We start from the raw sequence: 54479 nt of genomic DNA on the forward strand, positions 1-54479 counted from the left end.
CAGCTCCGACGCGGACGGTAAACGTGGAGCAGTCGATCCTCGTTCTCCGTCCCGAAGATACGAACCCTGTCCTCCCCCTCTCGCTGGAGGAACTACCAGCATCGCCCGGGTCGTCTAACCCGCCTGCGAGCACGAAATACGGAGCGGCGATGCTCCTCGTCCATACCTCTGAGGCTCACGACAACACTGTCGTAGAGTTGTGCCAGGCGACAGGGCGGAGGGACGGGAGTCTTCATGGCTTCTCCGTTCACACGAACATCAAGTTACTTCTAATTTTATCTTAATTTGAAGCAAGTAGACACACAGGCGCATCAGGTCGCGGGATTCCACGTTCGAAGAACGGCGCTCACCCCCGCCTCGCCCGACGCCGCCGCGGCGCTACTGCACGCGCATCTCGCCCTCGATAGCCGCCAGCTTCACCCCGCTCACGACCCGGATTGCGTCCAGCGAGCCTGCGGGCGCACGCAACGCGTAGCCCTGCAGAGCATTCTTATACTCGCGTTCAACCTCGACGGTCGCATCCGGATAAACACCAGCCACAGCCTCGTTGATGGAGGCAAGGGTAGCCTCACGGTCAGCCCCTTCTTCGAGGTGGACAATGATGATGACGAGCCTCGCCGGGTCATCAGCACCGGTCGACGCTTCCGGCATGCTGGGTTCGGTATCGCCGCTCTGCATGCCTTTCGGGGTCAGCGCACGATCAGGGTCGATCACCGGAGAGGACGAGGCCGTGGCAACCGATGCGGACTGGGATGAGTCCGCGTCGGACTGGGATCCCCGATCGCTGGTGGGTGTCTGCGAGGAGGACACTGAGCAGCTCGCGACCGCTAGCGCGCACGTTCCGACGCCAGCGAGGATGGCGGCTGGTTTCTTCATGGGCATAGCGCACTCCTTCGTATTCACAGGCAACCAAAACAGTTGCGACAGCACCGCTGTCTCGGCAGATACGTCCAACATACCGCAGGACAACAGCCGCCGTGCGCTCCGGAGTATCACGCCCACCACTGCCTCGTCGCATGGGTGAGGCCGGGGCCGGGTTGCTCGTGGTGAGCGTTCCCGGGCCCCGGCCTGGTGAATCAGAAGCAGCCAGCGTTAGGGCCGCAATACTCCGGACGTGTCAAAGGAATACGTCCGACCGTCAATGACCTGCGTACCGGTCACCATCGCGCCGGAAGGAGACAGGTAGTACCACAAACCACCAAGCTGGAGCCAGCCGGTGCGCATCACACCCGAAGAGTTCAGGTAATACCACAGCCCATCAACCTTGACCCACCCGGTGTGCATATCACCGGAGGCACCCAGGTAATACCAGGAGCCGCGATCAAACAGCCAGCCCGTAGCCATCACCTTCGTAGCGGGATCCATGTAGTACCAGTACGGCCCACCGTAGGCACCGTCGCGCACCCAGCCACCCACAAGAGCACCCTCGGAATCGGCGTACACCCACTCCCCGCTGGCGCGCTTGAGGAACCCGGTCATCATGTAACCGGACGGACCGAACTGGTAGTCGCGCCCATTGATGGTAAACCAGCCGCCCGTCAGATAGTCAGTCCCGTTCGCGCACACGTACCACCAGCCCACGGCATCCTTGGCCCAATGACCGCCCGCAGGATCCGTGCACGGCAAGCTCACGCCCGGATTACCGGTAGGCAGGTTGATCGGGAAGACCTCGGAGGGGTTGAGGCCGTAGTCCCACGCGAGCACATACGGGTTGGCGATCACGTCACCGGTGCCACCCTGATCACTCCACGCCTGCTCGATCACGCTCATCGGAATCTCCACGTGGTAGCTGTAGGTACCATCGGCGCCGACGCTGCCCTCATCCTCGGTGAAGACGTGGCGGTAGAACCACAACCCATCAGCCGGGTCATGCAAATCCACGCCAGCCAGAGGCGAAGCATCCGCAACATCAAAGGAAACAACCATGTCATCCCCCTCCCCCTCGTAAGCCAGGTTAGAAATGACAGGCGCCGTGGTGTCGAGACGGAAATCGTAAGAAATAGACTGCTCACGCTGAGACGGCCCATCGTTGTGGGCAGAGAGCGTCAGCTTGTACGCGCCGTCGGGCATGCGCGCGAACTTCTACGCGTTCGCGTCGAAGGCCGTGGAGTCGTGGTAGGCCTCGACCCACGTGTTCTCCTCGGTGCTGGTCAGGTAGATGGACTTCCAGTTCCGGTGGTTGGTCGCCGAGAAGACCGTCTCCCCGGCCTCGTTCGTGTAGGTGCTGGTGAGCGTGTGGACGCTGCGCAGGGTGCCGGTGCGGGGTTCGAGGACCGTGGGGGCGCCCGAGGCCTCGGACCGCGAGATCACGTAACGGTCCGCCTTGGGCTCTCCGGTGCGGTCGGCCACCTTGATGAGGGGGTTGTACCCGAGGGAATCCCCGGTCACCCCATTCACGATGCCTGAAGCGAAAGTGTGCGCACCACCCGTCGAGGCGAGCGCATCGAAGATGGGAGCCTTCCCCCAGTCACCATAGAAGCCCAGGTAGGGCACGGCCAGGTCGGGCTCACCATCGGTCTTCGAGGCGAAGCGCACAAAGCCGTCCAAGAACGTGCCGTTGGGCGCATTGTCCGCCACGTAGGAGGCGAACTCGGAGCCCGGCGCAATATCAACGCCGACGGTGACCTCGCCGGAAGCAGGAACAGTCACACTCGCACCCTCGCCGGACCCGGCGGCTGCACCGGAATAGGTGACGGTGACCCCCTTACCACGCCAGTCGGTGGCGCTGCCGGTGAAGAAGCCGCCGTCCACGATCTCGGACAGGGCCTGAGAGCTCAGCTCGTAAGTCGCCTCCACGCCGGAGAGGTTGTGGAGGGTGACGTCGAAGTGCCATCCCTTGGTCCCATCCCCCAGGTCGGCCTTGGGCCGGGAGGGCTCAGGCGCACCCACCACGGTCGGATACACGGACGAGGTCGTAGCAGCTAGGGCGTTCACGAGTCCCGCGCCCTGCTTACGCGGGGAATAATAGGCGCCGCTGTCCTGAGCAGGATCAACGACAGGAGTCGCGGTTCCCATGATGAGGTTCTGGACGACGTCGGCTTTCTGGCGCGCGCTCATCGAGGCGAACAGCGGGTCGGACTGGACGCGCTGCAAGACGACGGCGCTGACGCCGGCCATCTGCGGGGTCGCCATGGATGTGCCGGAGAGGTGGTCGTACTTGCCGTCCAGGATGGCGGAATAGATGTTGCCGCCCGGAGCGGTGACCTCGGGCTTCAGGCGCAGGTCGGGGGTGACGCCCCACGAGGAGAAGTCGGACATCGAGTACGTGGCGCTCGGCGTCACGGTCTTGCCGTCGACGAGGGTCAGGTGGTGGTCAGCGGCCTCGAGCATGGCCTTGCCGCTCTCATTGGAGATGAAGGCGGCTGGCACGTCCAGTGTCGTCACGCTCATGATCATGAGCGAGTCGCCGGCGACGTTGTTGTAGACGAGGATGCCAGCGGGGTTGAGCGGGGCCAGGTTCTCGATCTTCTTCTGGAAGGTCATCTGGCCGCGCGAGACCAAGACGAACTTGCCGGCCAGGCCATCCGGGTACTTCGCCTTCAGGGCGGCAGCGTCCTCCTCGGAGGCGAAGCCGCCGTCCACGTACTCGTAGTCGCCGGGAGTCATCTCGGAGAGTTCGGCGACCTTTTCGCCGTTGAAGCCGCGCGCACGCTGGTATGCGATGTCTTTGCCGGCCGCCGTAAAGGCGTTGTAGGACAGCAGGTTATCCATCGAGGCGACGGAAACCACGGAGGAGTAGGTCGCGGGTTCACACTGGGTGGAGGAGTCCGGGTCGGACGCGTAGGGCAGGTTCTTGCCAGACAGGTTCCCGTATCCGGCCGAGTAGTGGTTACCGGCCGCAGCATTCACGGTGATTCCCGCGTCCTGCAGGCTCTTGAATACGGTCGCGTATACCGAGTCGGCCTCGTTGTCCATGCCGCCGAGCTGGCCGAGCGACAGGTTCACGACGTCGGGTTGCAGGACGACCATGTCGTCGAGCGCGGCCAGCAGCGCAGAGTCGGGAATGTCGCCCTCCACGCCGCGCGAGACCTTCGCGACGATTATCTGCGCCTCTGGTGCGACGCCGACGATCTGGTCCGCATCACCGGCAGCGATGCCAGCGACGTGCGTGCCATGCGAGCCGTAGTCGCCTGGACTCGGCATCGCGTCATTGTCATCGTCCGCATAGTCGTAGGCGAAGGGGAACTTCTCGTTGTAGTAGATACCGGTCTTGCCCATGCCCAGCTGGGGGGTCAGGGCCTCGACATCGGCGGCGGTCATCGCGGGCGTTCCCGTGAGGGTGCCGGAGAAGGCAGGGTGAGTCATTTCCACGCCCGTGTCGATGACGGCGACGACTGTACCTTCACCCTTCTGGGTGAGTTGGTCGGCGTGCATCATGAGCTGGGCGCTCAGGTTGTCAGGGTTCTGACCGGCCACGCGCGGGGCCGGGGTTGCGCCCTCAGCGTCGATGCCAATGGCATCGGCGATTGGCGTGTCACGTTCAATGAAGGCGGATTGGACGCCGCTTGCGCGGCGGATCGCGTCCAGGGCGCCGGCGGGTGCCTTCAGGGCGAAGCCGTCAAGAGCCTTGTTGTACTCGCGCTCCACACTCGCGGTGGCTCCGGGCAACGTCCCGGCCACGGCCTCGTTGATCGAGGCGAGGGCGCTCGCCCGATCGGCCCCGTCCTGCAGCTGGACGATAATGCCGACCAGGCGCGCCGGATCCTGGCCGCTCACCGTCACGTCAGCATCGGGCGTAGCAGTCTCGCCATTCTTTGAGGTCAGTGCAGTGTCAAGATCACCGACAGGCAGGGACGAGGCCGAGGTTCCCTGGTCGGGTTGCGCAGGAGTTGGTGGCGCCGCGAGGGTCGCCGGGCCCGTGACTGCGAGTGCGCAGGCACCGACGAGCGCGAGAAGCGCCGTTGGTTTTTTCAGTGTCATGTGCGTTGCTCCAATGTGTCGACAGGCGACCGTCCCTTGAGGGGAGAGAGACCTCGTCGTGTCGGTCGCCACACCCAACATACCGCACGTGACAAGAGTGACAAACTTTATCCCACATTGGGAAACAATTGGCAATTGTTTTACTGACAAACTATGGGGAGGCCCGGGAGCACGAGCATCGCTCTACTCCCGGGCCTCCCCATTCGTTCCGTTCGGCCCGGAACCTATCAGGTCACCTGACCCACGCACCCGACGTGTCAAAGACGTACGTGCGTCCGTTGATCGTATGGGTGCCGGTATACATGGCACCATCCGGCCCCAAGTAGTACCAAGTATCGCCCAAGCGCAGCCACCCGGTCGCCATCGCACCCGAGGAGTTCAGGTAGTACCACGAGCCATCAACCTGTACCCAACCCGTCGCCATTGCGCCGTCAGCATTCAGGTAATACCAGGAACCACGATCAACCAACCAGCCGGTGTGCATCACCTTGGTCACCGGGTCCAGGTAGTACCAGTAGGGGCCACCATAAGCGCCATCACGCACCCAGCCGCCCACGAGAGCACCCTCGGAGTTCGCGTAGACCCACTCACCGCTCGGCCGCCGCAGGAAGCCCGTGGCCATGTAGCCGTTGGGACCGAAGAGGTAGTCGGAGCCGTTGATCGTGAACCAACCGCCCTTCAGGTAATCCGTTCCGCTCGCGCAGGCGTACCACCATCCGGTGGCGTCCTGAACCCAGTGTCCGCCCGCGGGGTTAGTGCACGGAGCCGTCACCCCCTCATTATTGGAGGGCAAGTCGATCGTGGTGGCCTCCGAGTGGTTGAGACCGTAGTCCCAGGCGAGCAGGTAGGGGTGCGCAATAATGTCGCCCTCGCCGCCCTGATCGGCCCAACCGAGCTCAAACTCACCCAGACCGATACTTAGGCTCTCGCGGTACCTACCTTCGCTGTACCACTGGTGGGCGTCATCCTCACTAACACTGCGGTAGAACCACAGGCCACTGCCGGGGTCGTGCAGGGTAAAGCCGGCGATGGGTGACTCGTCACTGATTTCCAGATCGAGAACGGGGCCAGCCATATCATCGAGGTCCACGCTTGCCCGCTCGATGACCGGAGGCGTCGTATCGACGCGGAAGTCGTAGGAGATGGACTGCTCGGTCGGCGAAGGACCGTCGTTGCGTGCTGAAATCGTTAGCTTGTACGCACCGTCAGGCAGGTTCTTGAACTCATCAGAGTTCAAGTCCAGGCCTCTGGACTTGTGGTCCTGCTCCACCGGGTTCATGACCCCATTGGATCCCATGGCTGACTTCCAGTTCAAGTGCGACTCGAAGGACGCGACGACCTCACCGGCTTCGTTCGTGTAGGTGGTGGTCATCGTGTGCACGGACCGCAGAGTGCCCGTACGCGGATCGATAGCCGTGGGAGCACCAGGGGCCGTCGAGCGTGAAATGACGTACTTGTCGGACTGGGGACGAACAGTACGCTCCGACACCTTGCGCAGGGGGTTGAACCCAAGCAGGTCCCCGTTCCTACCGTTGTAAATGCCCGAGGCGAGGACGTGTCCATCACCCTCAGAGGCCAGCTGATCGAAGATCGCCGGCTTGCCCCAGTCACCATAGAAGCCCATGTAGGGAACGGTCAGGTCGGGCTGACCATCGGTCTTCGAAGCGAAGCGTACGAAGCCCTCGAGGAAGGTGCCCGAGGGAGCATTGTCGCTGACGTAGCGCGCGAATTCGCTGCCGGGCGTGACGTCGATACCGACAGTGGCCTCACCGCCTCCGGGGACTGTTACGGTCGCGCCCTCGCCGGACGCGGAAGCCGCGCCCGAGTAGGAGATTTCCACGCCACGGCCTCGCCAATCAGAGGAACGCTCCGTGAAGAAACCGTCCGTCACGATGTCAGAAAGCGCCTGTGAGTTCATTTCGTAGGTTGCAGGCACGTCAGAGAGATTGTTCAAAGTGACGTCGAAGTGCCAGCCGTTCGTTCCGTCACCCAGGTCCGCCTTGGGCCGGGAAGGTTCAGGCGCGCCCGCGACGCTCGGGTACACGGACGAGGTCGTGGCCGCCAGAACATTGACCAGGCCGGAACCCTGCTTACGCGGGGAGTAGTAGACGCCGGTGTCCTGGAGGGGATCGACAACGGGGGTCGCGGTGCCCATGAGGAGGTTTTGGACCACGTCAGAGCGCTGTCGGGCACTCATTGACGCGAACATCGGGTCGGATTGGACACGCTGCAGGACGACGGCGCTCGCGCCAACGAGCTGGGGCGTCGCCATGGACGTGCCGGACATGAATCCGTAGGCACCGTCAGGCACTGAGGAGTAGATGTTACCGCCGGGGGCGGTGACCTCCGGCTTGAGACGCAGGTCGGGGGTGACCCCCCACGAGGAGAAGTCCGACATCGCGTACTTGTTGCTCGGAGCCATCGTCATGCCGTCAACGAGCGTCAGGTGATGGTCGTCAGCGGCCAGCATGGCTTGCCCGTCCGCCTGCGAGATGAAACCGGCGGGCACGCCCAGGGTCGTCAGGCTCATGACCATGAGCGCGTCGCCGGGGACGTTGTTGTAGACGAGGACGCCGGCTGGGTTCAGGTCAGCGAGGTTTGACACCTTGTCGTCGAAGGTGAGCTTGCCGCGAGAGACCAGCACGAACTTACCGGCCAGGCCGTCCGGATACTTTTCCCTGAGGGCCGTCGCGTCGTCCTGGGAGGCGATTCCTCCGTCAACATACTCGTAGTCACCGGGCGCCAGTTCGGAGATGGAGGCGATTGTGCCGCCACTCTCCGCGCGCGCACGCTGGTAGGCGATGTCCTTGCCCGCAGCCTTAAACCCGTTGGCTTGCAGCATGTTGTTCAGGGAGGCCACGGCGACGACGGGGCTGTACGAAGCGGGCTCGTCCAGGGTCGAGGAGTCGGGGTCGGACGCGTATGCCAGGTTCTTGCCGGAGGTGTTGCCGTAGCCGGCAGAGAACTCGTTGCCGGCTGCTGCGTCGACAATGATGCCCTTGTCCTGCAGGTTTTCGAAGACGCCTGCGTACAGCGAGTCGGCTGCGTTATCCATGCCGGCGGTCTGGCCAAGCGACAGGTTCACGACATCGGGATGCAGGACCGCCATGTCGTCAAGAGCGGCGATAATCGCGGAGTCCGGGATACCACCGCCATCACGCTCAACCTTGGCGACGATGATTTGGGCGTCAGGGGCAACACCCATAATCTCGTCGGCGTTGGCCGCGGCAATACCCGCCACATGCGTGCCGTGTGGGTCCGACGGTGACGCGTCGTTGTCATCGTCCGCGTAATCGTAGGCGAAGGGGAATTTCTCGCTCACATACACGCCGGTCTTACCCCCTCCGAGCGTGGGAGTCAGGGCGGCGACACCGTCAGCACTCAGTGCGGGAGCACCCGTCAGGGCGCCGGCGAAAGCCGGGTGGCTCATGTCGACTCCCGTATCGATAATGGCGACGACCTTACCTTGCCCCTTTTGGGACACCTGGTCGGCGTGCATTATGACCTGAGCACTGAGGTTGTCGGGGTTCTGGTCGGGCAGGCGGGAGGCCTCGAATCCGCCTTCAGCATCAACCGACATGTCGTCGGTGACCTGCATTTCGCGGTCAAGGAATGCTCCCTTGACGCCGCTCACGGCCCGGATTGCGTCCAGCGATCCAGCGGGAGCGTCCAGGGCGAATCCCGTCAAGGTGTTCGAGTATTCGCGCGTCACCTGAGCGGTAGAGCCCGGGAAAGACTGGGCCACGACCTGGTTGATCGAGGCGAGTGCACCCGCGGGGTCGACCCCATCATCGAGCTGGACGATGATGCTAACGACGCGCGCCGGATCCTCTCCGACCGGGTCCTGGGAGGAGGGGGCGACCAGCGTCTCGCCGTTCTTCGAGGTCAGGGCCGTAGCGAGATCGCCCACGGGCAGGGCGGGGGCGTTATCGCTCGTTGCAGGCTGCGGGCCGGCCAGGCTAGGGTCGGCCTGAGGGGCAGGCGTCAGCGGCGACGCGAGGGACGCAGGCGTCGCCATCGCGAGCGCACACGCGCCGACGAGCGCGAGGAGCGCCACTGGTTTCTTTGATGTCATGTACGTAACTCCAATGTTGTGACAGACGACTGGCTAGCACCAAGCGGTCTTCGACCTATCGGTAACTCCACGGTACAGTACCCGCGGGTGTGTGCGCAGTCACTGCCATTTTGTGGGATGGAGCATGGGTGAGGCCGGGGCCGGGTTGCTCGTGGTGAGCGTTCCCGGGCCCCGGCCTGGTGAATCAGAAGCAGCCAGCGTTAGGGCCGCAATACTCCGGACGTGTCAAAGGAATACGTCCGACCGTCAATGACCTGCGTACCGGTCACCATCGCGCCGGAAGGAGACAGGTAGTACCACAAACCACCAAGCTGGAGCCAGCCGGTGCGCATCACACCCGAAGAGTTCAGGTAATACCACAGCCCATCAACCTTGACCCACCCGGTGTGCATATCACCGGAGGCACCCAGGTAATACCAGGAGCCGCGATCAAACAGCCAGCCCGTAGCCATCACCTTCGTAGCGGGATCCATGTAGTACCAGTACGGCCCACCGTAGGCACCGTCGCGCACCCAGCCACCCACAAGAGCACCCTCGGAATCGGCGTACACCCACTCCCCGCTGGCGCGCTTGAGGAACCCGGTCATCATGTAACCGGACGGACCGAACTGGTAGTCGCGCCCATTGATGGTAAACCAGCCGCCCGTCAGATAGTCAGTCCCGTTCGCGCACACGTACCACCAGCCCACGGCATCCTTGGCCCAATGACCGCCCGCAGGATCCGTGCACGGCAAGCTCACGCCCGGATTACCGGTAGGCAGGTTGATCGGGAAGACCTCGGAGGGGTTGAGGCCGTAGTCCCACGCGAGCACATACGGGTTGGCGATCACGTCACCGGTGCCACCCTGATCACTCCACGCCTGCTCGATCACGCTCATCGGAATCTCCACGTGGTAGCTGTAGGTACCATCGGCGCCGACGCTGCCCTCATCCTCGGTGAAGACGTGGCGGTAGAACCACAACCCATCAGCCGGGTCATGCAAATCCACGCCAGCCAGAGGCGAAGCATCCGCAACATCAAAGGAAACAACCATGTCATCCCCCTCCCCCTCGTAAGCCAGGTTAGAAATGACAGGCGCCGTGGTGTCGAGACGGAAATCGTAAGAAATAGACTGCTCACGCTGAGACGGCCCATCGTTGTGGGCAGAGAGCGTCAGCTTGTACGCGCCGTCGGGCATGCGCGCGAACTTCTACGCGTTCGCGTCGAAGGCCGTGGAGTCGTGGTAGGCCTCGACCCACGTGTTCTCCTCGGTGCTGGTCAGGTAGATGGACTTCCAGTTCCGGTGGTTGGTCGCCGAGAAGACCGTCTCCCCGGCCTCGTTCGTGTAGGTGCTGGTGAGCGTGTGGACGCTGCGCAGGGTGCCGGTGCGGGGTTCGAGGACCGTGGGGGCGCCCGAGGCCTCGGACCGCGAGATCACGTAACGGTCCGCCTTGGGCTCTCCGGTGCGGTCGGCCACCTTGATGAGGGGGTTGTACCCGAGGGAATCCCCGGTCACCCCATTCACGATGCCTGAAGCGAAAGTGTGCGCCCCACCCGTCGATGCGAGCGCGTCGAAGATGGGAGCCTTCCCCCAGTCGCCGTAGAAGCCCAGGTAGGGCACGGCCAGGTCGGGCTGACCATCGGTCTTCGAGGCGAAGCGCACGAAGCCGTCCAAGAACGTGCCGTTGGGCGCATTGTCCGCCACGTAAGAGGCGAACTCGGAACCGGGCGCAATATCAACGCCGACGGTGGCCTCGCCCGAGGCCGGCACCGTGACGGTCGCGCCCTCACCCGAGGCCGATGCCGCGCCGGAGTACGTCATCTCCACGCCACGGCCTCGCCAATCCGAGGAGTGTTCCGTGAAGAAGCCGCCGTCCACGATCTCGGACAGGGCCTGGGAGCTCAGCTCGTAGGTCGCGGGCGCCGCGCCGAGGTTGTGGAGGGTGACGTCGAAGTGCCAGCCCGTCGTGCCATCCCCCAGGTCGGCCTTGGGGCGGGAGGGCTCGGCGGCGCCCACGACGGTCGGGTACACGGACGAGGTCGTAGCGGCCAGGGCATCCACGAGGCCCGCGCCCTGCTTACGCGGGGAGTACAGGGCCCCCGAGGTCTGGGCGGCGTCGGTCAGGGGACGCGCGGTTCCCATGATGAGGTTCTGAACCACATCAACCTGCTGACGCGCGCTCATCGAGGCGAACAGCGGGTCGGACTGGACGCGCTGCAAGACGATCGCGCTGATGCCCGCCATCTGCGGGGTCGCCATCGAGGTGCCCGACGTCTGCTCGTACGCACCGTTCGGTATAGCGGAGAAAACGTTGCCGCCGGGCGCCGCGATCTCCGGCTTGAGGTGCAGGTCGGGGGACACACCCCACGAGGAGAACTCCGAGGCCTCGTAGGTGGTGGACTGGGGCAGGACCTGGCCCTCGGCGATGGTCAGGTGGTGGTCGGCGGCCGCCAGCATGGCCTGCCCGTCGGCCTGGGAGATGAACGCGGCGGGCACATCCTGGGTCGTCAGGTTCATGATGATGAGCGAACCGACCGAGACGTTGTTGTAGACGAGGACGCCCGCCGGGTGCAGGTCGTAGAGGTTCTCGACCTTCTTCTGGTAGGTCATCTTGCCGCGCGAGACGAGCGCGATCTTACCGGACAGCCCGTTCGGGAACTTCTCCTTCAGGGCGGCAACATCCTCCTCGGAGGCGAAGCCGGCGTCCACGTACTCGTAGGTGCCGGCGGGCAGGTCGGAGAAGTAGGCGACCTTCTCGCCGTTCATGCCGCGCGCACGCTGGTAGCCAATATCCATGCCGGCGGCCGTGAAGGCGTTACGGATGAGCGCGTTCTCGACGGAGCCGACGGCCACGACCGAGGGGTAGGTGGCGGGCTCGTCCATCACGGAGGTGTCGGGGTCGGAGGCGTAGGGCAGGCCCTTGCCGGAGTTGTTGCCGTATCCGGTCGAGAAGGCATTGCCTGCGGCCGCGTTGACGGTGATCCCCTCCTCCTGGAGCTTCTTGTACACGGTGTCGTAGACCGAGTCGGCCTCGTTGTCCATGCCGGCCGTCCACCCCAGCGACAGGTTGATGACGTCGGGGCGCAGGACAACCATGTCGTCGAGGGCTGCCAGGAGGGACGAGTCCAACAGGGCGTCGTCCTCGCTGCGCGTCACCTTGCCGACGATGATCTGCGCGTCCGGGGCGGTGCCAACGATCTTGTCGGCGTTGCCGGCGGCGATGCCAGCGACGTGCGTCCCATGGAATCCGGAGCCGCCCTCGCGCGGGGCGGCATCCGCGTCGTCATCCGCGTAGTCGTAGGCGAAGGGGAACTTCTCGTTGTAGTAGATACCGGTCTTGCCCATGCCCAGCTGGGGGGTCAGGGCCTCAACATCGTCCTCGGACAGGCCGGGAGTACCCGATAGAGCAGGGCTGAAAGCCTGGTGCGTCATGTCGACACCCGTGTCGATGACAGCAATGACTGTGCCTTCACCCTTCTGGGTCACCTGATCGGTTCGCATCATGAGCTGGGCGCTCAAGTTTGCGGGATCTTGCCCCTCCGTTCGCGCAGCCTGCGTGCCGCCCTCGGCATCGACGGCGGCAGCGTCGTTCACGTGCCCTTCACGCTCCAGGAACGCCGCCTGAACGCCGTTCGCGCGGCGGATCGCGTCCAGGGCGCCGGCGGGTGCCTTCAGGGCGAAGCCGTCAAGAGCCTTGTTGTACTCGCGCTCCACACTCGCGGTGGCTCCGGGCAACGTCCCGGCCACGGCCTCGTTGATCGAGGCGAGGGCGCTCGCCCGATCGGCCCCGTCCTGCAGCTGGACGATAATGCCGACCAGGCGCGCCGGATCCTGGCCGCTCACCGTCACGTCAGCATCGGGCGTAGCAGTCTCGCCATTCTTTGAGGTCAGTGCAGTGTCAAGATCACCGACAGGCAGGGACGAGGCCGAGGTTCCCTGGTCGGGTTGCGCAGGAGTTGGTGGCGCCGCGAGGGTCGCCGGGCCCGTGACTGCGAGTGCGCAGGCACCGACGAGCGCCAGGAGGACAGCTGGTTTCTTCATTGACATAAGCCTTCTCCAATGAGTGTCACAGACAGCTGCCGACAGTGTGGTTGCTCCCACGTTGCAGCCGCCAGGGACAACGCTACCGGAAAAGAGGCAACTGACAATCACCAGAGCGCTAACGAAACTATTAAGACAATCTAACGTGTCAATGGGCGGGACCCGGAAACACGCTCATGCTGCATTTCCGAGCCCCGCCCGTTCACCGTGTGTTGACAGTGGTTACTTGACCCACACGCCGTTGGCGTCCAGGTAATACCAGGTGCCGCCCAGGTTGATCCAACCCGTCGCCATCGCACCCGAGGAGTTCAGGTAGAACCACCGACCATCGAGGTCAAGCCAACCCGTCACCATCGCGCCCGAACCGTTCAGGTAGTACCAGGTGCCACCCAGGTTGAGCCAACCCGTCGCCATCGCGCCGTTGGCGTCCAGGTAGTACCAGGTGCCGCCCAGGTTGAGCCAACCCGTCGCCATCGCGCCGTTGGCGTCCAGGTAGTACCAGGTGCCACCCAGGTTGAGCCAACCCGTGACCATCGCGCCGTTGGCGTCCAGGTAGTACCAGGTGTTACCAAGCTTGAGCCAACCCGTCGCCATTACGCCGTTCGCGTCGTGGTAGTACCAGGCGCCAGCTTCATTGATCCAACCGGTGCGCATGTAGCCGTTGACATCGAAGCGGAAAACACGTCCGCCGATCGTGGCCACGGTGTCCTTCGGGTAGGAACCGTCAGCGTTCACGTACCACCAGCCAGTCGAGTTCTGCATCCAGGTGCCCTCGGGCGTGGGCTGAGGCTGCGGGTCCGGCTGAGGCTGCGGGTCCGGCTGAGGCTGCGGGTCCGGCTGAGGCTGCGGGTCCGGCTGAGGCTGGGGATCCGGCTGAGGCTGGGGATCCGGCTGAGGCTGGGGATCCGGCTGAGGCTGCGGGTCCGGCTGAGGCTGCGGATCCGGCTGAGGCTCAACCCATGGCGCAGGCGCCTTCGCGTCCTGCTTCACAGACTTCACAACGGCGATCGTCGTCGCCGTTGCCTCGGTTCCGTCGGGTAGGGTGGCGGTCAGGTTCACCTGATCCCAGTCGATAGCGTTACCGCCGGTGATCGTGGCACTCTTGCCGTCCTCTGCCACGTTCAAAATGACAGCGCCACCGTACTCCAGGCCCCAGGACAGGGTGGCGTCCTTGAACTTCTTGGGCAGCATCGGCGTCAGGGTGACAGACTCGCCCTCGTCAAGATCCACACGAAGGCGATTGAGAGCAATCTCGTCCTCGCCCAGCTCGGTGGCGCACACCTGGACGCTCGCCATCACCGGATCAAAAACCATCGGATCCAAGTAGTCGGCGACAGCACGAACGTCCGTGCAGCCTTCCTTCTCCGCCGTCACGAGGCCTGATGCATCATCGACAGTCAGGATGTCAATATCATCGGCGGTCCAGTTGATCACCGTCTTGTTTGCGTTGTCAGGCTCGTGGGTGACGCCAATGTTCGTCTGCTGACCGACAGTCATGTTGAGCTGACCGGACTCGATACCAAAGTCGAGGGAGGTCATCGCGATGGGTTCAATCGCGATGTCAGCGCGCTTCGAAGGCTTCCCGTCGCTCCCCCACGCGACGAGCTTAACGGTCGCAGGTAGGGCCTCCGTGTGGCCTGCCTTGGTCCAGGCCGCCTGAATGTCGGAGAACTTGATTTCAAAGCTGTAGTGATGGACGCCATCGTCAGTGACGTTGCCGGGGAAGTCGACAACTCGATGATAAAAGATCGCGTCGGTCGACGGATCGCGCAGATCGATGCTGGACAGGCCAGGGTTGTCATCGACCTTGAATGTCACGGAGCCGCCGAGACCCTCACTGATGGTCTTGACCTGAGAAACGGTGGGGCCATACATGTCGGGGGCGGGCGCCGCGTGCGCGGGTACGCCGAAAGCACCGGACGCCACTACCGCGCCGGTCGCCAGGGTCGCTAGGAACGCCCTGTGAATTAACTGGGTCATACTCACTCCAATGTTGATCCAACGAACTATTCCAGCTGGTTAGGCTTGGGGTTCGTAATGCGAACGGTACTGCGCAAATGAATACCTAGCAACGCATTACTCACTTACCATCGTATAATTACAAGTATATTTGCGGAGTTAATGCGCGCACTATTGCGCTTTTCTCTACCACATGCAGCCATATTCCTTACCACTGCACATATGTTCGTTTTTACACACACATTTTCTCAGCACGCGATACATGCAAAGCGCGATTATTCCGCCACTACACTCGCCGGACTATCTGGTCAGTATGCTCACGCATCGACACGTACTGACACCACCTGAATCCACGGCCACACCCGTACGACGCCTATGAGTCTCGACCCGCGCACCCCACCGCGACGAAGACACACGCAGCGCGCAGCTACTGCCGGTCCGACAGCTCCAGGTTCGCACGCACGACAACGCCGATCCGTTCAACCATCGAGTCATCAACCCAGGACCCATCGAGCGCGTCCAGCCGAGGATGCGCCCCTTCTTCGCCAGGAAGACGATCAAAACCGAGAATTGCCCGCCACAGAGGGATGAGTTCCTCGTGGTAAGTGTGCCCATGTCCGCCGGGGGCAGTACCGGCGACGGGCAGGTCAGCAAGCACCTGAATGTAGGTGACGAAGCGCGTGAATTCAACGGAACGGGAGACGTCACGCCCCGCGCGTTCGCGCAGCCAGTCAGGCTGCGTCCAGATGAGCTTGTTGTTCCACCACACGACAGGGTCCGAGGGATGCTGGGCATAGACGATGCGCGGGAACCCCCACAACCCAAGCTCGCGCCCATACAGATCGGTACGCAGATCGGAAGGCTCGTTAACGAAGCGCACTCGGCGAGCGTTATGAACGACGGGGGCAACCTCGGGGCTGCCCTTGTGACGAGCATTCGTGAGTTCCTTGTGCATCGGCGTGAAGGCGGGGGTACCCACCCACAGGGCACCATCAACGCGGGTGAGCGCGTCCTCAACGGACGCAAACACAGACTGCGACGCGAAAGCGCCGAGGGACTCACCGCACACAAACAGCGCAGGACGGTCGGCCTCGTCCATGAGATCCAGCTCGGCGCGAACCGCCCGGAACAGTGCGGCGGAAGCCTCCTTAGCAGGTTCGAGGCCGGTAAGCCAGTTCAGGGCAGAAGGCACGTACGAGTATTGCAACGAGGCCGTGGCGCAGTTGCCGCGCGTGAGGAACTCGAGGGGTTGGACCTGCCACTCATCGACCCAACCCGAACCAGTAGAAGCAGCGATGAGGATAACCGCGCGCGTGAATGCTCCCGTGCGGCGCAGCTCAGCGACGACAGCGGAGACAGCCTGTTCGATGCCGTTCCCACCCGTGGGCAAACCGGCGTAGACGCGGATAGGTTCCATGGCCTCGCCTCCGCTCACCTGCGCGATGTCGAGGCGGGAGGGACCGCGCCCAAGGAAAACGCGCCCCTGCCCGCCCACGGATTCCCAGGTAATGGGGGACGCCGGGGACGCAGAGCGTTCAGGAACGAATGGCTTGTAGATGCCACGCGCGGTACGCATGTTCATCTGTTCGGCCTTGTGTCGGAAGAAACCGATGCCGCCACGCAGGATGACTTTCGACGTCAGGAAAAACATGATGACAAACAGGATGGCGATGCCAGCAATCACTGCGGCAGGGAGTGGCATGTACTTAGCCAGGTACACGATGAGGGCGCGACCCACACGGCTGAACCCCTCGACGATAGCGAGGAGCGTCCATGCGACGACGACCGTACCTGCAGTTCCTAGAAGGTAGTCGCCGAAGGTTTCGCCCGGCATCTTCACGAGCGTCGATGCGATGCGGGCCCGCCGATACGACTGGATAACTGCGTACATCCACCAGATGGCAAAGAGAGCCGCTGCGGTCGCGCGGAACCCAATTTCGACCGGTTCGGATGCGCGGATTGTCAGGCCGGTGGCGCGGATGATCAGTGTCCCCAGGTTCTGTACGACGACGCCTGCGACATAGCCACCGGCGACGAGGATACCCGAGGCAACCGCGTGCCACGCCCATGAGCGTGCCATGAGTGAGGGTGACACACTCACCGCGTACATGGCGAACGCCGCGATCACTCCCAGAAACGACAAACCCATGACGCCCATTGTGCCAGGCACTGACGGTGTGTTCAGGAGAGGTACCAGCCCCGGGTTCCCATTAGCGAACGCGTGTCCCAACGCGGAAAGTTACCGATCGGACGCTCCAGTGTGTGATGCCGCGGGAGATGCGAGCGATGCTGAGCAGGAGAAATGCTGCGCAGAGGTGACCAACCCTGCCGCATTCTTGCCACCAGGTTAAGGATTCACATACACTGGAAAGCGTTTATTACTGGGAGGTGACGATGTCTCTGTTTGAGGACGATCCCGACGCGATCCGTCGTCAGGAGCGCCAGGTTCAAGAGCAAGCAGAGCGCGCCCGCGTGATGCGCCAACGAATTGAAGCGATCCAGGGTGTGGGCACGTCACCAGACGAGCGCGTCGAGGTGGTCGTAGACTCCGGTGGGACGCTCCTCGGAATTGGCATCGAAAGCGTGTCCAACGAGGTATGCGAGGCGATCATGTCAGCGTATGCCGCCGCGCGCCGCGACGCCGGCGAACAGGTCATCAGCGCCTCGCAGGAAGCTTTTGGTGAAAACTACGCGGGCATCGAACGCATGCGTTCCCTGTACGGCGTGCCTGACCCGCAGGATTCGAACGCCGACACATCGGATCCTTGGACCGCCCTGAGAGGGCACTGACCATGTCGGAGAACCTGTCAGCCGATCCGTCAGCCATCAGGGCGCACGCGATGCGGCTCTCCTCGTACCAGGGCGACCTTGAGCAGGCGTCCGACGCATTGCGGGCGGCCGCCGCCTCCACAGGCGCTTTTGGAATGATGGTCGGCCCCATTATTGCCCCCCTTTTCCAGCTCGTCGAGGCCGGTGAGCACCTCGCGATCAGCGGAGCAGGCCTCGCCCTGGACAAGCTCTCGCAGTCCCTGATCGCGAGCGCGCGCAGCTTCGAGGCGCGCGAGGCCTCCTCGTCGGCGTCCCTGAGCCAGGCCGGCTCGGGTCTGGACGGAGGGTACCGTGGCAACTGACGGCACCAATCCCCTGGTCGCACAGCGTCAGGACACCACGTCGACCCTGTCGGGGGCCGGCGTCTTCGACGACATCCAACAGCTCAGCGAGGCGATCGACAACAAGTCGTGGGTCAGCGGCGCGCTGGCTGGCGTCGCGCTGGGCGTCGACACGATCGCCTACGTATCCGATCCTCTGGGCACACTGATGGCCTGGGGCATCGGGTGGGTCTTCGACCATATCCAGCCCTTCAAGGATTGGCTGCTCCAGCTCGCCGGTGACGCGGATCAGCTGCGCGCGAACGGGCAGACATGGAAGAACGTATCCGCGACCCTGAAGGCCGCGGCGGATAACATCGAGAAGGATGTTCGTTCGTCCTTCCCCGAAGGGTCCTTCACGGGAAGCACCGCGACCGCGTACTTCGCCGCGTCGGGTGCCACCACGAAGGGCATAGCTATGACGGGGGCGCTCTCGGGAGCGGTCGGGACCGCCTACGACGTGTGCGCGGTCATCATTCAATTCGTCCACGACTTCGTCCGTGACGCGATTAGTCAGGTCGTTGGTTCGATCCTGTCCTACGCGGCGGAGTTGGTCGCTTCCTTTGGGACCGCGTTCCCCCTTGTGATGGAACAGATCTCCACCAAGGTCGCGTCCCTGATGGGCAGCGTCTCCAAGCGCATAACGGCCCTGAAGGAATCCCTGTCGGACCTTGGAACCAAGCTGACAAAGGGCGACGAGCTACTCAAGACCTTGAAAGAGTGGCTTCACAAGCTCACTCACGGGGACGCGTCCACTTCTCACGGCGACCTTCCTGCTGATAGCGCGCCTCGTCGTTCCTCATCACACCCAACTGTCACCGCCGCTGATCTTGATGCTCTGCCCCAGGCACCAACGAACCCCGGAGTTAACTCTGAGGCACTGAATAAGTGGGCTGATGAGGTCGCCGCCGCCCACCCAGCGTTATCGAGAGACGAAGTGTTAGCAGCCTACGATTACTCCACTTCCAACTACCGCAACATCAACGGTTGGCTCCGTGATTCGTCGCACCCCGTCTCTCCCCAAATCCCCAAAACTGTCGACAACCTCAATAGCCTGCTCGACAAGTTACCCTCACACGAGGGAACGGTTTACCGCGGAACACAAGTCCCCACGGAAACACTTGAGCAAGCACTCAGATCAGGGGTGTACAGCGATCCGGCTTTCTTGTCGAGCAGTACTGACGGTGGAGTAGCGCGACGCTTCATGCAAAGCGGTTACCCCGATCCCGGCAGCACCAAAGTCCTCTTTGAGATCGATGGCCATTCGGGGTCTTCCATCCAGCGCATGTCTCAAATCCAACATGAAGCGGAAGTGCTCTTTAAGAGCGGAACAAAGTTCGATATTCTGGACTATCGAATCGATCCATACACCGGCTATTACTTCATTAGAATGGCGGAGCAGTAACAGGACGTCTCACTATGCCCATCGCTTATAACGGAAACGTTGACGGCGTTCAGCTGTGGATACCAGACCATCACTGGTGGGACAGCCCCAGCATATGGCGCCTTCCCAAGCGCCCAGAGGACGGCGAGCTTGACTGGAGTCGCCTCTTCCAACACCAACGTGACATCATTCGACGTTTCACAGCCACACTCCGTTCGTTATGCGGCTTGTCTACGACGCTGCCCCCGGTCCCCTTCCAGCCCTTCGGCAAGCCCAGCCCAAAGGGGTGGGTCATGCCTATTGGTACTGACACGAACGGCATCCTCACCTGCAATAACCGCACGTATCACGGCTCAATTCGCTCGCATCATCCAATTAAGGGCACAAACACTTTTGCCCTCCTCGTCGATATACCGCCCTGCGAACCATGGTTCATCGTCCGTGCTGATGGATACGGCTGGCACACGAACCCACGGGCATGCAACACACGAGTCACATCAATCTGGGTGGACGTACTCGTCTGGCGACACACCTCTCAGTTTGTCCTCCCGATGAGCGAGATCACGATGCCTCCCGAGGTATCCAAGGCCTCGTTTCGTACGATTTATCCCGACCGTTACCCAGACGATTCTCAACTCTATGGAACCGCCCCACTCATCAGTCTGCCCTCGGACGAACGCATCGAGGTAACCAGTGTTCCCACGTGGTGGCAAGACCGACTCCTGTGGCAGCAGTTCCTAACACCCGCCGCATCTGACCCGGACTCCTACCGCGCAGCCACCAAGTCTATTGACGAGCGCCTCGCATACGAGTGCCTCACCCACTATGCACACCTTGTGCGCGACTGGACCAGCCCCTACGCTCCTTCACCCCGCATGATCGAACACTCTCATCGCCGGCAGGACAACCGATGATCAACGACAGCGCTAAGAATCTACTGGCACTTCTCAATTCTTTGCCACCCGCTCCCTCGGTGACTTTCCGCGGCCACATCGATACGTCCGTCACCAAGCCTCGGGCGATAGTTTCCCCAACACTGACGGCCACCTCGCACAGCATCGCCATTGCAACGAACAACCTGGCAAGGCCACAGGTCGCCGTCTTTGTGGGCGCGAACGGGCGCGACCTGTCACCCGTCATGGCGGGCGCGCCTGGCTGTAATCTCCAAGAAGTTACCTACCTGCCGGGCACGTACTTCTTACAGCACACATGCCAAGAGTTTTCGGGCATTACAATCCAGGTCTTTGAAGAAATGCAGCTCGCCTCGGGCGGTGACGCCCTTAGGCCCGCACGTAGCCTCGATTCGTGGGATCCGATCCTCATCGTCCTTGAACCCGCACTGCGCGCCGCCCGCGCCCACCGCCTCGCTTTGCCCAAGGGGGCCTCGGATCGATTTTTGATTCCCATCCAGTGACGCCGGGCTGTGGCCGACCACATCGCCGATTCCCTCGGCGCCAAGAGCACGAAAAGCACAGAGGAACACGCATGACTACATTCATTGACCACGCTGGCGCGGCCATCGTCTCGCGCAAAGTTGTCGAGCGGACAGGCAACATCAAGTGGCTGACCCGCGAGACGCCCATCGCCCCGCCAGATACCGGCTGGCGCGTCCTATCCGACCGCGACACTGATGAATACCTGTCGAATCCCGCGAACATGACCGTGGTCGACTTCAACGAGCTGTGCGAGCTCGAACCCGCCTGCATCGGCATCTACAACCTCCCGGTCGGCTCCGACATTCAGCTCGTCGTCGAACCCGACGGTCGTCGCCGTTGGTTCGACAACAAGACACAGCGCGAGATCACCTTCGGGTAGCGAACCGCGACCCTCACTCGCCCTCGCGCTCCCCAACCCACACCAGCGTCGTGTATGGGATCGTGACCCCCTGCCCAGGCGCGTACCCCAAATGCCGATAGAGGTACCAGCGCAGGTTCGCTTGCATCCGATCCCGCCCAGCCTCGGAGGAACGAATATACGAGGAGCGCGTCGTCCCCAGCGTCAGGATCTGCTCCGGCGTCATGACATCCTCCCACACGACCTGGGTGAGGCGCATGGGCGCGAATCCGCCGCCCGGCATCGGCGGGCGATCGGCCCGGTGCACGTCCCCAGAGCGCATGATGCGCGTCAGGCGATGAACCCAGGGAACACTCACGTCCATCTGGTTCCAGACGATGCCCAGCACACCCCCGGGCGCCAGAATTCTTGCCGCTTCAATACCCGCGCGCTCGCTGTCCACCCAATGCCACGACTGGGCAAACACGACGATGTCGAACGATGCGTCCGGCAATCCGGTCGCTTCCGCAACACCCTCGTGCCACGTCACACCCGGCATTGACGAGGCCTGGGCGCGCATCGCCTCCGAGGGCTCGACCGCGTCCACGACGGCCCCCGCACGCGCCAGGAGTTCGCTCATCTTGCCCGTGCCCGCCCCGATGTCTGCGACCCGCAGGCGACCAGCTAACGGCATGCCGCCGACTCCCTCACCCCGCGCGGGCGCATCATCTGCCTGGCCACTCACCACCCCACCCAGTGCGGGCGCGGCGCCTAAGAGCGCGGCCACGGCCTCGTCCGGGTAGGCGGGGCGCACAGCGTCGTAGGCGCCTCCCTCACCGACGAACGGGTTCACCTCGAGCGAAGCGGACACTGCGTTCGGCATCGTCTCGTGATCCCCGTATTGCTGCCACGCAGGAGTGGTGTGCGCGCGCCCTGCCATGGCCTCGTCCCCCGACGCGCTCACAGGAGCGAGCTCCACAGTCGGCACACGTTGTCGACGTAGTGCACGTGCCACGGCTGGTCCCGCCACTCCTCGTAGGTCAGCTCGCGCGAACGCGCACGGTTGCGCTCGTCGTTACCGTGCAGCAGCTCGACCAGGCGCGCGTCGTCGGCGACGAGCGTGATCTCGTAGTTGAGACCGAAGGAACGCACATCCATGTTCGACGATCCGATGGCGCACAGGCTGCCGTCGACGACCACGTACTTGGAGTGCAGCATCGTGGGCTTGCGGTACAGGTGGATGCGCACGCCCGCCGCGAGGAGCATCCCGTAATACGAACGCTGTGCGTGCCCGACCAGGAATTGGTCGAATTGCTCGGAAAGGAAGAGCTCGACCTCGACGCCGGACAGGGCGGCGTTCGTCAGTGCGGCGATGAGCGCTTCGTCGGGGATGAAGTAGGGGCTCGCGATGGACACGTGGGTGCGCGCCGAAGACACCATGTGCACGAAGGCCCGCAGGTTGGGTTCGTCTCGGAACGCCGGGCCCGAGGGGATGATCTGCATCGACGAGGCCGGGGCCTCGTCAGCTGCCTCCTTCTCGCGCGTGTCCTTCTCGCGCGTAGTGGGCGGGGTGAGGTCGGCGGGGGTGAGGACCTCCCTGCTGGCGTAGTACCAGTCGAGGGCGAAGACGGCCTCGATCTGGGTGACGATCGACCCGGTGAGGCTCACGCTGGTGTCGTCGTAGGTGATGCCGGCTTTCTGGAAGGAGGGCGTGTCGTAGTCGGGGGCCACCAGGTTGTGGGATCCGATGTAGGCCTCGCGCCCGTCGACGACCAGGATTTTGCGGTGGTTGCGCAGGTCGGGGCGGCGGATGTGCCCGCGCAGGGGCGCGAAGGGCAGCATCTTGTGCCAGAGGATCCCCATGTCGTCGAGGCGACGCCGAAAGGCCTTGTGGCCGGGGATCGTGCGCAGCCCGTGGTGGTCGACGAGGAGACGGACGGTGACGCCGCGGGCCTTCGCGCGTTCGAGGGCCTCGTAGAAGGGGGCCGTGTACTCGTCCCACGACGTCTGGAAGTAGAGCGCGTTGACGTGGTGGGTCGCCCGGTCGATGCTGGCGGCCATCTGCCGGAAGGTCTCGGCCGTGTCGTTGTGAAGAGCGACGACGCGCCCACTGGAGGCGGGGAAGCCAGTGAGGGAGCCGGTCAGGCGCATGAGCGCGGCCGCGTCGTCGTCGACGTCGGGCGCGTCGTGGGCGGTCGGCTCGGGCGTGGCGGAGCCTGCGAGGATTGTGTTGACGAGGGCACTGGCCTCAGGGTCACGGTCGAGGCGGCGCCCCATGGCCCACCAGGATCCGAAGATGATGTAGAGGGGGACGCCGAGGAGGGGCCACAGGAAGATGAGGAGCAGCCACGCGGTGGAGGTGGAGGCTCGGCGGCGTTTCGGGACGACGCCGAGCGCCACGATACGGATGGCGAAATCGACGGCCCCGAACAGGAGCCACGCCCACATCGGAGGTTCGGGGGGCGGCGTAAACATGTGCCTAGTTTATCGAGCGTCCCAGATCCTGCGTGGCCCAGCGCTGCCAGTGTGGCGCGTAGGTCGCCCCGTCGCGCGCGAGCGCCCGCCTGCGCCGCTCGGCCTCGCCGGGGTCTGCGATCCACACCGACAGGTCGGCTTCGGCGTCACATGCGCCGCAGCCCTCGATGATCGTGGGGGCCAGGGGGACCTCGACGGCGCGACCGCTTGTGTTGGTCTCCCAGTCCCAGGTGACGTAGGACGAGGTTCTGCCTTCCCGCAGGTCGGCGGCGATTCGACGGGCGACTTCGGCACCCTGGGCGAGGCCGTCCCACCCCGGGTACCAGTCGTCGAGGTGGAGGATCTGCCAGCCGGGCAGGAGGCGCGCGAGGGCGGCGGCCAGCGTGGACTTGCCGGAGCCGGAATAGCCGTCGATGGTGACGACGGGGACCCGGCGGGGCGCGCGTTCGTCGGGCGCGCTCGCCCCATCCGCGTGCCTATCGATCGACGAGGTCGGGGCGCCCTGATGCGCACGCTCGGTCCCCGCGTTTGTTCCCACGCACTGTGACGAGGCTGGGGCCGCCTCCCCAGCAAGCGCGCGCAGCCGGGGAGCAAGGTCGCGCGCGGCCTTCTCGGGTCCTGTGGTCATGGGGACGGTGACCCTCACTCCCCTGCCCGGCGCCGCCGCGTGGGGCCCCGACTGACCGTTCACCGACACTTCAGCCGACGACATGGGTGGTTGGCTCATACGGGGTTGCGTCCCACGTGCGAGCGCTGACCGCAATGACGGCGACCGGGCACGTGCCGGCCTCGCCTCGATCAACACGCGGAATCGCCTTGTCGAGGCTCGTCACGGTCGTCGTGGTCAGATCGAGTGGCAGGGCCAATTCCCACTGTCGCGGGGTCCTCTTCTTCGCTGGGCAACGCGTCGCGCAATACACCTCATCCACGCAGACGTTGCGATAGTCTGCCCATAAGTCACACGCAAGATCAAGAAGTGATGGGCGGTCTTTCGTGATGATGACTGCGCCGTCGATCAGGCCGTCCTCGTACCAGGCACGGTAGGCTGCGAGATCGCGGTCGAGATTCCCATCTTTCGCATTCCATTCCACGTCGACCAAAACGCGCCCTTTGCGGTTATCGACCCAATAGGAAGGAGTCTCACTGTGGGGTAGCACCTCAATTGCGCGCCATCTCTCGCGATATTCGATGTACCCTTCACGCTTGACGACGTATTTACATTCCGCCCATCCGCGTTCCCGAAGCTCCCCATTGAGACGGTCGGCCATTGCGGAGTTATTCCCACCAGCTCGAAGTAGGAGGTTCGCCGAAAAGCTAAAATCATCCAATACGTCGATAATATCCATCCACTCATCGCGGGCGACAGCGGCGAGAACGCCACACGCATTTCTCACTTCAAAGAATGAAAACCTATCACGGACGCTCGGGGGAACAATATCCGGGTTATCATACGACGCTGTCTGGATCATTTCGTCATCGTAACACGGCCATCGGAGGCGACTGCCGCATGGGTGGCGCCACGCAACACGCCTCAATTTAGATCTATATTTAGATCTAAATGGTACTACCATGGGGGCATGACAGATGAGCCCTACGCCCCCCTGCCCACCATCGCGGGTGGCTTTTCGACGGTCCTGTCGGACCCGCCATGGCGATTCCAGAACCGCACAGGCAAGGTCGCACCCGAACACAAGCGCCTCGGCCGCTACGGAACCATGTCGCTGGATGCCATCAAGGGCCTGCCCGTGGCTGACGTGGTGGCGCCCAACGCACACCTGTACCTGTGGGTTCCCAACGCGCTGCTCCCCGAGGGCCTCGACGTCATGTCCGCCTGGGGATTCCGATACGTCTCCAACATCGTCTGGGCGAAGCGACGCAAAGACGGCGGCCCCGACGGTCGCGGCGTCGGATTCTACTTCCGCAACGTCACCGAACTGCTCCTCTTCGGCGTCCGAGGCAGAATGCGTACCCTTTCCCCCGGGCGCCGCCAAGTCAACATGATCGAAACCCGCAAACGCGAACACTCCCGAAAGCCAGATGAACAGTACGACCTCATCGAGGCCTGCTCACCCGGCCCCTACCTCGAGATGTTCGCCCGCTACCCCCGAGCCGGCTGGTCCGTGTGGGGAAACGAAGCAGACGAGAGCATCGAACCGCAAGGCCGTGTCTACAGCGGCTACGCCGGCGGGAAGATCGAGCGTCCCCTCGCTCCCCTCCCGATGCTCGACTCCCACCAGCGCCTGCCCCACGATTCAGAAATCGCAGTCAGCGCGCAGCTGCGACGCCAGTACGAGGAAGGCGCATCGATCAGCGATCTCGCCGCCCGCTACGACTACTCGATCGCCCGCGTACGCCGCTACCTCACCCTGGCCAACACCCCGTTGAGGCAGCGCGGAGCACGCCCCCAGGTGGCGACCTCAGGCGACTAGGTCGCGGGCCACCCATCGCCGTTCATCGACCCACCAGCGCGAAAGTCCCGGCTATCACGCTGACCGCCAACGCAATCGAAGGCAGCGCGATCGCCACGAGTAAGAGGACCGCGTCGGCGGCGCGCAGGCGCGAGGGGCGCGCCCACGTGCGTCGGCCTGCAGCGCCGAAGCCCCTCGCCTCCATCGTGGTCGCGAGCTTGCCGGAGCGACGCAGCGCGAAGACGAGCAGCGAGAAGGAGCCACGCAGGAAGGAACGGATGCGCGACGCGTCGCCCACGCCTCGGGCGCGGCGGGCCCGCTCCAGGGCCTTCCAGTCGGCGGCCATGAGCGCGGTCATGCGTGCGCCCGCGAGCGCGGCCAGGACCGGCCGGGCGGGCAGGTGCAGGATCTGCGCGAGGCCGTCGCCCATGTCGGTCGGGTCGATGCGGTCGAGCAGGGCGATCGCGGGGACGACGAGCGCGCACATGCGCAGGCCGATGCCCAGGGCCAGCCACATCGAGTGGTCGGAGACCGCCGCAGGCCCGAAAGACCAGTAGACGTGGCCGCCGGGTGAGGCGTAGAGCAGCATCGAGAGGGCGCCGAGCGGCGCGGCCAGCAGCAGCGGCGTCGCTTTGAGGAAGAAACTGCGCGCCGACACGCCCGACAGCGGCACGAGGGCCAGCTCGAGGGCGAGGGCCACGCCCGCGCTGACGGGGTCGATGGTGATGAGCAGCGGCGTGGTCGCCACCAGGAGGGCGAGCACGCGGGCGACGGGGTTGGTGCGGGCCAGGAGGCCACGCCGTGGCGCGCGGGCGGAGGTGGGCACACCCATCCGTGCGTCACCCGCGGTGGCCGCGCTGGCAGACGCCTCGTCCGCAGGCGCGTCGCCCGCAGGCGCCTCGATACCCGTCGCGTTGCCATTCGCCGCCGCGTCGGCGCTGTCGCCAGATTCCGACCCGACACTCGTGCGGGACGCGCGACCCGAGTCGGCCTCGTCAATTGGGGAGGCGAGCGCAGACTCGGCGCACCCGCGCGACTCTCCCCCGCCTCGGCTCCCAACCAACCCCAGGTCGACGACGCGCTGGCCCATCGCGGCCACGAACGCGGGGTCGTGCGTGATTGACACCAGGGTGACGCCGCGCTCGAGGGCGGCGCGCAGGAGGCGCACGAGGCCCAGCCACGTGCCGCGGTCCTGGCCGAAGGTCGGCTCGTCGAGGATCAGCAGCTCGGGGGCGCTGATGAGCGCGGTCGCCACCGACAGGCGACGCTTCTCGCCGCCCGACAGCGTCATGGGGTTGGCGCGCGCGAGCTTGGTGAGGCCCAGGACATCCATGTGTTCCTCGACGAGGGGGGCGATCTCCTCCTCGCTCATGCCGGCGGCGCGCGGGCCGATGGCGAGTTCCTCGGCGACGGTGGAGGCCAGGAACTGGTACTCGGGTTCCTGGAAGACCATGGACATGCGGCCCAGGAGCTGCTTGCTGCTCCACTCGTGGGGGTCGCCTGCCGTGCCGTCGGAGGTCTCGACCTCGACGGTGCCCGCGAGGGGCGGCAGGAGGCCGGCCAACGTCAGCGCGAAGGTCGACTTTCCGGCGCCGTTAGCGCCAACGATGCAGGTGGAGACGCCGCGCTCGAGCGTCAGGTCGATGCCGGACCGCACGGGGGCATCCTGGTCATAGCCGATCGACAGGTCGGTGACGCGGGCGATGGGGGTGGCGCCTCGCGCGCCCTCTTCCTCTTCCGCGCCCTCGGACGAGGCCGGGGCGACCTCGGGCGCAGGGCCGACCTCCGCTGCAACGTCGTCGCCGGGCAGCCACATACCGCGCTCGCGCAGGGCGTCGCCCTGCTGGTCAAGAACCTCTCTCAGGGGGCCGTCGGCGGCGATACGACCGTCGGCCACCACGATGACGCGATCCACGAGGGATGCCCACACGTCCACGCGATGCTCCACGACCACCATCGTCGCGCCCGTGCGCTCGACGACGGCCTCGACGGCGGCGCGCACCTCGGCGACGCCACTCGGATCCAGGTTCGCGGTCGGCTCGTCCAGGAGCAGCAGGCCCGGGCCCATCGCGAGAATCGACGCGAGGGCCAGGCGCTGCTTCTGCCCGCCCGACAGCTCCGTCGTCGAATGATGCAGGGGCACGTCCAGGCCCACCGCGCTCAGGGACTCCTCCACGCGAGGCCAGATCGCCTCACGCGGTATCCCCAGGTTCTCCATGCCGAAGGCCACGTCGTCGCCCACGCGGGCCAGGACCACCTGGGCCTCGGGGTCCTGCATGAGGAGGCCCACGCGGCCCCTCGCCTCGGCCGGAGCGACGCCGTCAACGGTGAGCGTGCCGGTGGCCTCGCCCTCCTCGGCGCCACCCAGCAGGCCCGCCAGGCCGCCCATGAGCGTCGACTTGCCCGACCCGGACGGCCCGAGCACCAGCACGCGCTCACCCGGCGCGATATCGAGATCAACGCCCGACAGCGCGGCGTTCTTGCGCCCAGCGTGACGCCATCCCCATTCGCGCGCGCGCACGCGCGCGCCCGCCCCCTCACCCAGCGGCACCCGGCTATCCGGGGAGGACACGGGGCGGGGGGAGGCGGAGGAGGCCTCGTTCATGGAGCGGGAATCAGACAAGCTCGCGCGCTCCTCGGCCCGAGGCGAAGCGGTCCAACGCGCCCGTCTTCGCCAGCGCGTTCGTCAGCGCCCACGCAAGAACTCCGGCGAGGACGATGCCCGAGAGCGCGCCGCACGCCAGGTAGATGGCGTTGTAGGGCACGCCCTTCGCGAGGTTGCCCTCCGTGAAGAGCTCAAGGAACCACTCGCAGGCGAAGGACAGCCCACCAGCGGCGGCAGCGACCCACACGTTGAAGCGACGGTAAGCAAGAAGCGCAAACACGATCTCGGCGCCGAGGCCCTGCGCGAGGCCCGAGTACAGCGTCTTCACCGCCCACTGCGAGCCCAGGCCCATGGAGACGGTCGCCGCCAGCAACTCGACGAAGAGCGCGGCGCCCGGCTTGCGAATGACGTAGCCGCCGAGCGTGCCACCCAGCAGCCAGACGCCCGTCACCAGGCCGTTGAGGCCCGGCAGGATCGCTTTGAAGGCCTCGTAGCCCGCGTAACCCACCTGGTTCCAGGCGACGAAAATCAGTCCACACGCGACGCCCAGGACGGCGGCGGTGACGATGTCGATGACCCTCCAGCGGAGGGACCGAGCGGTGGTAGCCATGCGAAAATACTCCCTTCGTGTTGCACGGCGGCCACGAGGGAAGAGCCTTCCTACGCCGGTATGACCCGGATCAGGTTCTACGGTCGGGGTTCGTCCCCTCTCAGCTCGCTTCGAGCTCCCGTGGCACAGTGGTGAGCATAGTCACCTGGTATTTGTCGCGCTACTCGTGCAGGTGAGGACCCTGATGCGGCCCCTCGCCCGTCCCCCCATCGCCCAGGACTCCGCGCGCCGCGCGACGCAGCAGGAAGTGGCGGTTCGCGAAGGCCGCGCCCACAATGAACGCGATCCACACCAGGGAATAGACGAGGCCGGGGCGGGTATCGTCCCACATCGCCAGGATGACGCCCATGGCCCCCATGAACGCCAGGACCACCCACGCGCCGACGGCACCGCCGGGCGACTTGAAGTGCGATTCCTTGTGCAGGTGGGGGCGCTTACGCAGGTACACCAGGTAGGACACGACGATGACGACCCACACACCCATGAAGAGGGTGGCCGACACCGAGGTCACCAGCGTAAAGGCTGCGGAGATCGAGCCGCCCGTCGCCATGATGATGATAGCCGTCAGCAGGCACACGCATGACAAGAACAGGGCGTTGAGGGGCACGTGATGCTTCGAGAGGCGCGCGAAGATGCTGGGCGCCTGCTCCTGGCGGGCCAGACCATAGAGCATGCGCGACGTGGAATAGATGCCCGAGTTCGCGCTCGAGGCGGCCGAGGAAAGGACCACCAGGTTGACGATCGTGGCCGCGGCACCCAGGCCGGTCAGCGAGAACATAGTGACGAAGGGGGAGCGATCGGGACTCACCTGGTCCCAGGGGGTCACCATCATGATGGCCGCGAGCGCCGCCACGTAGAAGAGCATGATGCGCACTGGGATGGAGTTGACGGCCTTCGGGAGAGTGGTGTCCGGGTCGTCGGTCTCCGCGACCGTCGTGCCGACCATTTCGATGCCAATGAAGGCGAAGAGCGCGATCTGGAAGCCGCCCAGGAAGCCGGTGAATCCGTTCGGGAGGAAGCCTCCGTGGCTCCACAGGTTCGAGACGGCTGCGACCGTCCCTTCCTCGTCGACCGTGCCCATGGCGACCATGCCGAAACCGACGACGACCAGGGCGATAATCGCGATGATCTTGATGAGTGCGAACCAAAACTCCGTCTCACCGAAAGCCTTGACCGTCATCGCGTTGAGAGCGAAGAGCAGCAGGGTCGTGGCGGTGATGGGGATCCACGGGGGCAGGTTCGGCCACCAGAAGTGCGTGTAGCCGGTGATAGCGATCATGTCCGCGACGCCGGTGACGACCCAACACGCCCAGTACGTCCACCCCGTCACAAAGCCCGCCCACGGGCCGATCAGGTCGCGCGCAATGTCCGCGAAGGTCGCGTACTTGCGATCCGACAGGAGCAGCTCGCCGAGCGTGCGCATGAACAGGAACAGGACAGCGCCGATGATCATGTAGACCAGCAGGATCGACGGACCCGCGACGGAGATCGTCTTGCCCGAGCCCATGAACAGGCCCGTGCCGATCGCACCGCCGATGGCGATCAGCTGAATATGGCGATTCTTCAGGTTTCGCTGGAGCTTTTCGCCGCCCTCCTGACGGGGCTCGTCGTGCACGACTGGCTCGCTGCTCATTCGTTTTTCCTTTCCGCTGGTTGCCGTCCGCGGGCGGCGCTTTGCGCGGTCTTTATGCTCGCACGGAGCACACTTGACCCTCCAACGCTACCGCAACGGCCCAGTAGCGTCCGAATCCAGGTGTCACACAGCACGCCCCGAGCGCTTCCAAGCCGCCACCGCACACGTGGCAACCAAGCAAGTTAGGTTAGGCACATGAATCTTTCTGCGACGTCCGCTCCCCATTCCTCGAACGAGGCCCCGGCAGCCTGCGGCGGTCCGGGCGGCTCCACGCTCCCTTCCCCCTCTGGCGAGACCACCACGGTCGCCTCCGCCCCGGCCTCGTTCCCCGCCAGCTCGCCGGGGACGACCGCGTCGCACTCCCCCACCCCGGCCTCGTTCCCCGCCAGCTCGCCGGGGACGACCGCGTCGCACTCCCCCGCCCAGGCCTCGACCCCCCTGACCTCAACGGCGGCCATTCCCACGCAGCGCGCGGCACGTTACGGCAAGCAGCTCGTGAGCCACATGGCGCGATCACGGGTTTCTGGGACGAGGACGCGGGCATCGGCTACCTGCTGTTCGACCGCGAGGGGCCGGTTCTGGGGCGCTTCGACGTGATCGCGTCACCGTCGGACCTTCGGCTTGAGCTGCGCACGACCCCCGAGCGCGCCGCTCACCTCGAGCATGTCGCGGGCATTCACCTGGCGCGATTCGGCGCGCGCGACGGCCTGACCATCGCGTGGCGGCGATCCGATGGCAGCGCCGGCACCACGCAGGGCCCGCTCACCCCCGACGAGGTCGAGGCGCGCGCCCGCGAGCGCGCCAAGAAGGCAGCCCGCGAGGCAGCGGAGCGCGAGGCAGCAGAACGAGAGGCCGGGCACGCAGAGTAGGCCCGGCAGGCACGCGGAGTAGCCGCAGCGCTCACGGAGGACTAGGGCCGGCGGGACACCCGAGCACGGCACGCGCGGCACAGTAGGCGAGACACTGTGCTCAACATCCAGGTGCGCGACATCCGGGCACGCAGCCGCATAGGCCCGGCAGGTCCATCAATTCCGCACGTAATTCCCTGACGACCGGACGCATCAACACCGCAAAAACCGCGGAATTCCAACGTTCTGACTTAAAACATTGAAACAGTCACAGGGGAATTACGTGCGAAATTTGGGAGCACTGACGCCCACTCCCAGCACATGTCGATGCAGCTCCCACAGCATTCGGCGCCGGGAGGCATTGCACTACTTAGCAGGGCATTGCACTAGCTACTATCCAGTGCAATGCTCCCCATCTAGTGCATTGCTCCTTCAACTAGTGCAACGCTTCGGAGCCACAAGCTCCGCCACGGTTCGCACAGCAACTCCCACACTGGGCATTACACCTCTTACGGGACGCTGCACCTCTTACGTGGCGCTGCACCCGTTCAGAACGGGTGCATTGCCTACGGATCGGGTGCACCGCCCACGCCAACAAGCCCAAACGCGGCGGGACGACTAACGAGGCACACAATGCACCACTTGGGTAGGGATGACACTACCCAGCGCACCGCACCACTTGCTAGCTAGTGCGCTGCACCCCTCAATGGTGCAACGCCTCTGAGCACAAGTCCGAACGCGGCCCACACCGCAACCACACACCAGGCCGTGACCGCCCCGTTACAGGGCACTGCACCCGTTACGTGGCGCTGCACCTCTTACGTGGCGATGCACCCGTTCAGAACGGGTGCATTGCCTACGGATCGGGTGCATTGCCTACAGATCGGGTGCAGCGCCCACACTCACAAGCCCAACCGCGGCGAGCATCCGGCAGCCCGCAGCCTACGCCCCGCCACCGTCCGCACATTCACCAATTCCGCACGTAATTCCCTGACGGCCACACGCAACAACACCCAAAAAACCGCAGGATTTCAACGTTCTGACTTCAAAAGTTGAAACACGCGCAGGGGAATTACGTGCGAAATTTGGGGGACACACCCGGACGGACACTCAGCTCACCATCCGTGAACCACACCGCCAACAGACACCCCCCGCAGCAGTGAGGCCGCGGGGGTTCACAGTCTGGCAACGCTCACTACGAGTCATTCGCCGACGAAATGCTGCGACGACGGGACATCAACGACACCCGCACAGGCCAAAACGACGGAACATCAACAACGCCAGCGGATACCTAAACGGCGAAACCTCAACGACATCAGCAGATGCCGGCTCGGAAGCGAAGGAGTTCAGCGGCCCTCGAGGTGGCTCTTCGCCGCGACCAGGACCTGCTCCCACATGCCGATCGCGTCCTCGTACGCCTGGCGGGCCTCGGCCTCGTCGTCGGAGACAGAGGCCAAGCCCGACTCCTCGACATGGATGGCGACGCCGCTGCGCTCCTCGGAGAGGGAGACCTCGACGCGGGTCGCGTACTCGTCAGGCAGTTCGTCGTCGGCGAGCGGGTACCAGCGGAAGGCCACGACGTCCATGGGGTCTTCGTCGGCCTTCTCGATCAGCCAGTCGCCGGCGTCCGGGTCGCTCACGCGGTAGAGGCCGTCGTCGCCGAGGCTCACCTCGTGATCGCCCAGCGGGCCGTCGTTGACCCACCAGCCAGGTTCGGACACGAGCGCCCACGCGGCCTCAATGTCGCAGTTCACGACCACGTCTGTGGAGACGCGATCCAGATCATCCTCGACGTCAGTGTCGGAAGTCGTATCAAAGAAGCTCATACCTCAACGGTACCGTTTCACGCGCGCCCCGGCATGTGATCGGGATAGCAAACAAATCCGTTGGTGAGGGTGTGGTCACAGTGTCGTCCCATGTTGCTCGTCCTTGGCACACGATGGCACGCGACGAGGCCGTGGCAGACCCACCGGAGATGGCGGGGCCGGCCACGGCCTCGTGCGTGGAGGGGCGCTCAGGCGAGGCGCGTGATGCGGTAGCGCCAATCCACGGGGCCCGCCTGAAGGGTTTCGACGCGGTAGTGCTGCGTCGAGTCCTGCAGGTGCGCGAACAGCGGCTCGGGCTGGTGGGGCGCGCAGATCTGGAGGTTTTCGCCGACGGGCAGGTTGTCGACGGCGGCGAAGAGGACCGCGTGGCGCACGACGCGGGGGATGGAGTGGATGACGAGCTCGTCCGCGCCTGGGCGGTGGATGACGCCGGCGCCGCCCGCGTGGACCTTGCCGTGTCCGCCGCCGTGTCCGCCGCAGCCGCAGCCGCCCGCCGTGGAGGTGATGGGCTCGGCGGCCATCTCGTGGGGGCGCTCGACGGGGGCCTCAGGGGCCTGGGCGCCGTGGCCTCCGCAACCGCAGCCGCCGTGCTCGGCGGGGGCCTGCGCGGCGGGAGCGGGGGCCTGCGCGGCGGGAGCGGGGGCCTGCTCAGCTGCCGCCTGCTCGGCGCGCGCCTTCTTGCCGTTGCCGCCGCAGCCGCACCCGCAGCCGCAGCCGCCGTCCGTGGCGGGGACAGTGTTTGCGTCGACCAGCTGGAACATCTGACGGTCAGTCATGTGTCTTCCTTACATTCTTAGGCCCGCGACGAGCCTTTGGGTGAACCTCATTCAGTGTAGGCATGCCTCAGCCGGCCGCGCGCGTTCACTTAATGAGGAACTCGGCCTCGACCTCGACGCTCACGTTGAGGGGCAGAGCGGCGACGCCCACGGCGCTGCGCGCGTGCTGGCTGCCGAAGATCTCGCCGAACAGCTCGGAGGCGCCGTTGATGACGCCGGCCTGGCCGTAGAAGTCGGGGCGCGAGGACACGAAGCCCACGACCTTCACGACGCCCGCGAGGTTGTCGATGCCGCCCGCTGCTGCGGCGGCTGCGGCCAGGGCGTTGAGGGCGCACACGCGCGCCGCGTCCTTGGCGTCCTCGGGGTCCGCGCCGTCCTCGCCGACCGCGCCGATGCACACGGGCTCGCCGTTCACGACGGGGATCTGGCCGGAGGTGCGCACGACGCCGCGGTCGATGACGGCGGGCACGTAGGCTGCGACGGGCGTGGCGACGGCGGGCAGTTCGAGGCCGAGCTCGGCGAGCTTCTCGGAGGGGAGCATGAGGGGTCCTTTCGTTGTCATTGACGAGGCCGGGGCCTCGTCCTCCTGTTCCAGTCTAGTTGCGCTGTTCCCGGGGGTGGTGAGCGAGGGTGCGGGCGTGAGATACCGGCTGGGGCCTCGGCGAAAAAGACGTGATGCAGGTACGCGTGCGCCCCGCGTGTCGACAATCACGCGGGGCGCACTATTCAGGAGGCTTCAGCCCTGGGGTGCGGCCGGGGGCTGACCGCCCTGGCCGCCGGCCGGGGGCTGACCGCCCTCGCCGGCGGTCGCCGAGGTCTCCGCGCCATCGACGCTCACCGTGTAGGTCGAGCCGTTGGTCATTCCAGAGGTTGAGTAGATGACGTTTCCGAAGGCCTTGAGCGAGGTGTAGGTGCCCAGGACCGAACCGTTGGCGTCGGTGATTGTCACCGTGGACCCAGCGGAGCCGGTCGCCGAGGCGGAGACCCAGCCCTGGCCGTCGGTCGTGGTCGGCGTCTCCACCATCTCGCCCGTGGCGAAGGCGATGACCGTGCCACCCGTGATGCTCATGGCACCGTTGCTGTCCAGGGCCCCGTTCGCGCCGGAGGCCGGACCGTAGACGGTCGTCGTGCCGCCGCTGATGGTCAGCGAACCGTTGGAGTCGAGGCCGTCGCCGTTCGCGTTGACGGTGACGGTGCCGCCCGTGATGGTGAGCTGCTCGCCCGTGTCCTCCATCGAGCCGCCGCCGTCACCCGGACCTCCGGGACCCATGCCGCCGGGGGCCATCGGGTCGGTGGTCGTGGCGGTGTCGGAGGCCATCGAATCGGAGCTGGACTCGGCGGTGGCGGCCAGGCCGGCCGCAACGGTGATCGAGCCCGAGGCGTTGATGCCGTCGTCGCTCGACGTCAGGTCGACCGTGCCGTCGGAGATCGTGATGAGTCCGCCCTCGAGGGCCTCGTTCGACTGAGTGACGGTCACGCTCGCGCCGTCCAGGACGGCCGCGACCTCGGTGTGCACGCCATCGTCGCCGGAGGCGGCGGTGATCGTGCCGGAGCTCAGGCGCAGAGCGCCGTTGGAGTGGATGGCGTCATCCCCGGCGTCGATGGTGGTCGTGCCGCCGTCGACGATGATGTAGGTCTGAGCCTTGATGCCCTTGGCCGAGCCCGTGGAGGGCTTGCCGGCCGAGGCGCCGCCGCCCGAGGTGATCGACAGGGTGCCGCCGGTGACGATCGCGTCGGTGTACGCGTCGATGCCGTCGCCCCCCGAGGTCAGGGTGACGGTTCCGTCCACAATGGACACGTAGCCCTTGGTGTCGTCGTTGTCCTGGTCGGACTTGAGGGCGTCGCCGCCGGCGTTCACGGTGACGGTGCCGCCGGCGACAGTCAGGGAGTCCTTGCCGCGCAGGCCGTCATCCGAGGCGGTCGCGTTGATCGTGCCGCTCAGGACGTACAGGTCGTCCTTGGAGGTGATCGCGTCCGAGGCGCCGGAGGTCACGTTGAGCGTGCCCGAGCCGGTGATCGTCAGGTCCATGTCGGCGTAGATCGCGGCGTTCGCCTCCTCATCGCCGGTGTAGGTGCCGTCGGTGATCGTCGATGTGCCCTGGAGGGACAGGACGAGGTCGTCGCCGCTGGTCGCCTCGATCGCGGCACCGGTGGTCGAGGTGATGGTCGCGTTGTCGAGGATCAGGACGACCTGGTCCTCAGCTCCCGCGGCTACGACGACCTTGCCGGTGAAGGAGCCGCTGAGCTTGTAGACGCCGGCCTTGGAGATGGTCAGCACGCCGTCGCTCACGCTCACGGCGTCGGACGAGGAGGTCGCGGTCGTTCCGCTGAGCGTCACGTCGACGGCGTCCGAGGCCTTCCAGTCGCTGTCCTTCACGTAGGAGGCCTTCGCGTTCGAGGCCAGGGCGTCGGCCGCGGTGGGCGGCGCAGTCGTGTCGCCGTTGGTTCCGGCGGTCGCGACGGCAGCGGTCGCGCTCGTCGCGCCACCACCGGCGGACGCAGCGCCCGAGGCGCCGCAAGCGCCCAGCGCCAACGTTGCGACGAGGGCGATCGCGCCGATCGTCCGGGCGGGGGTCCAGATTTTCCGAAGGGCTTTCATGTGTCTATCTCTTTCGTGTCGTTAAGGCTTATGTTTCTTATGGTGAGCGCTTGCGTATCGTTCGCGTTCGAAACCGTGTAGCCGGCTTATCGAAACCGCGAGGGCCGGTGTGGCGAAATCGGAATGCCGGCGTGGCGTCGTCTGCTCAGTTGCTTGGTGCCCACCTGGCCGCCGCCCGTCAGGCGGCCATCGCGAGGGGCGCCTCGCGCGCGAGCTCGGGGGCCTCCACGTATTCGGGAAAGTAGCGGCGCAGCGTGCGGTTCCACTTGTTCGCGGGCAGGTCGTGCATGGCGGCCATTGCGGTCCCGTACTTGGAGATTTTCACGGGTCGCACGCCGCCCTCCCACAGGAGGTGGTCGACGACGGACGGGGTCGCACCCGACTTCGTTTCGATGATGACCAGGTCGGGGCGTGCGACCTCAGTGCCGTCCGTGCGCAGCGAGCGCCACGACAGCTTCGTGTCAACGGTCGCGCGGCCCGCTCCGCCGGGCAGGAGCAGTGTGTTGCGCTCGTAGGATCCGGCCAGGATCGGCTCCAAGGCCGGAACCAGGTGCGCGTAGCCCGTGTGCTCAACCTTTCCCGCGACCCACGAACGGCGCTCGCCCGCGAGAGGCGCCCCGGCCTCGTCCCAGGAGATCGACATGCGCTTCTTGACGGTCAGTCCGCGCGGCCCCCGCGTCTTGACCTCCAGGAAGGAGGCGCCGGTGGACAGGTAGGTGCGGGCGCGGACCTTGAAGCGGCGGCGGCGCTTGAGCGCGGTCAGCAGGTACGAATCCATGTCGGGGGTGTCGTAGTAGGTGGAGGCGTAGCACTGGGACACCTGGCCGGCGATCTGGAGGACCCGGGTTTCCTCGGGGAGGCGGCTCAGGATCGACGAGGCCGTGGCCGCGTCCAGCGCGTACTTGCGGTCCACGCGGGTCAGCATCGCGGCGCGCTCATTCAGGTCGTCGAGGCCAATCGTCTCGAGGTCGGCGAGAGTCGCGTTCAGTGTGGCGTTCATGAGTCGTGTCCTTGGTAGAGGCGGTCTGCGGGGCTGTGGCGGCGAGGCCGGGGCCAAGTCTGCTGTCAAGGGCGAGCCGGCGGGCCGGGGGCGAGGCCGGTCCGGCGGGTCAGGCGACCTTCGAGCGAACGTCAACGAGAGTCAGGTCGTTCACGAGGTCGAGCTTGACGACGTTGACCGAGGCGACGGACGCGCCGAGACGCTGCTCGAGGGCTGCTTTCAGTTCCGCCGGGTCGGCGATCGCGCGGTCCAGCTGCACGGTCTGCGACGTGTAGCGGCCGAAGACCAGCTTCGAGTCGCCGAAGGCGAGGGCCGCGAGGATCAGGGCGATGAGGCCACCCAGGAGCGGGGTCACCGCCGACGACATTCCCGTCAGCAGGCCGAGGGCCAGCGACGCGAAGTAGTAGGCGATCTCCGTCTGCGAGATCTGATCGGACCTCAGGCGGATGATCGAGAGGACACCGAAGAGACCCAGGCCCAGGCCCGCGCTCACGGTCGAGTTCGCGAGGATGATCGTGACGGCGAGGACGCCGACATTCACACCGAGGAAGGCTGCGACCAGGTCGGCGCGGCGGTGCCGTGGGAAGTAGAGGCCGAACACGAGGGCGGCCATGGCGACCAGGTCAATGGCGATCAGGATCAGGGCGGTCATTGGTGTCTCCTTTTGTCGATGCACCTATTTCCCCACGCGACCCTATGAACAACCTATGAATCTTTGCTTTTTGCCATATGACTTTCCTGAGAGAATCCTGAATGTTAGACTCACCCGCGCACGTCGGCGTGCGCTGTCGCACAATGGAACCCATGAGTACCCGACCTGGGGCCATCGGCGCCCCCACTGACCGAGAACTGCGCACACTCACGGAGGAGACCCCGGCCTCGGGTCCGGCGCGCTCCGTGAAACTCCTCGCCGCCATCGCGACTTTCGGCTCCCTGCTGTTCGGCTACGACACGGGCGTCATCGCGGGCGCACTGCCGTACATGTACATGCCGAGCGTGGCCGGCGGACTCGGAATCAACGAGTTCGAGGAGGGCCTGGTCGGCGGCGTCCTCGCCATCGGCGCCGCGATCGGGGCTATCGGCGCCGGGCGCCTATCGGACCGCAACGGGCGGCGGCACAACATCCTGCTGCTCGCCGTCGTGTTCATCGTCGGCACGATCGGATGCACCGTCGCGCCCAACATCTGGGTGCTGTACCTGTTCCGTTTCGTTCTCGGCCTGGCGGTCGGTGGCGCCTCGGCGACCGTGCCGATCTACCTGTCGGAGTCCGCGCCCACGCGCATGCGCGGCGCCCTGGTGGCGCTCGACCAGTTCATGATCGTGTTCGGCCAGCTCCTCGCCTACTCGATGAACGCGGCGCTCTCCCACGCGCACGGCGGGCCGCGCGTCCTCGTGAGCGCCGACCCGTCGGGCACGCTCACGCCCGGGCAGTGGTACTCGTGGGACGAGGCCTCCCGCGTCGCGACCGCCGTCGTCACCGCGGGCGACGGGTCCGCGTGGCGGTGGATGCTGGTGCTCGCCACGATCCCCGCTGTGCTCCTGTGGGTCGGGATGCGCCTCATGCCCGAGTCGGGCCGCTGGTACGCGTCCAAGGCCCGCTACTACGAGGCCGTGGGCGCCCTCAAACGCATCCGCGACCCCCGCCGCGACGATGTGGCCGCCGAGATCAGCGAGATCATCGCCTTGCACGCGGCCGAGACGAGCCAAGGCCACTGGACCCTGCGGCGCACCGCGTCGGTCGCGTGGACCAGGAGGCTCCTGTTCATCGGCATCGGCCTGGCGTGTTTCGACCAGCTGACCGGCATCAACACCGCCATGTACTACCTGCCGAAGATCCTGGCAGCCGCGGGGTTCAGCTCCGCTGATTCCATCACTTTGAACGTGATCACGGGGGCCGTCGCGTGCGTGGGCGCCGCGTTCGGCCTGTACCTTGTGTCGAGGTTTGCTCGGCGCCACGTCGGCATCTACCAGGAGACGGGCGTGACCGTGTCTCTGTTCGCTCTCGCTCTCGTCTTTGGGCTCGGCATCGGCCCCTACACGCTGGCTGACGGGAGCATTTCGCCTGAGATTCCTTCTTATTTGCCGTGGCTGGTCCTCGTCCTCGTGTCCCTGTTCGTGTTCGCTAAGCAGTCCGGCACCGTCAACTGGGTGCTGGTTTCCGAGATCTTTCCCGCCCGTATTCGCGGCGTCGCCCAGGGGTTCGCGGTGGGCTGCGGCTGGATGATGAACGCAATCGTCACGTGGCTCTTCCCGATCATGATCGGCCACCTGGGGGCGACCTGGACCTACCTGACGTTTGGCCTCATTAATGTCGTGTCCCTGTGCTTCTACCTATTCATCGTGCCTGAGACGCGCGGGGTGTCCCTCGAACAGTTCGAACACAACTTCTCCCGGCGCTACGGGGTGTAGCCGCCCCCTGCGTGGGCCCGGGGCCCGACGCGAGATCGCCACACACCTGCACACCGCGCACCCGCATGGTTCCCCACAAATGTCGCACGTAATTCCCCTCCCCGTTATTCAAACTTTGAAATCTAACCGTTGCAATTCCAACGTTTTCTGGGCACATCGAAAACTGACCAAGGGAAATTACGTGCGATTTTTCTGGGAGGAAAGTACGCGTCAGCTGTCGCCTCGCATCCAGGGGTCGCCTCGCATCCAGGGGTCGCCCCGAATCCGGCGCTCGCCCCTCCAACAGTCCCGGTACGCTCGCGGCTCAAAGCGCGTGTGGCGTGCGCATAGACAACACTGGCAGTGACACACTAGTCGCATGACGAAGACCCCCACTCCCTGCACCCAGACGAACGAGGCGGCCCATGCCTCGTCCCCGTCCCTGGCGGTCACCGGCGCGTCCGGGAACGTCGGCGGCGTTGCCGCCCGGCTCCTCTCCGAGCGCGGCCTGCCGCTGCGCCTGCTCGCGAACACGCCGTCGCGCGCCCCCAAGCTGCCCGGCGCGCACGCCGTCCAGTGCTCGTACGAGCACACCCCGGCCTCACGCGAGGCGCTCAGCGGCGTCGATGTCCTCTTCATGGTGTCCGCGCCCGAGAGCGAGGACCGCCTGGACAAGCACCTCGCGTTCGTCGACGCGGCGACCGCCTCCGGTGTGCGCCACATCGTGTACCTGTCGTTCATGAAGGCGGCGCCGGACGCGACATTCACGCTGGCGCGCACGCACTTCCATACGGAGGAGCGCATCAAGGCGTCGGGCATGACGTACACGTTCTTGCGCGACAACTTCTACGCGGACTTCTTTGTGGCGCTGCCCGACGAGGAGGGCCGCATCCTCGGGCCCGCGGGCGATGGGCGCGTGGGGGTGGTCGCGCGCGAGGACGCGGGGCGCGTGGCCGCCGGGGTCCTCGCTGATCCGGCGCGTTACGAGAATCAGACCCTCGACGTGACCGGCCCCGAAGCCCTGACCCTCGAGGAGATCACGCAGATCCTCACCCGCGTGTGGGGGCGCCCCGTCACCTACGTGCGCGAAACCGTCGAGGAGGCGTACGAGTCGCGCAAGAAGTGGCCGTCCGCCCAGTGGGAGTACGACTCGTGGGTGTCGACCTACACGTCGATCGCGCGCGGCGAGATGGACGTCGTGTCCACGACCGTGCGCGACGTGACGGGCCGCGACCCGCTCACCTTCGAGGAGGTCGCCCGGGCGGCGCTCGCGTCGGGCCGCTGACTGTCGCGGCCCAGGCTTGCTGGGCCCCGGCCTCGTCGTGACGCGCCGTTCGTTTCGACGAGGCCGGGGCTGCTCGTCGGGTCACGTTTGCCCCCGGCGTGGCGGCGCTGGTAGCGTCGCAGCATGACCATTGAGTCCTCCCGCACTCTTCGGTTGCAGCACGCCGACGCCCCGTCAGGGTGGTGACCATGGCTCGCCTTTCCTCATTTTTGGCAAGACAACCCCGTGACAGTTCTCCCCGGGGCCTGGACTCGGCGGCGCGAGACTTTTGGAAGCTCACAGGTGTCGCCATCGTTTTCAACGTAGTCGTGGCTGTGTGCGCGTACTGGATCTTCTCGTTCATTCGCATCCGCCCACTACAGCTGCTCTTCATCTGGTTCCCCCTGTATCTGTGCGCGGCACTTCCCCACCTCATCGAAAAGAGTGTGCGCCCATTCTGGTCATCGCGCCCCCATTACGAGGACGGCTCCATCGTCATTTGGGGCAACCACCAGTCCGCGCTCATCACGACCGGACTTCTGCTCTACGCTTTCGCGGGCGGCACGATGGCCGCGGGTTTCACGACCGGACAGCCCTTCCATGCCGCGATATATGTGTTCGCCGCTGCGTCCATGGCCTTCCTCGAGTGCAGCCGCAATCCCGGCAAGGACCTCGTCATCGCCCTGACCGACAAGCAAAAGACAACTCTGACCCCCGAGGGAATCTCCTTCCACTTCCCGGAGCTACTGTCCGTTGAGGAAGATTCAAACGACCGGGATGTCACCATCCTGTGGACGGATAACGTCACCATCCACACCGTCAGCAGTCCAACAATGATTCTTCACGCAGACCCCGACACATACAACGGACCATGGGGCATCTCGTCCGAGCGCATCGGCATCCCCTACACCGGCCTCGACGCCCTCATCCGGCACTTCAACGAGCACCCCGAGGACCGCCCACTCCTGGCCACGCCACAGGGTGTCAACCTCGTCAACGAGATCCTCGCCGCAGCCTGAGCAGCACCAGACCTTCCGCCCGGTCCTCACGATCCGTGAATCCACGGCGAGGCCGAGGAAGTAGGGGCACCCGCATGGTTCCCCACAAATGTCGCACGTAATTCCCCAACACATTATTCAAACTTTGAAATCTGATCGTTGCAATTCCAACGTTTTCTGGGCATATCGAAAACTGACCAAGGGAAATTACGTGCGACTTTTCGGGGAGGAACGGTTGCCCCCAATCGACGAGGCCGGGGCTGGCCAGCCGGATACGCGCATAGTCGTGGCCCGGGAACCCCTGGCCACGACCCCTTCACACGGGAGCTCCCGGTTCGCGTTCCCAGCGTAGGCGGGTTGCGGCCTCCACAACCCATTCACACGGGGGCTCCCACACGGGAGCCCCCCATCTACAGCAGCACCTCAGTACGCCAACCCCCTCGGCTGCTCCGCGAGGACGGCGCCGCCCGGGTTGACGGCCTCTCGGCTCCTCAGCGGCTCACCAACCCCCGGCCTTTCAGCGCTCAATCAAGCGAAGTCCCGAGCCTCACCTCGGCAGCCTTGACAGAATAGGGCCGCCCACCTATCCTTTAATGAAACGATTCATCCTCATCGCGGAGGAGCAATGACCGCTTCATCTCACGACCTCATCTCCCACCTCATCGAGCTGTCCAACCAGATCGGCGCGGACACGGAATACACGCGCTCGGGGGGCGGGAACTCGTCCGCAAAGATCGGAGATACCCTCCTCATTAAGCCCAGCGGGGTTCCGCTCGCGACCCTGCGCGAGGAGGACCTGGTCCCGCTCGACATTCCGACCCTTCTCCACGCCTTCCATCACCCAGAGGAACTCCCCAGTAACGAAGACCCCGTTCGCGCGGCGGCCCGGCTCGCACAGCGCGGCGCGTTCGAGCGTCGCCCCAGCGTCGAGCTCCTCTTTCACGCCCTCATTCCCGACCCGCTCGTCATCCACCTGCACCCGCTGACCGCCAACGCGATCACGTGCAACACGCGCGGGGAGGAGCTGTGCAAGCGGATCCTCGGCGACCAGGCGCTGTGGGTCGACTACACGGACCCGGGTATTCCGCTGGCGCGTCTCATCGACGAGAGTCGCCGCGCGTTCACGGCCACGCACGGCACTCCGCCGCCGGCGATTACGCTCCTCGGCAATCACGGCATCATCGTGTCGGGTCCGACGAAGGACGCGATCCGAGAGCGCATCGACTTCCTGACGTCCGAGATCCGCGCGGCCATCGACGAGGCCGGGACCGCCTTCTCGGGGTCGCCTTCCCGGGTGGCCGAGGCGTTCCGTCGCGCGGTGGACGCGCCGAGCGTTGCGCTGTCGACGGACGGACTGTCGGCGCTCGCGTCGGCACCCGGAGGGCCGCTGATCCCCGATCAGATCGTGTACGCGGGTTCCTTCCCCGTGGTCCTGGAGGCGACCGACACGGAGGACATCGTGTCGGCGAAGGTGTCGTTGCACCGCGCGCAGCACGGGCGCGCCCCCATTGTCGCCGTCATTCCCGGACTCGCGGTGGCTGCGGTGGGGTGCACGAACGAGGCCTCGGATAACGCGTTGCACACCTTCCTGGACGCGTTGCGCGTCACGCGGGACGCGAACCTGCTCGGGCGTGTACGCGTCATGGACGAGCGTGAGCGCGGCTTCATCGAGAACTGGGAGGCGGAGTCGTACCGCCAGAAGGTAGCTGCCACTCAGGGGTCGTAACACCCTGCTGAACATCTGAACATGCTGTTCGTTATCAGTACATTTGGGGTATGTTTCCAGACATGCCCCAAATGGCCGTCGGCGTCTATCCACGATAAGGTCCCCTGCACAGACTCCGGACACGCCCCTCAATCGGCACAGTAGGCGCGCGGACCGTCCTCATACACACGTGGGCCGCGGCTCGACCGAAAGTCGAGTCGCGGCCCACGTCAGCACACGTCAGCTACGACAGGGCATCACCGGACCCGAGGCGTGCGTCGGCCTCGTCCCAGAGGGGCGCGTGGGAGGCGCGCGGCTCGTAGGTCTCGAGCACCGACGACGCCCGCGAGATGGCGCGAAGGTCCATCAGAGTCCCGCTGGCCGAGCCAATGGCTCGCAGGGAGATGAGCATGTTTCCGAGGGCCGTGGCCTCGACGGGTCCCGCAATGACCGGGATGCCCGTCGCGTCGGCGGTCTCCTGCGCCAGCAGGCGATTCTTCGAGCCTCCTCCGACGAGGTGAATCGCTTCAGGGCGGGTGCCGCTGAGCTCACTCGTCCGTCGGATCGCCCGGCGGTAGGCCAGCGCCAGTGAATCGGTGATAGCGCGCAGGACGGTTGCCCGCTCACGGGAATCGACGCCCGAGGCCAGACGATCACCTGACCCGGCCCCGGCCTCGTCCGGCGAGGAGGAGCCGTCCGCCGAGGAGGGGTCGTCGCCCGACGAAGCCGGCGAGGAGGCGCCCGGGCCCGGGATCCACAGCGAGCGCACGCGCTCCACCATGCCGCCCGGAGCCATCAACTCTGGCGAGGACATGTCGAGGAGGTAGCGCGCGGGCTGGGCCGCCTCGGTCTGCGCGTCGAGGAGAGGCCAGTCGACCCGGCCTGAAGCGCCCGACGCCTCGTCCCCCAGGGCCGCCCACTCGCGCAGGCACTCCTGCTGTACCCACATGCCCATGATGTTGGCGAGGAAACGGACCGTGCCATCCACGCCCAGCTCGTTCGTGAAGTTGGCTGCCTGAGCCTCGTCGGAGAGCACGGGGGCGCTCAGCTCGGTGCCGACGAGCGACCAGGTGCCGCTCGAGATGTACGCGAACGACCCCGTCCGGGCGGGCACACCCGCGACCGCCGACGCGGTGTCGTGGGACCCGACGGCGACAACCGGGGTGCGCTCACCCGTCGAGGTGCGCAGGTCGAGCCCCTGGACGCGAGCCTCACCGATGACCTCCCCCGGCGAGATGAGCGGCGGGAAGATGTGCTCCACCCCGAAATCGTCGCGTAGCCGTATCTGAATCTCGGGATCCCAGTCGCGCCCCGCGGCGTTGACGAGGCCGGTCGTCGACGCGTTCGTCAGCTCGCTTCGCGCATGACCCGTCAGCCAGTACGCCAGCAGATCGGGGATCAGGAGCGCCGTGCGCGCGCAGTCCGCGCGCGCCTCCGCCCGGTCGGCCACGCGCTGGAACAGCGTGTTGAAAGGCTGGAATTGCAGCCCATTGCGCGCATACAGCCAGGAGGAGTCCCACCGGTCGAGCACCTCGGAGGCGCCGAGGCCGCAGCGCGCCGAGCGGTAGGACGCGGGGTTGCCGATCAGCCGGCCGTCCTCGTCCAGCAGCCCGTAGTCCACGGCCCACGTGTCGATTCCGATCGCATCAACGGGGCCGCGCAGGCTGGCCTCGCGCAGGCCATCCAGGATTCCGCGCCACAGCGCGAGGATGTCCCACTCGTAGGCCACGCCGGCCTCGTCCCCGGAGCGCTCGGACGCGCCCGCACCTGCCCCGTCCGATTGACCCGCACCTGCCCCGTCCGATTGACCCGCGCCTGCCCCGTCCGATTCGCCCGACCCGGACCCACCCGATTGACCCGCACACGATTCGTCCGCGCCTGCCCCGCCCGATTGACCCGCGCCAGCCCCACCCGCGCGAGCAGGCCCGGGGAGGGCGACGGGCCCGTTCGGGAAGCGGGAGCACTCCTCGATGGCGAGGCGCTCGCCGTCGAACACGCCCCGCAGGACGCGCCCCGAGGAGGCCCCGAGGTCGATTGCGACGACGGTGGTCATCATGCGCCCCACGAGGCCTGCTGGCCGCCCACCCGCTGCTCGCAGATGCGCTCGAAGTAGCCTGAGGCCGCGTAGGCCGCGAGCGGATCGGGGTCGAGGCCCTGCTCCTCGCGGAGTTCGCCCAGGAGCGGGCGCACGTCGGAGGAGAAGGCATCCATGAGCACCTGGTTGGCGGCCAGCACGTCGTGCTCGGCCTGCGCCGTCGCCAGCGCATCGCGGTCGACGAGGAGCGCCTTCGCGGTCGCCTCCTGAACGTTCATCGCGGAGAGGATTTCGCCGGGGATCTTCTCTTCGAGGTTGTGGCACTGGTCGAGCATGAAGTTCACGCCGGAGGTGGGCGCGAGGGCGCCGAAGGAGACGATCTCGTGCATGATGCGGAACAGCTGGAACGGGTCGGCGGCGCCCACGATCAGGTCGTCGTCCGCGTAGAAGCGCGAGTTGAAGTCGAAGGCACCGAGGCGGCCGGCGCGCAGCAGCTGAACGACGATGAATTCGATGTTGGTGCCGGGCGCGTGGTGGCCGGTGTCGAGGCAGACGACGGCACGCTCCCCCAGAGCGGTCACGTGCGCGAGCGCCGTGCCCCAGTCCGGGACGTCGGTGTGGTAGAACGCGGGTTCGAAGAACTTGTACTCCAGGAGAAGGCGCTGATATGGAGCAAGATTCTCGTAGATAACGGACAGTGAGTCAGCGAGGCGTTCCTGGCGCGCGGCGATCGAGTCCTGACCCGGGTAGTTCGTTCCGTCGCCCAGCCAGATCTTGAGCGTGTCGGAGCCGGTCGCGTTCATGACGTCGATGCAGCGCAGGTGCGCGTCGATGGCCTTGCGTCGGATGGCCTTGTCGGAGTTGGTCAGGGAGCCGAACTTGTAGTCGTCATCCTGGAAGACGTTCGAGTTGATGGTGCCCAGGGTGATGCCCTGCGAGCGCGCGTGCGCGGCCAGGTCACGGAAGTCTTCGACCATGTCCCAGGGGATGTGCAGGGACACCCGCGGGGTGATCCCGGTGAAGTGGTGAACCTGTGCCGCGTCGTCGATCTTTTCGTAGGCGTTGCGCGGGGTGCCGGGGCTCGGGAAGACCTTGAAGCGGGTCCCGGAGTTGCCGAAGGCCCAGCTCGGCAGCTCGATGGTCTGCTCGCGCAGCAGGGTGCGGGCGCTTTCGGACAGGTCGGACAGGTGGATGGTCATGACGTCTCCTTCGACGTGTGGGGTGTGGATTGACGAGGCCGGGGCGACCTCGAGGGGCAGGGACGGTTTCTCGGGGGTCGGCCTCGGTGGGCGGTTAGGCGAGGTAGAAGTATTGGCTCAGGAAGTGGGCGGTTCCGCCTCCGTCCGGCTGGAAGTACTGGGCCATCTCGGCTTGCCAGCGCGTGTTGACCTCGAGATCCTCCATGGCTGCGGCGGCCGCGCGGGCGTCGTCGGCCTCGTAGTAGCCGACGACGAGGCCGGTGTCCGGGTCGAGGAAGAGGGAGTAGTGGCGCCACCCGGCCTCGCGCAGGGCCTGGAGCATCTCATCCCAGACACGCTGGTGCACGTCGGCGTATTCGGCGAGTTTCTCGGACCGGACGCGCAGGAGGAAGCAGGCTCGGTGTGGGCTGGCCTGGCTCGTCGTGGCGAGCGTGTGGGCCAGCGATGGGGTCTCGCTCATGGAACATCCCTTCATCGTTGAACGGAAATTGATGGTGCCCATTCTAACGTGAATCGTTTCATTCAGCAAACAGGGTCATTCACGCAACCCGCGTTTTGCCGCATGAACGCGGGGTTGGCAGGCGCGACGGGCGCGCCCACCAACCCCGTCAGAAGTGGCGTCAGAAGTCGTAGTTGTCGATGTTGTCCGCGTTGAAACGCACGGGGTCACCGACGACGACGGTCTTGTTCTCGCCGATCGTGCGCTCACCGAGGTCTCCGGCGGTGAACGTCTCCCCGACCTCACCCTTGATCGCGCCGCTATCGAGCGCGGCACCCGCGTAGGCCGCCACATATCCCAGCTGGGCGGGATCCCACAGGGCGAACTCCTTGACGGTCCCGTCCTTCACGAAGGAACGCATCTCGTTGGGCAGACCCAGGCCCGTGAGGACGACCTTGCCCTTGTAGTCGGAGGTCGACAGGTAGCGCGCGGTGGCGGCGATGCCGACGGTGGTCGGCGACACAATCGCGTCCAGGTCGGGGTGTGCCTGGAGCAGGCCCTGCGCCTCCTGGAATGACTTCGTGTCATCGTCGTCGCCGTAAACCTTCGCGACGATCTCGATGCCCTTGTACTTGTCGTTCGAGGCGATCTCTTCCTCCATGAACTTGATCCACGCGTTCTGGTTGGCGGCGTTCGCCGTCGCGGAGAGGATGGCGACCTTACCGGAACCGCCGATCTGCTCGGAGACCATGTCGAGCATGGTGATCGCCACCTGCTTGGACTCGACCTGGTTGATGAACAGGTCGCGGCAATCCGCCGAGGCGTCGGAGTCGAAGGTGACGACCTTCGTGCCGGCCGTGCGCGCGTCCTGCAGAGCCGGGCACACGGCGTCGGGGTCGTTCGCTGCGATCACGAGGACGTTGGTGCCCGCCTGCACCTCGGAGTTAATGAAGGAGACCTGTGAGGACGAGGAGGCCTCGAGGGGACCGACGACGTTGACCTCGGCGAATCCGATCGCGCCGGCGGCATCCTTTCCTCCGCCGAGCATGACGTCGGAGAAGGGGTTGTTCAGCTGCTTAGGAATGAAGGTGATCGACTGGGAGGACACGTCGTAGGAACCGGAAGCGTTCCCACCGGAGCTGGACTCGCTGCCCTGCGTCGACGATCCGCCTGCGCAGGCGGACATCAGGAGGGCCGAGGCCAGCGAGAGTGCGCCGAGTGCGGCCACTCCTTTGTTCATGTGAGACATCGTTGTCTTTTCCTTTCGGGCGCAGACGCCCTGTTTCGGGGGCACTATGCCCCTCGTTGTGGGATTGTTAGGCGCTCGCCGCGCCCGGTGCGACGCTGGCGCGAGGGGTACGCGCGTCAGCTCGATGAGCCAGACGCTGGCGGATGGCATTCACCAGCGACGGCGCGACGACGGAACCGATCAGGAGCAGGCCCGTGACCAGAACCAGGATGACTTCGGGGATTCGGTTGAGGCGCAGCGCGTAGTTGAGGACGCCGATCGTGAGGACGCCGCAGACGCTCCCCCAGATCGAGCCTCGGCCACCGAAGACGCTGACCCCACCGAAGACGACGGCGGCGATGACGACCAGCTCGAGGCCCTCGACATTGTCGGCCTTCGCCGCGGAGTAGCGCAGCGTCCAGTAGATGCCCGCCAGCGCCGCCATAAGGCCCGAGAGCGTCAGGGCGATGACGCGGGAACGCTTCGTGTCGATGCCGACGAATTCGGCCGCCTGCTTGGAATACCCCAGCGCGAAGAGGCCTCGGCCGTATGGGGTCTTGTGCAGCAGGAGCCAGAAGAGGACGACGAACAGGGCGACGGGGATCGCCATGTACGCAATGCCCGTGGATCCGAAGGAGCCGGTGACCGCGGAGGTCGCCCACGCCGGGAAGTCGGAGATCGACTGGTCGCCGATGACGACCAGGGCGAGGCCTCGATACAGTGCGAGCGTACCGATCGTGACCGCGAGCGCAGGCAGGCCCACGTAGGCGGTCATCACGGCGTTGACGAGGCCGCACGCCAGTCCGATGAGGAGGCAAATCGCGACGCTCGCCCAGAATCCGACGCCCGACTGGACGAGGACGCCGAAGGACGCGCTGACGAGGCCGGCGGTCGAGGCGACGGACAGGTCGATGTCCGCGTTGATCATGACGAGGGTCATGGGCAGGGCCATGAGGAGTGTCGCCGTCACGTCCAGGGTAAGGAACGTGAGCGTGCGGGGCTGGCTGAATCTCGGAACGAGGATGGCCGCGACCACGATGGCGAGGATGAGGATGAGGGTCATGTGCGAGTCTCGCGAGGAGAACACGCGGCGAATGGAGGCCATGAGGTCACGTGACGACGTCTGCGTCGGGGTGTTCATCAGCGGTCCCCTCCTTTCTTGCGCAGCGCCTCGTGGCGGCGCATTGAGCTGACTCGGTCGACGACGATTGCGATGAGGATGAGCGCGCCGACGACGGCCTGTTGCCAGAATTTATCGACGCCGACGGCTGTGAGCGCGGACGTCATGGTGGTGAGGAGGAGGGCGCCGATGGCGGCTCCGTAGGCGGTTCCGACGCCGCCCGTCATTGCGACGCCGCCGACGACGCAGGCGGCGACGATGTCGAGTTCCATGCCTGCGCCCGTCGTCGCGCCCACGGAGTTAAAGCGGGAGGCGTAGAGGACGCCTCCGAGTCCGACGAGCGCGCCGTTGGCGACGAAGGCCGCGAAGACGCGCTTGGCGACGGGGATGCCGTAGACGGCTGCGGCCGCGCGATCGGAGCCGATCGCGTAGAGGTCGCGCCCGGATCGAGCGTAGCGCTGGTAGAGCGAGACGATCACGATGACGATGACCGCCAGGAGGGTGAGCAGTGGGAAGCCGGCGATCGTGGCGACTCCTAGGTCGCCGAAGGCCTGGGGGCGGTCGCCGGCGAAGTACTGCGTGGATCCTGCCCACCAGTTCAGTCCTCCTCGGAAGACGTAGAGGGTGCCCAGGGTGATGACCATCGCCGGGACTTTCGCCTGGGTGACGAGGAGGCCGTTGAGCGCTCCGAGCAGCGCTCCCAGCACGATGCCGGCGACGAAGACGACGCCGATGGGCAGTCCCGGGTTGGTGGCGAAGAGGAAGCCGGTGGCGAAGGCCGTGCAGCCGAGGATGGAGCCGACGGAGAGGTCGACGCCTTCGGATTGGATGATGAGGGACTGTCCGGCGGCCATAAGCATGGCGATCGTCGCGTTGAGGAAGAGGTCGCGCACGCCCTGGGCGGACAGGAAGCGCGGGTTGATCGCCCAGGTGAGGAGGACGAGGGCGATGAGGGCCGCGATCACGGGGAGCTCGCGCATCGACAGGAGAGAGCGCAGCTTCGATGGGGCGTGCTTCGTGGTCGCGGACGAGGGCGTGGCTGGCTGTCGGCTTATCGGCGACGACCCGTGGATGCGGGAGGGAGGGGTCAGTGTTGCGGTCATGATGCGGCCTTTTCGTGGTCTGTTGCAGCCGTCATAATGGCGTCAGCTGTGGCTTCTTCTCTGGTGAATTCGCCGGTGATGCGTCCTTCGCACATGACGAGGACGCGGTCGGCCATGCCGAGGATTTCGGGCAGCTCGGAGGAGATCGTGATGACGGCCACTCCCCTGGTGGCCAGGGTGGAGATCAGGCGGTGTACTTCGGCCTTCGTTCCCACGTCGATGCCGCGGGTCGGCTCGTCGACGATGAGGATCGTCGGGTCGGTGGCGAGCCATTTCGCCAGGACGACCTTTTGCTGATTGCCGCCCGACAGCGCGGACACGGGGGTGTCCTGGCTGGCCGTCTTCACTTCGAGGTTGGTGGACCACTCCTGCGCGACCGCCCGTTCAGTTCGGGAGTTGATTAGTCCGCAGCGGGCGAGTTTGCTGCGCAGCGTGAGGGCCGTGTTGCGGGCGACGGACAGGTCCATGACGAGGCCTTGCTTGCGCCTGTCTTCGGGTACGAAGGCGAGGCCGGCGCGAATAGCTCCCACCGTGTCGCCAAGCTTCAGCGGCTTTCCGAAGGCGGTCACGGTGCCGCCGTCCGCCTTGTCGATGCCCATGATCGTGCGCACGACCTCGGATCGGCCCGCGCCGACCAGGCCCGCGAGCCCCAGGATCTCTCCGCTGCGGACCTCGAAGCTCACGTCCTCGAAGGCGCCGTATCGGGTGAGTCCTTCAACCGTCAGGACGGGATCGCCGATCTGCGCGTCCAGCTTGGGGAAGAGCTGGTCGACGTCGCGGCCGACCATGTCGCGAACGAGCTGCGCCTTCGTGGTTTCCGCCAGGTCGCGGGTGGAGACGTAGGCGCCGTCGCGCATGATCGTCACGTCGTCGCACAGGTCGAAGATTTCCTCCATCCTGTGCGAGATGAACATGAGGGAGGCTCCCTTGTCGCGCAGGGAACGCGCGACGGAGAAGAGGCGGTCGACCTCGTGCCCGGACAGGGCAGCCGTCGGCTCATCCATGATGAGGACCTTGGCGTCCAGCGAGATGGCCTTCGCGATTTCGATGATCTGCTGGTCCGCGATCGACAGGCCGTCGGCCAGCTGGGAGGGGTCGATCGGTACTTCGAGGCGGTCGAAGAGCTCCTGGGCGTCGCGCCTCATGGCGGCGTGGTCGATGAGGCCGAAGCGCCCCCGGGGCTGACGCCCCACGTAGATGTTCTCGGCGACCGTCAGGTCGGGGAACAGTGTGGGCTCCTGGTAGATCACCGAGATTCCGGCGGCCTTCGACTCTGCCGGGGTCTTGAAGCGCACCGGATGGCCCTCGACCAGGAACTCTCCGGAGTTTGGCTGGTGGATGCCGGCGAGCACCTTCACGAGCGTCGACTTGCCGGCGCCGTTTTCGCCGGCCAGGGCGTGGATGCGGTGCGGATACAGCTCGATGCACCCATCGGACATCGCGGTGAAGGAGCCGAACTTCTTCACCGCGTGTTGAAGCGAGACGACTGGCCTGTCAGCTTCTCGTGTCATGTGGTCACCTCTTCATCGAGGAATGAAACGATTCAGATAAGAAGAGAGTGTGCCACATAACAATATGCGTGTCAACTCTACGCGTCAGCCTTGAACTAGCCAGGAAAATTGGAGCGTAAAGCTCCCAGGAGATGACACAATATGAACGTTTCATCACTCGAGTTTCTGAAAGAGTCACCATGACGCCGCCCCGCCAGACCTCAGAGGGCACGAGTCCCCAGGACGCGACCACTGCCTCGTCCCCCGCAGCGCCCCGCAAAGCCCCCGGCGTCAAGGACGTCGCCGCTCTTGCGGGCGTGAGCGTCGGCTCCGTGTCTAACGTCATCAACCGGCGCGAGAGCGTGCGCCCCGACGTGCGCGAACGAGTCGAGGCGGCGATCGCGCAGCTTGGGTACAAGCCCAACCCGACCGCACAGGCGCTGCGGCGCGGCACGTCGCCGCTCGTGGGCGTGGCGGTCTTCGATCTGACAAACCCGTTCTTCATGGAGGCGGCCGCGGCCATGGAGCGCGTCCTGTCGCGCGAGGGCTACATCATGACCCTGTCCTCCACGCACGCCTCCGTGCGCGAGGAGCGCGACCTGCTCGAGGCGCTGGGGCGCCAGGCCGTGCGCGGCGTCCTGCTCACCCCGGCTGATTCCTCGCACGAGGCCGCCACGCGCCTGGTCGAGGAGGGCACGCCGGTCGTTCTTTTCGACGCGGCCGACGCGCCCGAGGGCCTGCCGTCCGTGTCCATCGACGACCGCGCGGGGGCGGCGTTGGCGATCGAACACCTCCTGGCGCTCGGACATGAGCGAATCTGTTTCCTCAACGGCCGCGCCGACATGCGTCAGTCCGTGCAGCGCCTCGCGGGTGTGCGGGACGCGGTCGAGCACTGGCGGCGCTTGACGGGGTCGGACAGCGTCCAGCTGACGGTGTGCAACGCGGAGGCGTACACCGCCCAGGCCGGCTATGCGGCCGCCGAAGAGGCCATCGCCGAGGCCCGGGCAGCCTCCGAGGGGGCGCCGACGGCGGTCTTCTGCGCGAACGACCTGCTGGCCGTGGGCGTCATGTCGGCGCTGCGCGTCGCGGGGATCTCCATCCCCGGCGACGTGTCCGTCATCGGCTTCGACGACATTCCCCTGGCCGCGCAGATGCCCGTACCCCTCACGACGATCCGCCAGCCCATGGACGAACTTGGCGCGGCCGCCGCCGAACTCCTGCTCTCCGGCGCCGACGCACCCACGCAGCACCAGACCTTCAGCCCGGTCCTCACCATCCGCGAGTCCACGGCGAAGCCGAGGGAGTAGGGGGCGCGGGGGCGCGGCGAACCCTGGGAGCACCCGGCGAACCCTGGGGGCACCCGGCGAACCCTGGGAGCACCCGGCGAACCCTGGGGGCACCCGGCGAACCCTGGGGGCACCCGGCGAACCCTGGGGGCACCCGGCGAA

Annotated in this window: 38 protein-coding genes, 2 pseudogenes and 1 riboswitch; of the genes and pseudogenes, 14 read left to right on the forward strand and 26 right to left on the reverse strand. The window is 65.6% G+C overall.

What is annotated here, in order from left to right; genetic code table 11:
• Positions 1 to 378: 378 nt before the first annotated feature.
• From RYL44_RS00265 to RYL44_RS00290, 6 genes and pseudogenes are all read right to left on the reverse strand, one after another.
• Positions 379 to 882 carry a hypothetical protein gene (locus RYL44_RS00265; protein WP_314974719.1) on the reverse strand — a complete coding sequence of 168 codons (504 nt, stop codon included), beginning with the start codon at positions 880 to 882 and terminating at the stop codon, positions 379 to 381.
• A 210-nt stretch (positions 883 to 1092) separates the two neighbouring features.
• Positions 1093 to 4920, reverse strand: a pseudogene (locus tag RYL44_RS00270) (S8 family serine peptidase).
• A gap of 232 nt (positions 4921 to 5152) precedes the next feature.
• Entirely contained in the window at positions 5153 to 8995 is a 3843-nt protein-coding gene (locus tag RYL44_RS00275) for a S8 family serine peptidase (RefSeq protein WP_314974720.1), read from the reverse strand.
• Between the two features lie 200 nt (positions 8996 to 9195).
• Positions 9196 to 13023: pseudogene (locus RYL44_RS00280) on the reverse strand (S8 family serine peptidase).
• 216 nt (positions 13024 to 13239) lie between these two features.
• Positions 13240 to 14997 (reverse strand): Ig-like domain-containing protein, encoded by a 1758-nt coding sequence (locus RYL44_RS00285; RefSeq protein WP_314974721.1) that lies wholly within the window; start codon positions 14995 to 14997, stop codon positions 13240 to 13242.
• A 406-nt stretch (positions 14998 to 15403) separates the two neighbouring features.
• Positions 15404 to 17134, reverse strand: coding sequence for an alpha/beta hydrolase (locus tag RYL44_RS00290; RefSeq protein ID WP_314974749.1), 1731 nt, complete (start codon positions 17132 to 17134; stop codon positions 15404 to 15406).
• Positions 17135 to 17370: 236 nt separating this feature from the next.
• Here RYL44_RS00290 and RYL44_RS00295 point away from each other — a divergent pair, with 236 nt between their 5' ends.
• The 6 genes from RYL44_RS00295 (at position 17371) to RYL44_RS00320 (ending at position 21324) form a co-directional block, all read left to right on the forward strand.
• A complete protein-coding gene (locus tag RYL44_RS00295; RefSeq protein ID WP_314974722.1) occupies positions 17371 to 17766 on the forward strand; it encodes a YbaB/EbfC family nucleoid-associated protein in 396 nt (131 codons plus the stop codon).
• A 2-nt stretch (positions 17767 to 17768) separates the two neighbouring features.
• Positions 17769 to 18107 (forward strand): type VII secretion target, encoded by a 339-nt coding sequence (locus tag RYL44_RS00300; protein WP_314974723.1) that lies wholly within the window; start codon positions 17769 to 17771, stop codon positions 18105 to 18107.
• A complete protein-coding gene (locus RYL44_RS00305; protein WP_314974724.1) occupies positions 18097 to 19530 on the forward strand; it encodes an ADP-ribosyltransferase in 1434 nt (477 codons plus the stop codon). The genes RYL44_RS00300 and RYL44_RS00305 overlap by 11 nt, the downstream gene beginning before the upstream one ends.
• A 272-nt stretch (positions 19531 to 19802) precedes the next feature.
• On the forward strand, positions 19803 to 20423 hold the full coding sequence (locus RYL44_RS00310; protein WP_234968783.1) for a hypothetical protein: 621 nt from the start codon (positions 19803 to 19805) through the stop codon (positions 20421 to 20423).
• Positions 20420 to 20923: a hypothetical protein gene (locus RYL44_RS00315; protein ID WP_276740212.1), complete on the forward strand. Its 504-nt coding sequence runs from the start codon at positions 20420 to 20422 to the stop codon at positions 20921 to 20923. Before RYL44_RS00310 ends, RYL44_RS00315 begins: the two co-directional genes overlap by 4 nt.
• A 71-nt stretch (positions 20924 to 20994) precedes the next feature.
• Positions 20995 to 21324 (forward strand): DUF2185 domain-containing protein, encoded by a 330-nt coding sequence (locus RYL44_RS00320; protein WP_276740210.1) that lies wholly within the window; start codon positions 20995 to 20997, stop codon positions 21322 to 21324.
• Between the two features lie 13 nt (positions 21325 to 21337).
• On the opposite strand, the gene RYL44_RS00325 is transcribed toward RYL44_RS00320, so the two are convergent.
• The 4 genes from RYL44_RS00325 to RYL44_RS00340 are packed head-to-tail and all read right to left on the reverse strand — an operon-like array spanning position 21338 to position 25226.
• The gene (locus RYL44_RS00325; RefSeq protein ID WP_314974725.1) at positions 21338 to 22246 is read right to left on the reverse strand and encodes a class I SAM-dependent methyltransferase; all 909 of its coding nucleotides are present in this window, start codon (positions 22244 to 22246) and stop codon (positions 21338 to 21340) included.
• Positions 22243 to 23757, reverse strand: coding sequence for a phospholipase D-like domain-containing protein (locus RYL44_RS00330; protein WP_314974726.1), 1515 nt, complete (start codon positions 23755 to 23757; stop codon positions 22243 to 22245). Before RYL44_RS00330 ends, RYL44_RS00325 begins: the two co-directional genes overlap by 4 nt.
• A 4-nt stretch (positions 23758 to 23761) precedes the next feature.
• On the reverse strand, positions 23762 to 24484 hold the full coding sequence (locus tag RYL44_RS00335) for a nucleoside/nucleotide kinase family protein (protein ID WP_314974727.1): 723 nt from the start codon (positions 24482 to 24484) through the stop codon (positions 23762 to 23764).
• Positions 24456 to 25226, reverse strand: a complete 771-nt coding sequence (locus RYL44_RS00340) for a BglII/BstYI family type II restriction endonuclease (RefSeq protein WP_073983718.1) — start codon at positions 25224 to 25226, stop codon at positions 24456 to 24458. Before RYL44_RS00340 ends, RYL44_RS00335 begins: the two co-directional genes overlap by 29 nt.
• A gap of 108 nt (positions 25227 to 25334) precedes the next feature.
• Between RYL44_RS00340 and RYL44_RS00345 the strand changes: the two genes are divergently transcribed.
• Positions 25335 to 26186, forward strand: coding sequence for an MT-A70 family methyltransferase (locus tag RYL44_RS00345; RefSeq protein WP_314974728.1), 852 nt, complete (start codon positions 25335 to 25337; stop codon positions 26184 to 26186).
• Between the two features lie 22 nt (positions 26187 to 26208).
• On the opposite strand, the gene RYL44_RS00350 is transcribed toward RYL44_RS00345, so the two are convergent.
• The 3 genes from RYL44_RS00350 to RYL44_RS00360 form a co-directional block, all read right to left on the reverse strand.
• Positions 26209 to 28770, reverse strand: coding sequence for an ATP-binding cassette domain-containing protein (locus tag RYL44_RS00350; protein WP_314974750.1), 2562 nt, complete (start codon positions 28768 to 28770; stop codon positions 26209 to 26211).
• Between the two features lie 10 nt (positions 28771 to 28780).
• On the reverse strand, positions 28781 to 29380 hold the full coding sequence (locus RYL44_RS00355) for an ECF transporter S component (protein WP_314974729.1): 600 nt from the start codon (positions 29378 to 29380) through the stop codon (positions 28781 to 28783).
• A gap of 30 nt (positions 29381 to 29410) precedes the next feature.
• A riboswitch (TPP riboswitch) is annotated at positions 29411 to 29512 on the reverse strand.
• A gap of 28 nt (positions 29513 to 29540) precedes the next feature.
• Entirely contained in the window at positions 29541 to 31013 is a 1473-nt protein-coding gene (locus tag RYL44_RS00360) for an amino acid permease (protein WP_314974730.1), read from the reverse strand.
• 195 nt (positions 31014 to 31208) lie between these two features.
• Between RYL44_RS00360 and RYL44_RS00365 the strand changes: the two genes are divergently transcribed.
• Together RYL44_RS00365 and RYL44_RS00370 are read left to right on the forward strand one after the other, a co-directional pair.
• The gene (locus RYL44_RS00365; RefSeq protein ID WP_314974731.1) at positions 31209 to 31610 is read left to right on the forward strand and encodes a hypothetical protein; all 402 of its coding nucleotides are present in this window, start codon (positions 31209 to 31211) and stop codon (positions 31608 to 31610) included.
• Entirely contained in the window at positions 31607 to 31882 is a 276-nt protein-coding gene (locus tag RYL44_RS00370) for a hypothetical protein (RefSeq protein WP_314974732.1), read from the forward strand. Before RYL44_RS00365 ends, RYL44_RS00370 begins: the two co-directional genes overlap by 4 nt.
• A gap of 1325 nt (positions 31883 to 33207) precedes the next feature.
• On the opposite strand, the gene RYL44_RS00375 is transcribed toward RYL44_RS00370, so the two are convergent.
• The 6 genes from RYL44_RS00375 to RYL44_RS00400 all read right to left on the reverse strand — a co-directional run bounded on the left by RYL44_RS00375 (position 33208) and on the right by RYL44_RS00400 (position 38714).
• Positions 33208 to 33687 (reverse strand): SRPBCC family protein, encoded by a 480-nt coding sequence (locus tag RYL44_RS00375; RefSeq protein WP_276740880.1) that lies wholly within the window; start codon positions 33685 to 33687, stop codon positions 33208 to 33210.
• Positions 33688 to 33875: 188 nt separating this feature from the next.
• Positions 33876 to 34463: a DUF2249 domain-containing protein gene (locus RYL44_RS00380; RefSeq protein WP_314974733.1), complete on the reverse strand. Its 588-nt coding sequence runs from the start codon at positions 34461 to 34463 to the stop codon at positions 33876 to 33878.
• Between the two features lie 85 nt (positions 34464 to 34548).
• A complete protein-coding gene (locus RYL44_RS00385) occupies positions 34549 to 35004 on the reverse strand; it encodes a RidA family protein (protein ID WP_048677725.1) in 456 nt (151 codons plus the stop codon).
• Between the two features lie 195 nt (positions 35005 to 35199).
• Positions 35200 to 37062 (reverse strand): carbohydrate-binding domain-containing protein, encoded by a 1863-nt coding sequence (locus tag RYL44_RS00390; protein WP_314974734.1) that lies wholly within the window; start codon positions 37060 to 37062, stop codon positions 35200 to 35202.
• A 178-nt stretch (positions 37063 to 37240) separates the two neighbouring features.
• Positions 37241 to 38062 (reverse strand): polyphosphate polymerase domain-containing protein, encoded by an 822-nt coding sequence (locus RYL44_RS00395; protein WP_314974735.1) that lies wholly within the window; start codon positions 38060 to 38062, stop codon positions 37241 to 37243.
• A 109-nt stretch (positions 38063 to 38171) separates the two neighbouring features.
• Positions 38172 to 38714 (reverse strand): DUF4956 domain-containing protein, encoded by a 543-nt coding sequence (locus RYL44_RS00400; RefSeq protein ID WP_009054256.1) that lies wholly within the window; start codon positions 38712 to 38714, stop codon positions 38172 to 38174.
• Positions 38715 to 38866: 152 nt separating this feature from the next.
• Between RYL44_RS00400 and RYL44_RS00405 the strand changes: the two genes are divergently transcribed.
• The 4 genes from RYL44_RS00405 to RYL44_RS00420 all read left to right on the forward strand — a co-directional run bounded on the left by RYL44_RS00405 (position 38867) and on the right by RYL44_RS00420 (position 44438).
• A complete protein-coding gene (locus RYL44_RS00405) occupies positions 38867 to 40471 on the forward strand; it encodes an MFS transporter (RefSeq protein ID WP_314974736.1) in 1605 nt (534 codons plus the stop codon).
• A 358-nt stretch (positions 40472 to 40829) separates the two neighbouring features.
• The gene (locus tag RYL44_RS00410) at positions 40830 to 41735 is read left to right on the forward strand and encodes an SDR family oxidoreductase (protein WP_314974737.1); all 906 of its coding nucleotides are present in this window, start codon (positions 40830 to 40832) and stop codon (positions 41733 to 41735) included.
• Between the two features lie 188 nt (positions 41736 to 41923).
• A complete protein-coding gene (locus tag RYL44_RS00415; RefSeq protein ID WP_314974738.1) occupies positions 41924 to 42733 on the forward strand; it encodes a hypothetical protein in 810 nt (269 codons plus the stop codon).
• A gap of 604 nt (positions 42734 to 43337) precedes the next feature.
• Complete coding sequence (locus RYL44_RS00420) at positions 43338 to 44438, forward strand: class II aldolase/adducin family protein (protein WP_314974739.1); 1101 nt, start codon at positions 43338 to 43340, stop codon at positions 44436 to 44438.
• Positions 44439 to 44661: 223 nt separating this feature from the next.
• Here RYL44_RS00420 and RYL44_RS00425 read toward each other — a convergent pair whose 3' ends face one another.
• The 7 genes from RYL44_RS00425 to RYL44_RS00455 form a co-directional block, all read right to left on the reverse strand.
• The gene (locus RYL44_RS00425) at positions 44662 to 46470 is read right to left on the reverse strand and encodes a rhamnulokinase (RefSeq protein WP_314974740.1); all 1809 of its coding nucleotides are present in this window, start codon (positions 46468 to 46470) and stop codon (positions 44662 to 44664) included.
• Positions 46470 to 47651 carry an L-rhamnose isomerase gene (gene rhaI, locus RYL44_RS00430; protein ID WP_314974741.1) on the reverse strand — a complete coding sequence of 394 codons (1182 nt, stop codon included), beginning with the start codon at positions 47649 to 47651 and terminating at the stop codon, positions 46470 to 46472. Before rhaI ends, RYL44_RS00425 begins: the two co-directional genes overlap by 1 nt.
• A gap of 94 nt (positions 47652 to 47745) precedes the next feature.
• Complete coding sequence (locus RYL44_RS00435; RefSeq protein WP_314974742.1) at positions 47746 to 48111, reverse strand: L-rhamnose mutarotase; 366 nt, start codon at positions 48109 to 48111, stop codon at positions 47746 to 47748.
• Between the two features lie 160 nt (positions 48112 to 48271).
• Positions 48272 to 49339, reverse strand: a complete 1068-nt coding sequence (gene rhaS, locus RYL44_RS00440) for a rhamnose ABC transporter substrate-binding protein (protein ID WP_314974743.1) — start codon at positions 49337 to 49339, stop codon at positions 48272 to 48274.
• A gap of 67 nt (positions 49340 to 49406) precedes the next feature.
• The gene (locus tag RYL44_RS00445) at positions 49407 to 50459 is read right to left on the reverse strand and encodes an ABC transporter permease (RefSeq protein WP_314974744.1); all 1053 of its coding nucleotides are present in this window, start codon (positions 50457 to 50459) and stop codon (positions 49407 to 49409) included.
• Positions 50459 to 51541, reverse strand: coding sequence for an ABC transporter permease (locus RYL44_RS00450; protein WP_314974745.1), 1083 nt, complete (start codon positions 51539 to 51541; stop codon positions 50459 to 50461). Before RYL44_RS00450 ends, RYL44_RS00445 begins: the two co-directional genes overlap by 1 nt.
• Positions 51538 to 53052 carry a sugar ABC transporter ATP-binding protein gene (locus RYL44_RS00455; RefSeq protein ID WP_314974746.1) on the reverse strand — a complete coding sequence of 505 codons (1515 nt, stop codon included), beginning with the start codon at positions 53050 to 53052 and terminating at the stop codon, positions 51538 to 51540. The genes RYL44_RS00450 and RYL44_RS00455 overlap by 4 nt, the downstream gene beginning before the upstream one ends.
• Positions 53053 to 53231: 179 nt before the next feature.
• Between RYL44_RS00455 and RYL44_RS00460 the strand changes: the two genes are divergently transcribed.
• Entirely contained in the window at positions 53232 to 54338 is a 1107-nt protein-coding gene (locus RYL44_RS00460) for a LacI family DNA-binding transcriptional regulator (RefSeq protein ID WP_314974747.1), read from the forward strand.
• Positions 54339 to 54479 lie beyond the last annotated feature (141 nt).

Origin of the sequence: Actinomyces bouchesdurhonensis, from assembly GCF_963540955.1 — a bacterium.
Taxonomy (GTDB): domain Bacteria; phylum Actinomycetota; class Actinomycetes; order Actinomycetales; family Actinomycetaceae; genus Pauljensenia; species Pauljensenia bouchesdurhonensis.

Bases quoted from the DNA above. Each gene is read 5' to 3' on its own strand.
- RYL44_RS00265 (WP_314974719.1), bottom strand. From the start codon at position 882: ATGCCCATGAAGAAACCAGCCGCCATCCTCGCTGGCGTCGGAACGTGC.
- RYL44_RS00275 (WP_314974720.1), bottom strand. From the start codon at position 8,995: ATGACATCAAAGAAACCAGTGGCGCTCCTCGCGCTCGTCGGCGCGTGT.
- RYL44_RS00285 (WP_314974721.1), bottom strand. From the start codon at position 14,997: ATGACCCAGTTAATTCACAGGGCGTTCCTAGCGACCCTGGCGACCGGC.
- RYL44_RS00290 (WP_314974749.1), bottom strand. From the start codon at position 17,134: ATGGGCGTCATGGGTTTGTCGTTTCTGGGAGTGATCGCGGCGTTCGCC.
- RYL44_RS00295 (WP_314974722.1), top strand. From the start codon at position 17,371: ATGTCTCTGTTTGAGGACGATCCCGACGCGATCCGTCGTCAGGAGCGC.
- RYL44_RS00300 (WP_314974723.1), top strand. From the start codon at position 17,769: ATGTCGGAGAACCTGTCAGCCGATCCGTCAGCCATCAGGGCGCACGCG.
- RYL44_RS00310 (WP_234968783.1), top strand. From the start codon at position 19,803: ATGCCTATTGGTACTGACACGAACGGCATCCTCACCTGCAATAACCGC.
- RYL44_RS00315 (WP_276740212.1), top strand. From the start codon at position 20,420: ATGATCAACGACAGCGCTAAGAATCTACTGGCACTTCTCAATTCTTTG.
- RYL44_RS00320 (WP_276740210.1), top strand. From the start codon at position 20,995: ATGACTACATTCATTGACCACGCTGGCGCGGCCATCGTCTCGCGCAAA.
- RYL44_RS00330 (WP_314974726.1), bottom strand. From the start codon at position 23,757: ATGTTTACGCCGCCCCCCGAACCTCCGATGTGGGCGTGGCTCCTGTTC.
- RYL44_RS00335 (WP_314974727.1), bottom strand. From the start codon at position 24,484: ATGAGCCAACCACCCATGTCGTCGGCTGAAGTGTCGGTGAACGGTCAG.
- RYL44_RS00340 (WP_073983718.1), bottom strand. From the start codon at position 25,226: ATGATCCAGACAGCGTCGTATGATAACCCGGATATTGTTCCCCCGAGC.
- RYL44_RS00345 (WP_314974728.1), top strand. From the start codon at position 25,335: ATGACAGATGAGCCCTACGCCCCCCTGCCCACCATCGCGGGTGGCTTT.
- RYL44_RS00350 (WP_314974750.1), bottom strand. From the start codon at position 28,770: ATGAACGAGGCCTCCTCCGCCTCCCCCCGCCCCGTGTCCTCCCCGGAT.
- RYL44_RS00355 (WP_314974729.1), bottom strand. From the start codon at position 29,380: ATGGCTACCACCGCTCGGTCCCTCCGCTGGAGGGTCATCGACATCGTC.
- RYL44_RS00360 (WP_314974730.1), bottom strand. From the start codon at position 31,013: ATGAGCAGCGAGCCAGTCGTGCACGACGAGCCCCGTCAGGAGGGCGGC.
- RYL44_RS00365 (WP_314974731.1), top strand. From the start codon at position 31,209: ATGAATCTTTCTGCGACGTCCGCTCCCCATTCCTCGAACGAGGCCCCG.
- RYL44_RS00375 (WP_276740880.1), bottom strand. From the start codon at position 33,687: ATGAGCTTCTTTGATACGACTTCCGACACTGACGTCGAGGATGATCTG.
- RYL44_RS00380 (WP_314974733.1), bottom strand. From the start codon at position 34,463: ATGACTGACCGTCAGATGTTCCAGCTGGTCGACGCAAACACTGTCCCC.
- RYL44_RS00385 (WP_048677725.1), bottom strand. From the start codon at position 35,004: ATGCTCCCCTCCGAGAAGCTCGCCGAGCTCGGCCTCGAACTGCCCGCC.
- RYL44_RS00390 (WP_314974734.1), bottom strand. From the start codon at position 37,062: ATGAAAGCCCTTCGGAAAATCTGGACCCCCGCCCGGACGATCGGCGCG.
- RYL44_RS00395 (WP_314974735.1), bottom strand. From the start codon at position 38,062: ATGAACGCCACACTGAACGCGACTCTCGCCGACCTCGAGACGATTGGC.
- RYL44_RS00400 (WP_009054256.1), bottom strand. From the start codon at position 38,714: ATGACCGCCCTGATCCTGATCGCCATTGACCTGGTCGCCATGGCCGCC.
- RYL44_RS00405 (WP_314974736.1), top strand. From the start codon at position 38,867: ATGAGTACCCGACCTGGGGCCATCGGCGCCCCCACTGACCGAGAACTG.
- RYL44_RS00410 (WP_314974737.1), top strand. From the start codon at position 40,830: ATGACGAAGACCCCCACTCCCTGCACCCAGACGAACGAGGCGGCCCAT.
- RYL44_RS00415 (WP_314974738.1), top strand. From the start codon at position 41,924: ATGGCTCGCCTTTCCTCATTTTTGGCAAGACAACCCCGTGACAGTTCT.
- RYL44_RS00420 (WP_314974739.1), top strand. From the start codon at position 43,338: ATGACCGCTTCATCTCACGACCTCATCTCCCACCTCATCGAGCTGTCC.
- RYL44_RS00425 (WP_314974740.1), bottom strand. From the start codon at position 46,470: ATGACCACCGTCGTCGCAATCGACCTCGGGGCCTCCTCGGGGCGCGTC.
- rhaI (WP_314974741.1), bottom strand. From the start codon at position 47,651: ATGACCATCCACCTGTCCGACCTGTCCGAAAGCGCCCGCACCCTGCTG.
- RYL44_RS00435 (WP_314974742.1), bottom strand. From the start codon at position 48,111: ATGAGCGAGACCCCATCGCTGGCCCACACGCTCGCCACGACGAGCCAG.
- rhaS (WP_314974743.1), bottom strand. From the start codon at position 49,339: ATGTCTCACATGAACAAAGGAGTGGCCGCACTCGGCGCACTCTCGCTG.
- RYL44_RS00445 (WP_314974744.1), bottom strand. From the start codon at position 50,459: ATGAACACCCCGACGCAGACGTCGTCACGTGACCTCATGGCCTCCATT.
- RYL44_RS00450 (WP_314974745.1), bottom strand. From the start codon at position 51,541: ATGACCGCAACACTGACCCCTCCCTCCCGCATCCACGGGTCGTCGCCG.
- RYL44_RS00455 (WP_314974746.1), bottom strand. From the start codon at position 53,052: ATGACACGAGAAGCTGACAGGCCAGTCGTCTCGCTTCAACACGCGGTG.
- RYL44_RS00460 (WP_314974747.1), top strand. From the start codon at position 53,232: ATGACGCCGCCCCGCCAGACCTCAGAGGGCACGAGTCCCCAGGACGCG.